The organism is Streptomyces sp. ALB3, assembly GCF_044385685.1.
GTDB lineage: Bacteria > Actinomycetota > Actinomycetes > Streptomycetales > Streptomycetaceae > Streptomyces.
Window position 1 is genome coordinate 389764 of sequence record NZ_JBISCE010000026.1, and the last position, 57671, is coordinate 447434.

Sequence of the window (57671 nt, forward strand, 5' to 3'; positions counted from 1 at the left end):
GTCCCACAGACTTGACCGTGGTGTCCTGGTCCTCACCGTGCAGGAGGATCCGGGCATCGGCGGACGGGCCGAACTGGCTGCCGGGATCACGGCGTTCGTGCGGGCCTACCAGCCGGCTCCGGTCCTCGTGGTCATCGGTGATCCGGCGGCCACCCCCGCGACGGCCAGTGCGGTGCTGCGCGCCCACCGCCAGTGCGAGGAACTGGGCGTACCGATGTCCGTCGCCACCCCCAGCACCCCGGTCCGGCGCCTCCTGGAAGCCAACGCCGCCTCCGGAGGGGCACGGCTCGTCGTCCACCCCCACGTCGACATGGCCATCAGCGCCGCCTACGAGGCAGCGGCCTGAACACCCCGGCCGGCCGGGTAGCGGTCCGCAGGCTACTCAGGCAGGCTTCCGCGCATGGTCTCGACAGTGCAGAACGTGGCGATCGATTGCGGGGACGCCCATGGACTGGCCCGCTTCTGGAGCGAGGTGACCGGGGGCGCACTGGATCCGGGGAGCAGTCCGGGTGACCCGGAAGCACAGGTGACGCCGCCCGAGGGCCCGGTGCTGTACTTCAACCAGGTGCCGGAAGCGAAGACGGCGAAGAACCGTGTCCATCTGTGTCTGCGTCCGGAGACCTCGCGCGAGGAAGAGGTCGGGCGGCTGCTGGCCCTGGGAGCCGTCGTCGTCGCCGATCGCCGGGAAGCCGACGGCTCGGGCTGGACCGTCCTGGCCGACCCCGAGGGCAACGAGTTCTGCGTACTGCGCAGCGAGTCCGACCGCGCCGTGACACCCACCTGACGTTCGGTGTCACCTGGTCACAGCCGTGCGGCGGTGCCTGCGACGCGGCGCCCCGGACTCGCCCACCGCCCACCCCGCAGCGCCGGCGAGACGACCCAACAGCGCTGGCTCATGGGCCAGTTCACGCCAACAGGGCTTTGATTTAGGTTAGCCTAAGCTTAACGTGCCGGAGTGAACATGAGGGTGCGTGCGCGTCAGGAGGGGAATCGCCCGTGGAGTCCCACCGGCCCCCCTCGCACAGCTCTCGAACGGGGTAGGGCAGAGATGAGACCGGCCGACACAGAACACTCCGGCGCCGACCCGGCCACCCGGGCGCCGCACCGGCCGGAGGATCCGCGAGGCCGCACGGTCGTCATCAAGTTCGGTGGCAACGCCATGGTCGACTCGAGCCTGCAGCGGACGTTCGCGCGGGACGTCGTGGAACTGCGGCACGCGGGCCTGCGCCCCGTGGTCGTGCACGGAGGAGGCCCGCAGATCAGCGCCATGCTCAGCCGCCTCGGCCTGGAGACCCGCTTCACGGCGGGCCTGCGGGTCACCACGCCGGAGACCATGACGGTGGTGCGCATGGTGCTGACCGGGCAGGTCCAGCGAGATCTGGTCGGCCACATCAACGCCCACGGGGCCCTCGCGGTGGGCCTGTCCGGCGAGGACGCGCACACGATGACGGCGGTACGGCGGCCCGCGTGGGTGGACGGCCGCCCCGTGGACATCGGCCTCGTCGGGGATGTCGTCGACGTGCGGCCGGGCGTCCTGCGCGCGCACCTGGAACAGGGGCACATCCCGGTCGTCTCTCCGGTGGCGCGCGGTGAGGACGGCCAGGTCTACAACGTGAACGCCGACCTCGCCGCCTCGGCCCTGGCCGTGGCCCTCGACGCCGAGCGTCTCGTGATGCTCACCGACGTGGAAGGGCTGTACTCGGACTGGCCGCACAGCACCGCAGTGGTCCGGCGTGTGACCGCCGACGCACTCCAGCGGCTGCTGCCGGAGCTGGAGAGCGGCATGCGGCCCAAGATGGAGGGCTGCCTGCGGGCCGTCCGCGGCGGTGTGCGCAGCGCGCACGTGCTCGACGGCCGCGTGCCGCACGCCGTTCTGCGCGGCGTCCTCGCCGAGGAGGGCCGCGGCACCACAGTGGTGCCCGACGACGGGCACGACGGCACCAGCACCTCGCGGACGCCAGGCCGGACGGGCGACCGCCGCATCCGGTCGGCCGGTGACCGTGAGGTCCTGGAGGCGGAAGCGCCCGTCGGACTGTGATCACCTGGCACCCCCTCACCCCCTCGCCCCCCTCTGACAAGGAGACACACATGCGCCGGCTGACGGAACAGGCCCGCGCCGCGGCCAGTGGCGAGAACCCCTTCGTCGCCTACGGGCTGCCGGGCCGCCCCGGCACCGCCGAGTTCTGGGCGGCGGCGCGGACGCCCGCGTCGGTGCCCGCCGACGACGGCGGCTGGTCGACCTTGTTCCTCTGGCGCGGGACGCCGGCGCGCATCGGCTTCGAGAGCTGGTCGGGTCCCGTGGCCCTGCTGCGGTGGGGTGACACCGACTGCTGGTACGCCGAGGTGCACATGCCACCCCGGCTGCGGGTGACCTACCAGTTCCTCACGGACGACTCGGCGTACGCCGACCCGTTCAACCCGGTCGGTGCGGGCGGTGACCGGTCCCTCGCCGCGACGCCCGACGCACCGCACCAGCCGCACTGGCCGGCGGTCGGCCCAGCCGATGTCCTGCCGGTGCCACCGGCGCGGATCCGCTGGGCAGGCGAGCGGATCGGCGGACGGCGGACCGTGCGCATCCACCCCGTCGGCGGTGGCGGGCCGGTCGTCCTGTTGCTCGACGGGGACGACTGGCTGTACCTGCACCCGGCCATGAGCGCCTTCGACTCGGCCGTCGCCGCCGGCGAGATGCCCGCCGTCACCCTCGTCTTCCTCCCGTCCAAGGACAGGAAGGCCGAGTTCGGGTGCAGACCCGAACTGTGGGAAGCGGTCCGGGACGAACTGCTGCCCCTCGTCGCCGCGTCCGGGGTGCCGGCCGACCCGGACACGCTGGTGGTCGCCGGACAGAGCCTCGGCGGGCTGAGCGCGATGTACGCGGCACTGGAGTTCCCGGAGCTGGTCTCACGCGTCGCCTGCCAGTCACCGTCGTTCTGGTGGACGCCCGGTGCCGCGGACCGGGCGGATCCCTTGGGCGGTCCGGCCGGTGGCGCCGTCGCCGCCCGCCTGCGCGAGCGACCCGATCTTTCCGGCCTGCGGGTCGCGTTCGACGTGGGGGAACACGAGTCACGCATGCTGCCCCACTGCGAGCCGGTCGAAACTCTCGCCGGACGGGCCGGCGCGACCGTGCGGGTCTCACGGTCCGCGTCGGACCACGACCGGGCCGGGTGGCGGCACGCCCTGCTCAGGGATGTGGCCTGGGCACTCGCCTGACGGACGGCGGGCCGGCCCTCCTGAGGTGCGCGGCCTGCCGTCCGGACCCGGTGGCACGTGCGGGCCGTCAGGTGCCGTGGCGCGCGCCGCGTGAGCGCGTGAGCCACGGCCAGGGACGGGAGCGGGTGGCCCCGAGACGGGTCACCGGGCCACCGCCCTGCAGTAGTCCTCGTCGGACGCGAGGAGGTGACGGTGTGTGTCCTCCGCCGTGACGACACCGTCGTCGAGGACCAGGACACGGTCGGCGGCGTCCAGGAGAGCGGGGCTGCTGGTGAGCACGAGGGTGGTGCGGCCCCTCCGCAGTTTCGCGATGTTCCGCGCGATGAGCTGTTCGGTCACCGCGTCGACCGCTGTCGTGGGATCGTGCAGCACCAGGATGTCGGAGTCGGCGGCGAGGGCGCGGGCCAGGGACAGGCGCTGGCGCTGTCCTCCGGAGAGATTCGCGCCACGGTCGCGGACGCCGTGGTCGAGCCCCTCGCGGTGGAGGGCGACGACGTCCGTGAGGAGCGAGGCCTCCACGGCCTCCGGGACCATCCGGCTGGTACCCGACGGATCGATGTTGGTGCGGAGGCTGCCCGCGAAGATCTCCCCGTCGTACGGGTTCACCAGCATGTGCTCGCGGACGGCTTCCACCGACAGGTCCGTGATCTCGCGCCCCCCGACCCGCACCACCCCCTCGTACGCCCGGGGCGGGACGTTGACGCCCAGGACCGAGGCGAGATCGGCCGCCGCGCGTGGCTGGTAGGCGGCGACCGCCACGAACTCGCCCGCGCGCACGCGGAACGTCACTGCTCGCAGGGCCCCGTGACGGACACCGTCGATCTCGAGGTCTCCGCCTGCGTCCGGACGGCCCTGGCCCGGGGCCGCCGACGGCGGCGCGGAAAGCACCAGAGCCATCCGGTCGGCCGAGGCGCGTGCCATCATCACGTACTTCGGCATCTCCGAGAACATCTTGAGCGGTTCCATGATGAACTGCGCAAGTCCCACGGCCATCACGAGCTCCCCGATCGTGATGTGCCCTCCGTACGCCAGCCAGCCCGCCGTCAGGGTGACGACGGCCGCGAGGACGGCGTTGAGGCCCAGCGCGGCGCCCGCGTACACACCGTTCACCCTGGCGACGGTGACGGCCTGGTGCTTCGCCTCCGTGCTGACTTCCCGGTAGGACAGGAACGCCGCGTGGTTGCCGCCGAAACCGTGCAGCGGGCGCAGGCCCGTGATCAGGTCGGCGACCTTGGCCCCCGCCCGTGCCACCCGCGCCTGCTGCTCACGGGTGCTCGAACCGATGCGCCGGGACATCACACTGAGGACGGACAGGATGGCCACCGTCCCCACGATCACCAGCAGTCCGAGCCGGAGGTCGGCCAGGCCGAGCGCGACCGACGCGACGGCCACCGCGACCAGCGAGCTGATCAGCAGCGGCACCACCTCGACGATGTCGGCGGTCTGGTCGGCGTCCTCGGTGGCGATGGTGAGTATCTCGCCGGACTTCAGGTCGACGTCCCTGGCCACGGGCTGCAGCCCGGCGGCCGCGACGCGCACCCTCCAGTGGTGCGCCTCGGTGGTGTTGGCCTTCTGCAGGACACGCATCCCGAAACGCCACGACAGCGAGACGGTCGTGATGATCACGGCGAGAGCGGCGATCGCCGTCGCGAGCGAGCCGGCGCTCCGGTCCCTCATCGTGTGTTCGACGATGAGGCCGAGCGCGATGGGGAAGGCGGTCTCGCCCGCCTGGTACAGGCCCATGAGGACGGTGCCCCGGACCACGGCGCCCGCGTTGCGGCGCAGTGCGGTCCGGAGGATGTCGGCCCCGGGGCGGGGCCGTCGCACGTCAGGTGTTGTCATCAAGGTGGCGGGCAATCGCTTCCGGGGTTCGAAGGGTGAGCAGGTCACGGATCGTGACCACTGGACCGTACTCCCGGCGGAGCAGCCCGGTCAGCCGCACCGCCAGCATGGAATGCCCGCCCAGGGACACGAAGTCGCTCACCGCGCTCACCTCGTCGTCGTCCAGGTCGAGCGCCTCGGCGAAGAACTCGCAGACGGCTCTCTCGGTCGCGGTCTCCGGGCCGCGCTCGCCGCCTGTGGTGAGCACGCCCAGCGGCTTGGCCTCCGGCAGCGCGCCGGTGTCGGCCTTCCCGTTCACGGTCAGCGGGATCGCGTCGACCTGGGCGTAGTGCGTCGGTCGCAGGAAGTCCGGCAGTCCTCCCCCCACTTCGGCGGCGACCGCCGCCAGTCCGGAGCCGCTCAGCACGAGGTAGGCGGCCAGCCGGTACGTGCCGTCGACCTGGGGGTCGGGCTGGGCGACCGCGGCCACGAACCGCACCGCCGGGTGCGCGGCGAACGCGGCCTCGACCTCGCCCAGTTCGACCCGGTGGCCCCTGATCTTCACCTGCTGGTCCGTGCGGCCGAGGTAGGTGAGGTTCCCGTCGGGACGCCGGGCCACCAGGTCACCGGTCCGGTACATGCGCTCGCCGGGCGCACCGAACGGGCACGCCACGAACCGGTCCGCGGTCCGGGCCGGCTGCCCGAGGTATCCCCGCGCGATGCCGATGCCGGCCACGTACAGCTCTCCGGGCACGCCGTCCGGCAGCGGCCTCAGCCACGGGTCCAGGACGTACACGTCGGTGTTGTCGATCGGCACGCCCACCACCGGGTCCTGGCACTCGAACGTGCCGACGCCGAGTGTGTTGATGGTGTACTCGGTGGGGCCGTACAGGTTGTAACCGGCCGTCCCCTCGGTCTCCGCGAGCCGCTGCCACAGCGTGGGGGTGACGGCCTCCCCGCCGAGCAGCACCAGCGCCGGACGCCGTGCGGGGTCGTCGAGCAGGCCTTCGGCGACCAGTTGCTGAGCGTAGGTCGGGGTCACGTTGATGACGTCGATCCTGTTCTCGGCGCAGTACTCGACCAGCCTGGGAGCGTCACGGCGCAACTCCTCGTCACAGATGTGCACCTCGTGGCCGTCGGCGAGCCACAGCAGTTCCTCCCAGGACATGTCGAACGCGAACGACACGGTGTGCGCGATCCTGAACGTCCGGTGTCCGTGTTCCGCGAGAACCGGCTCGAAGATACGGCGCTGGTGGTTGATCAGCATGTTGGTGAGGCCGGCGTACTCGGTCACCACGCCCTTGGGCTTCCCGGTCGATCCCGAGGTGTAGATCGTGTACGCGGGGTGCCGCAGGCGGTTCGGGGCGTCCCGCGCGAACGTCACGTACGGTTCGGCCCCGGGCAGGGGCCGGTCGAGTTCGATCAGATCGCCGGTCAGCCGGGGTGCCACCGCGCTCACCGTGAGGATCACGTCCGGGCGTGCCGCGACGACGATCGAGGCGATCCGCTCGTCCGGGTGGTCCAGCTCCAGCGGTACGTACGCGGCTCCGGTCCGCAGCACGGCGAACAGCGCCACGATGGAGTCGAGGGAGCGGGGGAGCGCGAGGCCGACCGTCTTCTCCGGGCCGATGGCACGTCGGGCCAGTACGCCGGCCACGTCGCGGCTGCGGTCGCGGAGCTGCGCGAAGGTCATGACCGAACCGTGGGCGACGAGGGCGACCCGCTGCGGGTCCCGGTCAGCCGCCCGGTCGAACCGGTCGACGACCGTGTCCGTGCCGATGTCCGTGCGCACGGAGGTCCCGGGTTCGGGGCCGAGGCCGCCGAGCGCGCCGACGGGGCCGGTCGTCCGGGCCAGGTCCTCGAGCACGCGCAGGTAGTCGTCGACGAGACGGCGGGCTCCGCGGTGGTCGTCGTCGCGGTGCTCCAGCTTGACCGTGAGCTGGTCACCGGGTGTGACGACCCAGGTGAACGGGTAGTGCGTCGAGTCGTCGGCCCGCACCGCCGTGATGCCGTGCCTGGCGTTCATCTCGGCGAACGCGTCCATGTCCAGGAAGTTCTGGAGCACGAACAGGTTGTCGAACAGGCTCCCGTGTCCACTCGCCCGCTGGATCTCACCGAGCCCCAGGTGCTCGTGCTCCATCGCCTCGACTCTGGCCTCCTGGACGGCGGCGAGGTACTCCTGGACCGTGTCGCCCGGCCGGGCCCGCGTCCACATGGGCACGGTGTTGAGGAGCACCCCCACGATGCCGGACAGCCCCTCGCCCTCCCGGCCGGAGACGGTCACGCCGAACACGGCGTCGCTGCGGCCCGTGCGGGCGCCCAGCAGGAGGCCGAAGGCGCCGGTCAGCACCGTGTTCAACGTGACGCCGTGCGCCTTCGCCGCCTCCCTCAGCAGGTCCGACTGTTCGACGGACAGCGTGTGCACGAGTGCCTGGGGCCGGCCGTCCGCGAATGTGGGCTCCGGGCCGGCGAGAAGCGTCGGACCGGTGAGACCTGCCAGGTGGTCCGCCCAGAAGCGCTCGGACACCGCGGTGTCCCTGGCGTCGAGGGCCCGTGCGTGGTCCTCGAAGCTCGGTGCCGCCGGGGCCGCGTCCGGAACGTCGCCCGCCAGTACTGCCCGGTAGGCCTCGAACAGGTCCCGCAGGAGGATCTCGCGGGACCAGCCGTCCCACAGCAGCAGGTGGTAACTCAGCAGCAGGCCGTCGCGCCCGCCCGGCAGACGTACGACGGTCATCCGGAGCAGCGGCGGCTCTGCCGGGTCGAACCCCGTGTCGCGGTCCCGGGCACGCAGGGCTTCGACCTCGGTGTCCGTCGCCAACTCGACCGTACGGACGTCTACACGCCGTCCAGGTGCGAGGACCTGCACGGGATTGCCGTCGTCGTCGGTGGTGAAGCCGGCGCCCACGACCGGGTGCCTGGTGATGACGCACTCCATCGCCCGGGCCAGTGCGTCGGGGTCGAGCCGCCGGTCGAAGGCGAAGTAGCTCTGTGCGACGTAGTGTCCGGCCGGACCGGTCATCTGGGCCTGGAAGAACAGGCCCCGTTGCAGCGGGGTCACGGGTGCCGTGCGCTCGGCTGTGGCGGAGGCGTCCGCGACGCGTTCGAGTGCCCGCCGCCAGTGAGCGGTCACCTCGTCGGGGATGCCGTCGGCGAGCGTGAAGGCCGCGTGCAGGCTTCCGGTGGCCGCGTCGGTCCACGCGTTGACCTCGACGGCGTACGGGCTGCTGCGGTGCCCGTCGGTGATGTGCACCGCCTGCGACTCGCTTCCCCTGCCGAGGTAGTTGAACAACACCTGTGGGCGGGCCGTCAGCAGCGGCGCCGTCTGCGGGTCGAGGTACCTGAGCCGGCCGTACGCGACGTGCCCGTGCTCGTCGGGCTGGCGTTCGGCGACCTCGCGGGCCGCTGCGACGGGGTCGGTGTGCGCGGTGAGCCGCACCGGGGCTATGGAGGTGAACCAGCCGACCGTGCGGGTGTAGTCGTGGTGTTCCAGCGCCGGCACCCGGCCGTGCCGTTCCAGCTCGACGGCGAGATCGCCGGGCGAGGGCTGGACGTGTGTCAGCGCGACCCTGAGCGCGCCGCACAGGAGTTCCGTCGGACCGATGCCGAGTGCTGCGGGCGCGGTACGCGTCACCCGGACGCTCACCTCCGGTGCGAGCACGACCGTGGTCGCGCGCAGACGTCCGACCGCGGGCAGCAGCGGTGGCGCCTGGAGGGTGTCGATCCAGTGGCCCAGGTCGTCGGTCGCCTGGCCGGGCCGGGAACCGAGGGCGTCCGCGTACTCGGCGTAGGAGGTGGTCGGCGGCGGCAGTGCCGCCCCGCTCAGTGCGGTGGCCAGGTCCTCCAGCAGGATCAGCCAGGACACGGAGTCGACGGCGAGGTGGTGCACCGTGACGACGAGGGTGTGGGCCGGGGCCAGCCACGTGAACGCGATTACGTCGCCGGTTTCCGGATCGAGGCGGCCGGCCGCCTCGTCCGCCGCGGCCGTCGCGTCGGTGGTGTCCGTCCGGAGCACGTGGACGTTCCGGAGCGGCTCGGTGCGCAGAGCCCAGACGCCGTGGTCGACGCGCAGGCGCAGCCGGAGGACCGGGTGCGCGGCCACGAGGGTGTTCGCAGCGCGCACGACGTCGGTGTACGCGGTTCCCTCGGCCGCGACCAGCGTCCTGGCCTGGGCGAACCGGGCGAGCGGGCCGCCCAGTTCCCGCTGGCGCAGGATGATGGGCGTGGGCGCCAGCGGGCCGTCCCCACGGGGGGCCGGGTCGGGCGCGGCGGCCCGCGGTGTCCGTGAGGCGAGTTGTCCGGCGAGCGCACGCGGTGTCCTGAACAGGAACACGTCCCGTGGCGCGACCGAGAGGCCGAGCGCCCGGGCCCGGTTGATCACCGTGATGGCGACGATGCTGTCGCCCCCGGCCCGGAAGAAGTCGGTGTCACCGTCCACGGGCCCGGAGCCGGGCAGTGTCTCCGCGAAGATGCCGGTCAGGGCGTCGAGCGCGGAGCCACCGAAGGTGCCGGGGACCTCGGCTGCGGAGTCGCTCGCGGGGTCCGGGGCTTCGGCCCTGGCGGCGCGCTCGGTCAGTGCCTTGCGGTCCAGCTTGCCGTTGACCGTCAGCGGCAGCGCCTCCGCCAGGAGGACCCGGCCCGGAACCATGTGCGGGGGCAGCTTCGCGGACAGGCGCTCGGTGAGGTCGCCCGGCACCCTGCCCACGAGGTGCGCGACCAGGTGGTCACCGCTGCCGGCGACGGTGACGGCCACGTCGGTCACCCCGTCGAGTTCCCTGATCGCGGACTCCACCTCGGCGGGCTCGATGCGGAACCCCTTGAGCTGCACCTGGTCGTCGGCGCGGCCGGCGAACTGCAGCTCGCCGTCGAGGGTGCGGCGGGCGAGGTCGCCCGTGTGGTACATGCGCGATCCGTCGCCTGCGAACGGGTCCGCCACGAACCGGCCCGCGGTGAGACCGGGCCGTCCCAGGTAGCCGAGCGACACCTGGTCACCGGCGACGTAGATGGCGCCCACCCGGCCCGGCGGCACGGGCGCGAGCCGCTCGTCGAGCAGGTAGGTCGTGAGTCCGGGGATCGGACCGCCCACGGGGCTGACGTCGTGGCCGAAGTCCTCGTCGGTGAGTACCCGGTGGGTGACGTGGACCGTGGTCTCGGTGATGCCGTACATGTTGACCAGCTCGGGCGAGGCGGTGCCGTGCCGCTCCACCCAGGTACGCAGTCGTGCGGGGTCCAGCGTCTCGCCGCCGAGGATGACGCGCCGCAGCGCGGGGAGGGGCCGGCCGTCCTGCCGGTCGGCCTCGATGAACCGGTAGAAGGCGGAGGGGGTCTGGTTGAGCACGGTGACTCCGCGCTCGCGGACCAGCCGGTGGAAGTCGACCGGGGAGCGGGTCAGCGCGTACTCCGGCACCAGCAGCTCGCCTCCGTGCGCGAGCGCGCCCCACAGCTCCCAGACCGCGAAGTCGAAGGAGTAGGAGTGGAACTGGACCCACACGTCGTGGGGTCCGAATCCCATGCCGGGCCGGGTGTTCGCGAGCAGCGTCACGACGGCGGAGTGCGGGACCACCACGCCCTTGGGCCTGCCGGTCGATCCGGACGTGTAGATCACGTACGCCGGGTCGTGCCATCCGGCCCGCGCGGCGGCAGCCGCCGGCTGTCCGGCCGGGGGCTTGTCGTCCCCCAGCGCGAGCACGCGGGCCGGCACCCCTGCCCGGCTCAGCAGCCGCGTGAAGCGCTCCCGCTCGTCACGGTCCACGAGGACGACCTGCGGAGCGGCGTCGGTGAGGACGTACTCCAGCCGTTCGTCCGGGTAGGCGAGGTCGAGGGGTACGTACGCGCCGCCCGCGCTGACGACCGCGACCAGTGCGACGACCTGCTGCACGGACCGTGGGACGGCGACGGCGACGCGTGTGCCCGGACCGACGCCCGCCGCGCGCAGGGCCGAGGCCAGCTCCTCCTTCGCGACCGCCAGTTCCCCGTACGTCAGGGACCTGGTGCCGCCGTCGAGTGCGCAGTGGGTGACGGCGGGGGCCTCGGGGGCGCGGTGAGCCGCCGCGTCGAACAGTCCGCCCAGGGTCGTCGGCTCGATCCGCGCGGGGCGCCGGGCGTCCTCGGACGTCAGGTCGCGCACGGGGGCGTCCGGCCGGGTGAGCAGGCCGGTGAGGATCCGGGTGAACGTGCTGAGGACCGCTCTGGCGCCCGCCCCGCGCAGCAGTTCGCCGTCGTGGATCAGGGTGAAGCGGGGGCGGCCCGCGGGTGTGCGCTCGACCACCAGGGTCAGCGGGTAGTGGGGGGCGCCCTCGTTCACGATGCCGGTGATGACCACGTCGTGGCCGGGGCGCGCCAGGGCGCCCACGTCGGTCGCGACGTCGAAGACCACCAAGGTGTCGAACAGGGCGCCGCCGCCGGCCTGGCGGCCGATCCTCGCCAGGGAGACGTGCTGGTGCGCCAGCACCGCGCTCCGGTGGTCCCGCACGGAGGCGAGCAGGTCGCGGGCCGTCGTGCCTTCGGTCCAGCGGGCGCGCAGGGGGATCGTGTTGATGAACAGGCCCACCATGTCCTCGATGCCGGGCACATCCGCGTCGCGACCGGACACCGTGGAGCCGAACACGACGTCCGTGCTGCCCAGGATGCCGCCGAGTGCCAGCGCCCAGGCGCTGTGCACCGCCACGCTGAGCGGTACGCCCGCGGCCCGGACGGCCGCGTCGATGTCCTCATCGGGCTCGACGGCGGTGTCCGTGAAGCGGTCGGACGGGATGTGGCCCTCGGCGACCAGGGAGGGGCCCGGAAGGCCGGCGAGCTGCTCGCGCCAGACCCGGTCGCTCGCGGCGTCGTCGAGTCCGGCGAGGCGGCGTACGTAGTCGGGGAAGCCGCCGAGCTCGTACAGGGTGCCCGGCGCGTGGTACTCGTCCAGCAGGGCGCGGAGCATCGGGGGCACCGACCAGCCGTCGGCGATGATGTGGTGCACGGTCTGCACCAGGACGCTCCTGCCGGATCCCGCGCGGATGAGGGTGTAGCGCATCAGAGGACCCGTGGCCAGGTCGAACCCGGCCCGGCGGTCCCGCTCGGCGTGGTCGCGGATCTCGGTCCCGGTGATGCCGGGGCGGTCCAGGGTGGTGAAGGGCACCCGGACCCCGTTCTCCAGCACGGAGACGACCCGGCCGTCGGCGAGGGCGACGAACCGCGCCGCCAGGTTCGGGTACAGCGTGAGCAGCCGGGTCGCCGCGGCGGCCAGCCGGGCGGGGTCCACCTCGCCTTCCAGCGTGAGCAGTTGCTGCTCGACGTAGCTGCCCGCCGAGTCGTCGTCGAAGACCGAGTGGAAGTAGAGGCCCTCCTGCAACGGGGTCAGCGGAAGGATGTCCCGCAGCGCCGGGCCGTCCAAGGCGTCGACGTCGGTCTGCGTGAGCGGCACCAGGGGGAAGTCGCCGGGCGAGTGGCCACCCTGGTCGAGTGCGGCCAGCCCGGTGAGGGCTTGGCGCAGGTACGCGCCGATGGCCGTGATGTCGTCGTCGGTGAACATCCCGTCGGGCCACGAGAGGGTGGTGACCAGCTCGTGTCCCCCGCCTGGGGACGGTTCGGCGATCGCGTTGAATTCCAGGGCGCGCGGCAGGCGCATCCGCGGGTCGCGCCTCTCCCCCAGTTGTCCGGCCGGGCCGGCCAGCTGCCAGTCCTCCGACGTGCCCGAGTCGAAACGGCCCAGGTAGTTGAAGAGCACCTGCGGGGCCGGCCCGTCCAGCCCGGTGTCCGTCAGGTACCGCAGGACACCGTGGGACAGCCCGTTGCGCGGCACCCGGGCGAGATCGTCCTTGACCGCCTTGAGCGCGGCGGCCAGGTAGGAGGGATCAGTGGGATCCGCCGCCGCGCCGGGGTCCACGACCACCGGGTACAGAGTGGTGAACCACCCGACGGTCCGGGAGAGTTCGGGTTCGAAACCAGCCGCCTCCGCCACGAACCGTCCTTCGCGGCCGTGCCCCTCGAGCTCGATGTGCGCGTAGGTCTGGTGCTGCCCCAGGTCGCGGCGCCACCGGGCGAGGGTGACGGCGAGCGCGGTCAGCAGCACGTCGTTGACACCGGCGTGGAACCTGCCGGGGATCTCGCCCAGCAGTGCGGCCGTGACCTCGGGGCCCACCGCGACGGTCCGGGTCCGTTCCCGGGCGACGGTGTCGTCCTCACACAGCGCACGTCTGCCCACCGGTTCGTCCACGGCCGGCAGGGGACGCCGGTAGGCCTCGCGGTCCTGCTCGAAGTCCGCGTCCCGCAGCGCCAGTGTCCAGCGTCGGAACGAGGTGCCCACGGAAGGCAGCTCGACCGGCACTCCGGCCGACAACTGCCGCCAGGCGGTGGCCATGTCCTCCATGAGGATCCGCCAGGACACGCCGTCCACGACCACGTGGTGGACGACCACGACCAGCTGCCGTGCCTCGCGTCGCCAGACCGCGCGCAGCATGGCACCGCGGTCCGGGTCGAGCCCCGCGGTGGCGAGGGCGACACAGTCGTCGAGCGGCAGATCGCTCTCCTGCCATACCGCGTCCGCGCCGCCCGCCTCCGGGATGTCGAAACCCCAGCGGCCGTCACGCACGAGGACGGCCCGCAACATGTCGTGCCGCGTGGTCAGAGCCGCGAGAACCGTGTCGAGGGAGCCGGGGGTCAGGCCGGCGGGGGTGTTCAGCACCACCGACTGCACGAACCCGTCGATCGCGTCCGTCGTCGCGCCGAGCCACTGCACGATCGGCGAGCCGACGACGGTGCCGGTCGCCACGTCGCCGTGTTCCGGCGTGGCGACGTCCTCCCGGCTCAGGACAGCCGCCAGGGCTCCCACGACGCTGTGGGTGAAGATCTGTTGCGCGGTGGCGTAGAGCCCGGCGCCGCGCAGCGTGCTCAGGAGCGAGATGGCGAGGATGCTGTCGCCGCCGAGCCTGAAGAAGTCCTGGTCGACGCCGACTTCGCGCAGCCCCAGCACGGTGGCGACCGCCGCGCACACCGCGCGCTCGTTCTCCGTGGCGGCCGGGACGAGCGGGCCTGACCCGGTTCCCGGCTCGGGGAGTGCTCCACGGTCGAGCTTGCCGTTCGCGGTGAGCGGGAACTCCTTCAGTACGACGATGTGGGCGGGCACCATGTACTCCACCATGTGCTCGGCGGCCCACGCCTTGACCTCGTCGCCGCGCAGCTCCTCGCCGGGAAGCGCCGGGATCACGTAACCGACCAGGTAGGTGCCGCCCGCCGTGTTCTTCTTCGCGACGACGCAGGTGTGCCGTACCGAGGGGTGCTCCGCGAGGCCCGTCTCGACGTCCTCGAGCTCCAGCCGCATGCCGCGGATCTTGACCTGGTTGTCGGCACGGCCGAGGAAGTCCAGCGAGCCGTCCGGGGCGAACCGCGCGAGGTCGCCGGTCCGGTACAGCCGGGAACCGTCCCCGGCGAAGGGGTTCGCCACGAACCGGGACGCCGTCAGGCCGGGTGCGTTGACGTACCCGCGCCCCAGGAGGAACCCGCCCACGTACAGCTCGCCGCCGACGCCGACCGGGACCGGGCGCAGTTCTTCGTCGAGCACGTACAGCTGGGTGTTGGGGTTGGCCTTGCCGATCGACGTCGACAGGCGTTCCGCCGCGCCTCGGTAGACGACGTGCGAGACCCCGATCGTGGTCTCGGCCGGACCGTAGCCGTGGTACATGGGGATGTCGAGCCGGGTGCGGAAACGCTCGTACAGTTCCGGGGTCAGTACCTCGCCGCCGCACCACACGTGCCGCAGGCTGTCCAGTCGCCCGGAGTCGCCCGCCATGTCCAGGAGGACGTCCAGCATGGACGACACCAGGTAGGTGAAGGTGACCCGCTGTTCGGACAGCACGCTCAGCAGGTGGTGGGGGTCGCGTTCGCCCCCGGGCCGCAGGACCACCAGCCTGCCGCCGCGCACCAGGGGCAGGAATATCTCGTTGACGGAGATGTCGAAGGACAGGGGGGCCTTGAACAGCGAGACGTCGTCGTGACCGAAGCCGAGTATCTCCTCGGACTGCCACAGCAGGCGCTCGCTGATCGCTTCGTGGCGGATCATGGCGCCCTTGGGCCGGCCCGTCGAACCGGACGTGAAAATCACGTAGGCCAGGGCGGCACCGGGAACGGCGGCCTCGCTCCCCCCGGCCGGGCAGGAGGCGTATCGCCAGGCCCCGAGGTCGACGGCCACGCCTTCGGGTTCGCCCTCCGGCTGCTCCCCGGAAGCGTTGAGCTGCAACACGACCCGGGCGTCCTCGATGACGGCGGCTCGGCGCGCGGCCGGCCACCGCGGGTCGAGCGGAACGAACGCTCCCCCGGCCTGGAGCACGGCGAGCAGCCCGATCACCATGTCGGCCGAGCGGTCCAGCGAGATGCCGACGACCTGCTCGGCGGTGATCCCGCGTCCGGTCAGGTGGTGGGCCAGCTGACTCGCGCGTTCCGCTGCCTCACGGTAGGTCAGTGACCGGTGCTCGTCGACGATCGCGACGGCGTCCGGCCTGGTCCGGGCCTGCTCGCGGAACATCTGCACGACCGTGGGCCGGACGCGGTCGGCCTCGGTGTCGTTCCACTCGGTCAGCGCTCTGATCCTCGCCGCGGCCCCGACGGGGCCGATGGTGCCGAGGGGCCGGTCCGGGAAGTCGGCGAGGTCGTCCAAGGCCAGCTGGGCCTGGGCCGGGAGGACGCCTTCGGGGACCAGGATGGTCCGGCCGTCGGCGCCGACCCCCCATCCGGCGGTCACCGGACCACCGTTGCCGACCCATCGGAGGACGTCGGCGAACAGGGTGCCGGAGGTGAGGTCGATACCGTCGGGACTGTGACCGGTCGCCCAGTAGGACAGCCCGACGGCGCACGCCCCGGCGATGGTCCTGTCGTCGTAGTCACCGGTGCGCCGGCGTATGCCGTCCAGGTCCGTGGGAGAGAGCAGCACGGAACGAGCAGTGGGATCCGTCATCGATGACTCATCGTCCTTCCACGGTACGAGCTGGACCGATCTCGACCCAGGTGTGTCTAACTGCCTTCGCGCCAGGCGCTCCACAGCCGGGCGTAGCGTCCGCCCAGGGCCACGAGTTCCTCGTGCGTTCCCTGCTCCACCACGCGTCCGGCGTCCAGCACGGCGATCCGGTCCGCCGCCATCGCCTGGGTCAGACGGTGCGCCACGAACAGCGTGGTCCGTCCCGCGCAGGCGGCCCGCACGGACCTCTCGAGTGCGGCGGCGCCCTCGCTTCCGGCCTCTGCGGTCGACTCGTCGAGCACCACCACCGGCGCCCGGCTCAGAAGCAGCCGGGCCAGGGCGATCTGGGCGACCTTCGTGACGTCCAGGCGCTCGCCGCCCTCGCCGACGACGGTGTCCATCCCGTCGGGGAACGCGTCGACCCAGTCTCCCGCTCCGACCGTGCGCAGTGCCTCGAGCAGCTCGGCGTCGGTCGCCCGGGGTGCGGCGAGCCGCAGGTCGCCGGAGAGCGGGCCGGAGAAGACGTGTGTCTCCTGCGTCAGGATGCTCACGAGGGCCCGCGCGCCCGCCTCGTCAAGACCGGCGAGGTCGTGCGGCCCGATGCGCACCGAACCCGTCTGCGGGGTGCCGATGCCCGCGATCAGGGCGGCCAGGGTGGACTTGCCCGCGCCCGTCGCCCCGACGAGAGCGAGCGAACCGCCTGCCGGGATCGTCAGGCTGACGTCCCGTAGGACGGGCTCCTCGGAGCCCGGGTATCCGAAGGTCAGTCCCTCCACCGTCACCTGGTGCGGCGTGACGCCGGCGGACGCCACGGAGGTGTCGCCCACCAGCCGGTCCTCAGCGGCCTCGCCCAGCACCCCGACCAGACGGGTGAGGCTCGCACCCGACTTCTGCGCCTCGTCGAAGGTGAACATGATGGCGCCCAGCGGGGTGAACAGGCGGTGGAACATCAGCGGCGCCGCCGACACCTCGCCGAGACTCGCGGCGCCGGTCTCCAGCAGGACGTATCCCACCACGAGTATCAGGACGAGCCCGATGAACTCGGCGCGGTTCTCCCTGCCGACGAACCGGCCGAAGACCCGGAAGACCTCGATGCCCAGATCGCGTACGTGCCACGACTTGACGGTGACCTTCTCGCGGAAGTCACCCTCCAGGCGGTAGGCGCGTACGGTGTCGATGCCGTTCAGACCGCTGATCAGCGCCTGAGCGCGTTCACCCTGGGCCGCCCGTTGCCTCTGGTACAGCGGGGCGGAGCGGGGCAGGTACCAGCGCAGGGCCAGCGCGTACGCGGGCAGCGCGCCGGCGCCCGCCAGGCCCAGTCTCCAGTCGAGGCCGAACATGCCGATGGTGGCGATCGCGACCAGCACGCCGGCCGAGAAGACCGTGGGGACGGCCGAGCGGATGCCCCTGGACAGCACTGCCACGTCGTCGCCGACCCGGGACAGCACGTCCCCCCGGCCGACCTGCTCGATGCGCGCGCTCGGCATACCGAGCACCGCGCGGACGGCGGCTTCCCGAAGCTGAGCGAGCAGGTCCGCGCCCAGACGTCCGATCAGGTAGGTGGAGACCGCGGTCGCCGCCGCGCCGAGCAGCGCGGCGGCGCCCATGAGGATCCCGGTCGTGACCAGCACCGAGCGCCCGTCGCCGTCGACGACGGCGTCGACCACCCGGCCGAGAAGGAGCACCGGGAGCACCTGGAGCGCCGCGCCCGCCACGGTGGTGAGCACGGTCGCGGTCGTGAGCCACGGCGTCTCGCGGCAGTGCGCGGCCACCCATCGGGTGGACTCGCCGCCGGCCGCCGTGCGCAGGGCGGCCGGGGCGACGCGCGTGTCGGTGCCGCTCACTCGGGACCCGGAGAGGGCCGGGGGGACTGCCTCATCAGCCGGCCGACTTGACGAGCTCGTCGATGGCGTACGGCAGGGAGAGCAGGGTGCCCTGCGACATGGCCGCGCCGACCGCGGGCCCTTCGCTGTCCAGCAGGTACGACACCTTTCCGGCCTTGACCGCGGACAGGTTGGTGAACAGCTCGAACTTCTTCAGCGCGTCCTGGTCGGCCTTGTCGTTGATGACGAAGATGCGGTCCACGTCGATCAGGTCCATGCGCTCGGGGGACAGCTGGGTGTAGAACTTGTCGCCCGCGATCTCGTCGATCTTGGTCGCACCCTTGAAGCCGATGCCGGTGATCAGGCGCCCGCGTACGTCGGTGGTGGTGAAGGGCGCCACCGAGTCCTCGTACCAGGACAGCGCGACGGCGGTCTGGTCCGCGAACTCCGGGTGCGCCTCACGGGCGGCGTCGAGCTTGCCCTGGATGCCCTTCACCAGTGCGGCGCCCTCGTCCTCCTTGCCGAGCGCCTTGGCGATGTGGACGGCGTTGTCCTGCCACGGAGCGCTGAAGAGCTCCTTCTCGGCCTTGGTGCGGCCCACGGTCGGGGCGATCTTCGACAGCTTGTCGAAGGCGGCCTGGTCGATCTCGGAGTAGACGGCGATGATCAGGTCCGGCCGCAGGGCGGCGATCTTCTCGTAGTTGGGACCGGAGTCGCCGTTGCTCATCACGACCTCGGGCCGGGTGTCGCCCCACTTGTCCTTGACCCAGGGCCACTGGGTGTTGATGTCGGGGGACGTGCCGGCCGGGTTGGGGTACTGGTCGACCATGCCGACCGGCTTGATGCCGAGCGCGAGGATGGCCTGGTCGTCCGTGTATCCGACGGAGACGATCCGCTCGGGAGTCTTGGTGATCTTCGTCGATCCGAAGGCGTGCTCCACCGTCACCGGAAACGCGCCGGAGGCGGCGGGGGCCTTGTCGTTCGTCTCCTTCGCCGGGTCCGAGCCGCATCCCGCGAGGAGGGCGACGCCGAGCGTCGCGGCGGAGAGGGTCGCCGCCAGCCGCCGCCGGGGCCTGAGAAACGTCGATCTGTGGAAGAACATCCTGCGATCCCCTGCTTTCGCGCTGTTCGCTGCACCCCGTACGAGGGCAGCCAAACCCTATCCGCTCGGGTGAGGCGAGCCTAGCCTAACTTTCCCTGATTCCTTTGCGGCGGCCTCAGTTGGGCTGTGAGTGGGTACGCCCGATGGGCACGATGAGCGGGCGGTCACCCACCGGGTCCTCGATCACCTTGGCCCGCAGCCCGAACGCCTCCTGCAACAGCTCGGCCGTGATCACGTCCCTCGGGTGCCCCTGCGCCAGGACGGCCCCCGCGCGCATGACGACGAGATGGTCGCTGTAACGGGTGGCCAGATTCAGGTCGTGCAGCACCATGACCACGGTGCGGCCCGACTCGTGCAGGTCGTCCACCAGGTCGAGCACATCGATCGCGTGGGCCAGGTCCAGATACGTGGTCGGCTCGTCCAGCAGCAGCAGGTCGGTGCCCTGAGCCAGTGTCATCGATATCCACACCCGCTGGCGCTGACCGCCGGACAGCGAGTCGACCGGACGGTCGGCGAGTTCGGACACCCCGGTCATGGCCAGCGCGCGCTCGACGACCGAGGCGTCGTCCGAGGACCACTGCCGCAGCCAGCTCTGGTGGGGATGACGTCCTCTGGCCACCAGATCGGCCACGGTGAGCCCTTCCGGCGCGACCGGAGCCTGCGGCAGAAGGCCGAGCTTCTTGGCCACGTCCCTGGTCCTGAGCTTGACGATGTCCTCGCCGTCCAGGACGACGGCGCCCGCCGTCGGCTTGAGCAGCCGCGTCAGGGTGCGCAACAGCGTCGACTTCCCACAGCCGTTGGGGCCGATGATCGTGGTGATCAGTCCGGGCGGGACCGTCACGTCGAGGTCTTCGATGACGGTCCGTCCGCCGTAGCCGACCGTGACACCCCTGGCTGCCAGACGCGGGACGTCCCCGGCCGCCGAATCGGTCGTCGTGATGTGCTGAGCGCCCACAGGTCCCCCCGTTGTCCGGTCCGTACGGTCGTTTCTTCTTCTAGCGGAGGTTCGCCCGCACCAGCAGGTACACCAGGAAGGGCCCGCCGATCGCGGCGGTGACCACGCCGACGGGGAGTGTGATCGGCAGCGCCGAGCGCGCGGTCAGGTCGGCGCCGGTCAGCAGGAGCGCGCCCACCAGGCCTGAGGCCAGGAGGGGTGGCGTCGGGCACCGCGCCAGACGCATCGCCACCTGGGGCGCCACCAGCGCCACGAACGGGACCGGACCGGCCGCGCTCACCGCGGCGGCGGCCAGCAGGACCGCGCACAGCAGGAGGACCGCCCGCACCCTCGAGAAGCGGACGCCCAGACCCGCGGCGATGTCGTCGCCGAGGTGCATGGGTTTGAACTGGAACGCGGCACCGGCCACGACCGCCATGAGGACGAGCGTGCACCAGAACACCACCCGGACCTCGTCCCACGAGCGGTTGTCCAGCGATCCGACCAGCCACGCCTGCGCCCGGGCCACGTCCCTGATGTCGGCGGTGGCCAGGAGCCAGGTGGTGATCGCCTCCATCACCGCGGTCACCGAGATGCCGATGAGGATGAGCCGGAAACCGTCGATCCCGCGCCGCCATGCCAGGAAGTACACCAGCAGGCCCGTCCCGAGGCCGCCGGCGAGCGCGGCGGCCGACAGACCGACGGTGCTGACGACCGCGGCCGTGGTCCCGCCCGACACCGTGACCAGGAACACCGCGACGGCGCTCGCTCCCCCGGTGATCCCCAGGATGTCGGGGCTGGCCAGCGGATTCCGGGCGATGGACTGCGTGATCGCCCCCGACACCCCCAGAGCGGTCCCGACCAGGAGGCCGGCCAGCGCACGCGGCATCCGCAGGTCCATGATCACGAACTCGTCGACCTGCTCGCCCCGGCCGAGGATCGTCGCGACCACCCGGGGCAGACCGATGGGGAAGTCCCCGACCCCGATCGACAGACAGAAGACCAGGCAGGTGACCGCCGCCAGCAGCAGCGTGACGCACACGAGCCAGGGCCGCCAGACGAACGACACCCGCCCCAGTCGCACACCGGGAACCACCGGTCGTTTCGCGTCCGCCCCGGTCACCGGTCGCCCCGCATCCGTTCCCGTCATGCGCTCCTGAACTTTCCTCGCCACACGAGAGCCGCGAAGAACGGGGCCCCGAGGAGGGCGACGACGACACCCGCGTCCAGCTCGCCCGGCCGCACCACCACTCGACCCACGATGTCGCAGACCAGAAGGACGACCGCCCCCAGGAGCCCCGCGTACGGCACCAGCCAGCGGTAGTCCGGCCCGGTCAGGTACCGGGCGACGTGGGCGACCATGAGCCCGAGGAACGCGATGGGTCCGCACGCCGCGGTCGCCGCCCCGGCCAGCAGGGTGATGGCGACGATGCCGACCGTCCGGCTCAGCGCCGTGTTCACGCCCAGCCCCCGGGCCACGTCGTCCCCCAGGTTCAGCAGGTTGAGGGCCGGCAGCATGGTGAGCGCCAGCACCACACCGGCGGCGATGAACACGGTCACCGGCCAGATGACGTCGAAGCCGACACCGGCCACCGACCCCGCGTTCCAGAACCTGAGCGCGTTGAGCGACTTCAGGTCCGACAGGGCGACCGCCGTGGTCATCGCCGCGAGGAACACCGTGACCCCTTGGCCCGCGAGGGCGAGGGTCAGCGGGTTGCCTGCTCCCCGGCCGATGCTCGACAGCCCGAACACCACGACCCCGGCGAGCGCCGCCCCGAGGAACGCGAACCAGACGTACTGGAGCGGGTCGGCGAGACCGAACAGGGCGATCACCGTCACCACGGCGAACGAGGCTCCGGCGTTCACCCCCAACAGCCCGGTGTCCGCGATCGGGTTGCGTGTGTACCCCTGGATCAGCGCCCCGCCGGTCCCGAGGGCGACGCCCGCGACGATCGCGAGCACCGTCCTGGGCACCCGCACCGTCCGCACGATCAGCCTGATCTCGGTGAGGCGTTGGTCGGCGTCGGGCGCGGCGGACAGCCCGTGCCACACCTCCGCCGGACTCAGCGCACGCGCGCCCACCGCCAGGGAAGCGGCCGCCAGGACCACGAGGATCGCCGCGAGCGCGCCGAAGCCCGCGACCCGCCTTCGACGGGCTTCCGCCGTGCCCCCGGGCGCAGGGCGCTCCACTGCAGTCGCGCTCATGTCGACGTACGATATCCCTCTTGATCTACGGTTGACGCGTGGGTGGTCGGGCGCTGTCCGCCTGAGCGAGGTGGGCACACCGGCGCTCCACGGGCCGTGCGCGCGGCGGCGGGGCCGAGCCCGCTCCCGCCCGGCGCCCGGGGGCACGGTGTACAGGGAACGGTCCCGGGGCGCGGCCTAGCCGACCGTGCCGCCCGCCGCCTCCACGACCGGCCGGGCCTCGTCCGAGGCGGCCTTGAGACCCCTGTCGAGCAGCGAGTCCAGGATCTCGCCGACTCGGACAGCGGTGTTGGACAGCAGGGCCGAGGTGATGCCGTGCGTGTGTTCCGTGCCGCCCTGCAGGTAGATCCCGCACCGCAGTTCGGGATCGGTCACTATGCGGTAGTCGCGCTCGACGCGGACGCGTCCGTCCTCGTCGCGGACGCAGCGGTTCGCGGCCTCCCCCAGGAGGCCGAGGGGGTCGACCGGGCTGTAGCCGGTGGCGAAGACCACGACATCGGCGTCCAGGACGGTCTCCTCGCCCGTCACGAGGGACTGCACCGTGGCGTGGACGGTGTCGGGCTTCTCCTCGACGGCGGCGAGCCGGGAGACGTTGAGGAAGCGCAGCCGCTCGGTGCCGAGGACCTTCTCCTGGTACATCTGCCGGTACAGGTCGTCGATCAGGTCGATGTCCACCACGGAGTAGTTGGTGTTGCCGTGGTAGCCCATCAGCTTGCGCTTGACGCCCTCGGGTGCCGCGAAGTACTCGTCGACCGCCCCGGGGTCGAAGATCCTGTTGGCGAAGCTGCTGTCGTCGGCGGGGCTGTAGCCGTAGCGTGAGAAGACCGCGCAGACCTCGGCTCCCGGGAACCGGCGGTGCAGGTAGGCGACGTTCTCGGCGGCGCTCTGCCCGGCACCCACGACGATGAACCGGGAGGGCGAAGTGCCTTCCAGCCCGTCCGCCTTCGCCAGCAGTTCGGAGTTGTGCCACACACGGTCACCGCGCTCCACACCCTCGGGCATGAGAGGGCGCAGCCCTGTCCCGATGACGACGTTGCGGGCCCGGTGCACCACCAGCCCCTCACCCGAGCGGACCGTCACGTCCAGGTGCTCGACTACTCCGTCACGGAGGACAGGAGTGACGCCGAGAACCTCGTGGCCGTAGGAGACCATGCTCCCGACCTTGGCCGCGGCCCACTCGAAGTAGTCGTGGAACTCGACCCGGAGGGGGAAGAGGTTCTTGTGGTTGATGAAGTCGACCAGCCGGCCCCTGCTCTTCAGATAGCACAGGAAGCTGAACTCGCTGGCCGGGTTCCGGAGCGTCACCAGGTCCTTGAGGAAGGACACCTGCATGGTCGCGTCGTCGATCAGCATGCCGCGGTGCCAGCCGAACCGGGGCTGCTGCTCGAAGAAGTGGGCGCTGACCGGCTCCTGCCCGCCGGGGCCCGCGTTGTGCTCGGTGAGCGCAATCGCCATGGCCACGTTGGACGGTCCGAAGCCTATGCCGATCAGGTCGTGGACCGGTGGTGCGTCGCCAGGGCGAACCTGTGACATGTCACTCCCATCGTGCGGGGAACCCGCCTGAAGACGTGCGGAGACCAGAGGTCGGGCGCGCCGACGGGGTGGCCCCGTTAATTTAGGTGAGCCTAAGCTCATCTGGCGGAGCTGTCGATAGGGCAATGCGGGAGAGCGGCACTCCCGCACCCCACAACAGGGGTGCCGCAAGGCCCTGTTGTGGGACGACGCGGGGCTCGGTCCACTGATCCCCCGTCAGTTCCCGTACGTGGAGGCCCCATCCGCATCGCCATGTTCGGGTACCGGACCTGGGCGCGCACCGGCAGGGTCCGGACCTGCCCCGCCGAGGCGCGGGGTGAACCCTCGCCGCCACCGGTGAGTGAGGGTGCACCAGGGCGGGACCGGGAAGCAGCGGACCCCGCGCGCCCCGCCCCGCCCGGCGCGGCCCGCGCGGATCCCTGAACGCCGGATGCGGGAAGCGTCAGCCGCAGACGTCACACGCATGGCACCGCCACGCTTCGGCACGCGGGGCGGCCGGTACCGGCGCGGATCCCGACGACCGGGAGGCAGGCGTCGGCGCGGCGGCCACCGGCTGCGCGGACCCCCGGAGACCGGCCCGCGTCACGGGCCGCCCCGGCCGGGCCGGAGCGGCGGCGCACCGGCATCCGTCGCTCTTCTCCCCGCCGGGGAGGGGGTGGTCAACAACAACGTAAGGGCAGGCTAACCTAAGGCCCATGAGAGCTGGTGAGAGCACTTCCAGTGCTGTGGCTACCGCCGTGGCCACCCCTGTGGCCGCCCCCGTGGCTGCCGGTGTGCCGCCTACGCGTGGCCACGGTCTGTCCGCCGACGGGGTGACGGTGGCGTACGGCCGCGTCGACGTCGTACACGAAGCGGCCATCGCCCTGCGGCCGGCCGAGGTGACAGCCCTCGTCGGCCCCAACGGCAGCGGGAAGTCCACGCTGTTGCGTACCCTCGCCCGGCTGCAGAGCGCTCGCACCGGCACGCTCACCGTCGGCACCGGGGCGGACGGCGCGACGGACGGCTTCGCACTCGGAACCCGCGAGTTCGCCCGTCGGGTCGCGCTCCTCACGCAGTCCCGTTCGACGCCGGGCGGGCTTACCGTCCGCGATGTGGTCGAGTTCGGCCGCTACCCCCACCGGGGCCGCTGGGGCCGCCCCGACCCACGCGGCACAGCCGCCGTGGACCGGGCGCTCGGCCTCACCGGCGTGGAGGACCTGGCCGGCCGGGGCGTCGATCAGCTCTCCGGCGGACAACTCCAGCGTGTCTGGCTCGCCAGCTGCCTCGCCCAGGAGACCGGCGTACTCCTCCTCGACGAACCGACCACCTACCTCGACCTCCGCTACCAGGTCGAACTGCTCGACCTCATGCGAGATCTCGCCGACGTCCACGGTATCGCCGTGGGTGTCGTCCTCCACGACCTCGACCAGGCAGCCGCCGTCGCCGACCGTGTCGCACTGCTGCGCGCGGGTCGCATCGTCGCCGACGGCGCACCCGAGGACGTCTTCACTCCGGACCTTCTGTCGGACGTCTACGGCATCCGCATCGACGTGGACACCGATGCCTCGACCGGCCGGCTGCGCACCCGCGCGATCGGCCGCCACCACTCACGATCCGAAAGGCTCAGCACCTCCTCATGAGACGTCACTTCCTCGCCACGGCCACCGTCGCCGTCGCCGCCCTCTCCCTGGCTGCCTGCGGGACCACGGAGCCTTCCTCCGACGACTCCGCGGCTTCGGGCAAGGCCGCCGAGAAGATCACGCTCACCGACGCCAAGGGCACGAAGGTGACTCTCGACGGCCCGGCCACGAAGGTCGTCGCCACCGAGTGGAACGTCGTCGAGGACCTGGTCGCCCTCGGGGTCGCCCCGGTGGGCGTGGCGGACGTGAAGGGCTACACCGCGTGGAACACCGCGGCCCCGCTCACCGGCAGCCCCAAGGACATCGGCACCCGCGGCGAGCCGAGCATCGACAGCGTCGCGGCGCTCGCGCCCGACCTCGTGGTCGCCACCAGCGACCTCCCGCCCGCCGTGGTGAAGCAGCTCCGCAAGGTCGCGCCCGTCCTTGAGGTCACCGCCGCAGACGCCGCCGACCAGATCGGCACGATGACGGACGGTCTCGACCTCATCGCGAAGGCCACCGGGAAGGAGGCCCAGGCGGACACGCTCAAGAAGGACTTCGAGGCGAGTGTCGCCGAGGGCAAGAAGGCTCTCGCGGACGCGGGCCTCGGTGGCGCTGAGATCGCCTCCGCCGACGGCTACGTGGCGTCGAACCAGGTCTCCATCCGCGCGTACACCGGCGGATCCCTCCTCGGCGCCGTCAACGAGCGGCTCGGTCTGAAGAACGCGTGGACCGTCGAAGGGGACAAGAGCTACGGCCTCGCCACCACCGACGTGGAAGGCCTCACCGGCCTCGGCGACGTCCAGTTCACGTACGTCGCCAACGACGTCGACGGTGACGCCTTCACCGGCCCGCTCGCGAAGAACGCCGTGTGGAAGTCGCTCCCCTTCGTGAAGGCAGGCAACGTGCACCGGCTGCCCGACGGCGTCTGGATGTTCGGCGGTCCCCGCTCGATGGAGGCGTACATCGACTCCCTCGTCGACGCGCTGACGAAGTAGTACACCGTGGCCGTCATAGAGAAGACCGCGGTGGGCCGTGACCGCTCCGCCGCGGCCACGACGGGCGCGGCCGCCGTGACGGCCACGCTCGTGCTGCTGGTCACGGCTCTCGCCGCAGTCGACATCACCCAGGGCACCGCACACGTCGGCACGTCCGAGGTATGGGACGCGCTCACCGGGAACGCGGAGGCCGAGGACTCCTCCGTCGTCATCGCGTCCCGGCTCCCGAGGATGGTCGCCGGCATCCTCGTCGGACTGGCGCTCGGTATGGCGGGCGCCGCCCTCCAGGCGGTCAGCCGCAACGTGCTCGCCTCGCCGGACACCCTCGCCGTGAACGCCGGTTCCTACCTGGCGCTCGGGGTGGTCGCCGTGACCGGCACCACCCTCCCGCTCCTCGCCTCGTCCGGAGCCGCGTTCGTCGGCGGTCTCGCCGCCGCCGCGGTCGTGCTCGGGCTGTCGGGACTCGGCAGGGGCACCGTCCGCCTCGTCCTCGCGGGCACGGCGCTCGCACTGGGACTCAACGCGGTGACCGAGGCGCTCCTCCTCCTCTTCCCCCAGCAGACCGAGGGCCTGTACAGGTGGAACCAGGGAAGCATCGGCCAGAACGGGTTCGACGGCGCCCTCCAGATGGTTCCGGTCATCGTCGTAGGCCTGGCCGGGCTGCTGCTCGTCTCACGCCGTATCGACGCCCTCGCCCTGGGGGACGACGCCGCCCGGGGACTCGGGGTCCCCGTCCGCGGGACCCGGATCACCACCGTCGTGCTCGCCACCCTGCTCTCCGCGGCGGCGGTCACACTCGCGGGCCCGATCGGCTTCGTCGGCCTCTGCGCGCCCGCGCTGGTCCGGCCCCTCGCCCGCCGGTTCCGGGGTCTCGTACGCTCCCGGGTGCACCTGCCCGTGGCGGGGCTCGTCGGCGCCGCCCTCGTGCTCGGCTCGGATGTGCTGCTGCGCGCCGTCGTGCCCGCCGACACCGCGGTGGAGGTACCCACGGGCGTCGTCACGACCGTGGTCGGCGGGGTGTTCCTCGTGGTCATGGCGCTGCGTCTCCGTGATACTGCCTCGGCCGAGGCACCGGACCGGTTGCGGATACCGAGCCGGACGGCGTTCCTCGTCACCGCGGTCGTGCTCGCCCTCGCCCTCGTGGGCCTGCTGATCGCGGCCGTTCTCCTGGGCGACTCGAAGCTGTTGCTCGGCGACGTCGTGAACTGGGCGCAGGGACGGGCCGGCCGGGTCGTCACCTTCGTCCTGGACACCCGGGTGCCCCGGGTGACGGCCGCGGTACTCGCGGGAGGCGCGCTGGCCCTGTCGGGCACCCTGGTTCAGGCCGTGACCCGGAACCCGCTCGCGGAACCCGGCGTCCTTGGGGTTTCCGGAGGCGCCGGTCTCGGCGCCGTCCTCCTGGTGACCACCGTGCAGTCGCCGGGCTCATGGGAGGTCGCGGGAGCCGCGTTCGGCGGAGCGGCCGTCACCGCGGCGTTCGTCTTCGGGCTGGCCGCCCGGGGCGGTTTCCGGCAGAACAGTCTGGTCCTGCTCGGGGTCGGGGTCTCCGCCGCCGCGGCGGCGCTGATCAGCCTCGTCATCGTGCTCAGCGACCCGTTCGACACGACGAAGGCGCTGACGTGGCTCTCGGGATCCACCTACGGCCGGAACATGCCCGATGTGGTCCCCGTGGCCGTCGTCCTGGCGGTCGGTGCCGTCCTCGCCGTGGTGCGCCGCCGGGAGCTGGATCTCGTCGCGCTCGACGAGGACACGCCGAGACTCCTCGGCCTGGGGCTCCCCCGCACACGTCTCGGCTTCCTCGTGGTGGCCGTCCTGCTCGCCGCCACCGCCGTCGCTGCCGCGGGAACGATCGCCTTCGTGGGGCTGGTCGCCCCGCACGCGGCACGCGCGCTCGTGGGCAAGCGGCACGCAAGGGTGGTCCCGGTGGCGCTCATGCTCGGGGGCGTGCTGGTCTGCCTGGCGGATCTGGCGGGACGCACGGTGATCGCACCGGCGCAGCTCGGCGCCGGTCTGATGACGGCCGTCATCGGCGCGCCGTACTTCGTCTACCTGCTGGTCCGCACGCGACGCTGAGACCGGGCGGGGTGGTCCGTCGGGCCCGCCCCGCCCGGACGCGCGTACGAAGCGCTTCGCCTGCTCAGGATGACGGAGGCAGCTGTCCGCGCACCCAGCGGGGATCGGGGTTGACGTACGGCCGGCCCGCCACCACGACGGTCGGCACGGTCTCGTCACCGCCGTTCGCTTCCCTCACCACCGCCGCCCCGGCCGGGTCGCGCCAGATGTCGACCCAGTGCACCCGGCGGGCGCTGCGGCCCAGCCGGAGGCGCAGGCGCAGGCAGTACGTGCAGCCGGGCCGCCAGAAGACGATCGGTCCGCCGTCGGCCGCGCTGCGGCGTCGCGCCTCCGCCGTGTCCGTCGACGGCGGGAAGGGCAGCGGCGAGTACACCCCCGCGAGCAGGACGAACACAGCCAGGAGCGCCACCGAGGCGCCCACGGCCCCTTCGGCGCCCTGCGAGGCCGCGAGGAACGAGCCGGACAGCACCAGCACCACGGGGATGATCCACACACGTGTCATGATCACGCAGGGTACTTGCGACGTGGGTGCCGGTGTGCCGTCCCGGTGGGAGCGCACACTCGGCTGACCCGACGCCGCCGCTCGTGCGCCCGTGCGTGCGCCGTTCGTGCGAAAGAGTGCGGCTGTCCGCGCGTGCGGAGCGCAAAGAGCAGTCCCTCGCCGTTGGATGGGCCGCGGTGGAGCGTCGGAGCGATCCGGCATGCGTGGTCCCGAGTCCGAGGACGTCCGGAGGTGTCGCGTGACCGGCCTTCAGCTGTCGGTCGTCGTGCCGTGCTTCAACGAGGCCGAGGGCATCAGGTCGTTCCACGCGGCTCTGGTCCCGGTCCTCGAAGGGCTCGGGGAGGGCTTCGAGATCTGCTACGTGGACGACGGCAGTGCCGACCGCACACGGCTCCTGCTCAACTCCTTCGCCGCACAGGACGAACGGACCCGCTACACGGCGTTCAGCCGGAACTTCGGCAAGGAAGCCGCCATGCTCGCCGGTCTCCGCATGTCACGCGGGGACGCCGTGGTCATCATGGACGCCGACCTCCAGCATCCGCCCGAGCTCATCCCCCGCATGCTCGAACTGCACCGGCACGGCTACGACCAGGTCATCCCGCGCCGCGACCGCTCGGGTGAGGGCGTGTTCCGCAGCACCCTCAGCCACGCCTACTACGCGGTCGTGCGTCGCTGCGTGGACGTGGAGCTCCTCGACGGGTCGGGGGATTTCAGGCTGCTGTCCCGGCGGGCGGTGCAGAGCGTGCTGTCCCTGCCGGAGAGCAACCGCTTCTCCAAGGGGATCTTCTCCTGGATCGGCTTCGACACGGTCAGCTTCCGGTACCGCAACAGCGAACGCGTGGCCGGCCGGTCGAAGTGGGGCAGCAGACGGTTGCTGAACTACGGGATCGACGGGCTCCTGTCGTTCAACAACCGTCCGCTCCGCCTGGCCATCTACGCCGGCTTCTGGGTGTTCCTGTCGGCTCTGGCCTACGCGGCGTGGACCGTCGTGACCGTCGTGCTGCACGGAGCCGACACTCCGGGCTACGCGACCCTGCTCACCGCGGTGGTGGCCCTCAGCGGCATCCAGCTGGTCACGCTCGGGGTGATCGGTGAGTACGTGGGGCGCATCTATCACGAGACGAAGCACCGCCCGCCCTACGTGGTGCGGGAGACCGAAGAGAACGGTCCCGCGCTGCAGGACCGTTCCCCTCCCCCGGTCGTCGCGGAGCTGGACGGCCTGGTCGCACCCCGGGTGCGCACGGCACGCCAGTTCGGCAGTTTCGTGCTCGTCGGCTGTGTGAACACAGTCGTCTATCTCGGTGTCTACGCCGTCCTCAACCGGTGGATCCCCTACCTGACCGCCCATGTCCTCGGCTATGCGGTCAGCATCGTGTGCTCGTTCCTGCTCAACTCCTACGTCACCTGCCGGACCAAGCCGACCGTGCGCGCGTTCGTGCGCTATCCCCTGTCCAGCGCCGTCAACCTCGCGGCGTCCGGCGCGCTTCTGTACGGAGCCGTCAGCGGTCTCGGCATGGACAAGAACGTGGCTGCCCTCGCCGCCGGCGCCCTCGTCACACCGGTCTCCTTCCTGCTGGCCCGGTGGGCGATCATGTCGGGCCGCCGCCCGGCCCCCGCACCCGCCGGGGCCGTCGCGCCGGCGGAGGGGCCGGCCGGGGAGCCGCTCCCCGGCCGGCCCCTCCACTCCTCAGAGGACAGGTGAGGACAGATGTCCGACGGCGCACCGGAATCCGCGCCCCCGGAGCGCCCCGAGCCCACGCGACGGCAGGACACGCGAGGCCACGAGGACGCGCCGGGCAGGCCGGAGCGGGACACCTGGCCGCGCTCGCGGACCTCGGCCTGGCTGGCCGCCCTCTCCCTGCCGCCGCTCCTCCTGCTCGCCGCGGCGGCATGGGCGGGCCGGTCGGTCCGGCCGGGCGCGGACGACTGGTGCTTCCTGCCCGCGGTGCGGGACAGCGGAGTCACCGGGCTCATCGGCCGGTTCTACTTCGACGACAACGGCCGGGTCGCCAACGCGGTGCTGGTGGGCGCCTACGCGAAGTTCCAGGTGGCGGGCCACCAGTGGTTCGGCACGGTCAGTGGCGCGCTGACGCTCGCGGTGCTGTGGGCGGTGACCGCCCTGGCGCTGCGGCGCGGCAGGCTCGCCGTGCCACGGGGGCTGCCGCTGCTGGTCGCGGCCATCTCCACCGCCCTCTTCCTGTTCGTCACGCCCAACACGTACAAGACGTTCTACTGGCCCGCCGCGTCCGTCTCGCACACGATGCCACCGGTGCTGGCCTGCGCCGCGTTGCTCCCGCTCCTGGTGGCGCGCTCGCGCCGTGGCAGGGGGGCGGCCCTCGCGGCCGTCCTGGTGGCCGGTCTGATCCTGGGCACACTGTCCGAGGAGACCGCGATCGTCGTCGTGGTGCTCCTGGTCACCGCCCTTCTCCTCAGCGGCCGTTCCGCCCCCGGCCCTTCTCGGCGCTTCGTCCGCCTCTGGTGTGCGGCGGGTGTCGCCGGGGTCGTCGCCGGGGCCCTCGTCCTGATCACCTCACCCGGCTCGAACTCCAGGCGGGAACGCTTCGGGGCGGGCACGACCTCCCTGGTCGCGCCGGAGTCGCTCGCCGCGTCACTGCGCGGGTTCGCGGAGATCGCGTGGACGGTGGTCACCACCTGGCAGTACGTGGGTGCGGTGGCGGTGGGAGTGCTCCTGGGTCTGCTCTGCCGGAGACCGGACGGGAGCCCGCCCGGCCTGCCCGCCTGGTGGCCCCTGGTGGCCGGTGCCGGCGTCGCCGCCCTGCTGGTGTCCGGCTACCTCTGCACCGTCGTCACGTACCCGGTGTTCCAGGACCGCGTCAGCGCCCCCAGCGCCAACCGGCTGTGGAACGACTACCTCCTGCTGTACGTGGCCCTGCTCGTCGGCGCCGGGGCTCTGCTGGGAGTGTCGGCCGGACGGCGTGTACGGCGGACCGGCCCGCTGCCGGCCGCCTGCGGGGCACTCTGCGTCCTGGTCTGCCTCGGCCCGGCCGTCGCGTTGCACGAACTTGACGCGGACATGCGCGCACGGGCCGGGAAATGGGACGCCCAGGACCGGCGGCTGCGCGAGGGGGCGAACGCGGGCGCCACCGTCCTCCCGTACGAACGGCTGGTCATCAGTCAGATGCTGGAGCCGTTCAGCCGGGAGGGACGCTCCTACTGGCCCGGAGGGTGCGTGGCCGACTACTACGGGATCGACCGCGTCACCGACGCCACCCGGCCGTCCGGCCGGACCTGACCAGCACGCGGGTGAGCCCCCGGAGGGAGACGGCCGGGCAGCTCGACGACAGCTGCTGCGCGGCGGCCGTCCCCCGGGGTCCCCGACGCCCCGGCCGGATCGTCCGGCCTTCGCCGCGGAGTCCTATGACGGGGGGACGACACCACTCGGTGACGCCTGGGTCCCCGGTTCCCGCGGCGGCTCGGTGAGCTGCTCGCGCAGGTAGTTCCAGACGACCGCGATCAGCGCCGTGACGGGTACGGCGAGCAGACTGCCCACGATGCCGGCCAGACTGCCACCCAGCGTCACCGCCAGCAGGATCACCGCCGCGTGCAGACCGAGCCCGCGGCTCTGGATCATGGGCTGGAACACGTTGCCCTCGAGCTGCTGCACCACGACGATGATCGCCAGCACGATCAGGGCGTCGGTCAGTCCGTTGGACACCAGGGCGATGAGAACCGCGACGAAGCCGGCGAAGAGGGCACCCACGATGGGTACGAACGCCGCCACGAAGGTGAGCACCGCCAGGGGGAGCACCAGAGGCACCCCCACGATCCACAGGCCGAGGCCGATGAGGACGGCGTCGAGCAGACCGACGTAGGCCTGCGAGCGCACGAACTCACCCAACGTCGTCCAGGCACGCGCGGCCACGGTGGGGACGTCGGTGGCGAAGCGGCCGGGGAGCTGCCGTGTGAGCCACGGCAGGAACCGGGGGCCGTCCTTGAGCATGAAGAACATCAGGAAGATCGCCAGGACGGCTGTGACCACACCGTTGACCACCGTGCCCACCCCGGTGACGACCGTGGTGACCATGCTGCCGACGCTGTCCTGGATGCGGGCGGTCGCCGAATCGAGCGCCCCGGTGATCTGGTCGTCACCGATGTTGAGCGGCGGCCCGGACGCCCACTCGCGCAGCCGCTGGATTCCTTCCACCACACCGTCGGTCAGTTCCCCGGACTGGGAGGCGACAGGCACCGCGATCAGCGCCACCACCCCTCCGGCAGCCAGGAGGAAGAGCACCGTCACCACCGAGGCGGCGAGGGCCGGCGGCCACCCGTGCCGGCGTAGGTAGCGTGCGGTGGGCCACGTCAGGGTGGTGAGCAACAGGCCGACTATGAGCGGCCAGACGACCGACCACATGCGACCGAGCAGCCACACCGTCACTGCGGCCATGGCAAGGACCAGGAGGAACTCGCCCGAGACGCGCGCCGAAGCGCGGAGGGCGGCGCGGGACTTGGTGGGACTCAACGTGACAGACATGTGGTCACCCTATGGGCCGCAGGTCCTCCTCCGGATCACCACGGTCGCCGCGACGCCCGCCGTGGCCGGCAGCACACTCCGGCGCCCGGTGAACGCCTATGAGAGGGCGGGCCGTCAGGAGTGCGGGTCGTTCAGGAGCCCGGGAGGAAGAGGCAGAAGGGGTGGCCGTGGGGGTCGCGCAGGACCCGTACGCCCTCCTGGGGCTGGTATTCCTCGAGTCGCGCGCCCAGCGCGCGAGCCCGCTCGGTCTCCGCCTCCAGGTCGTCGACGCGCAGGTCCAGGTGCGCCTGCATCTGCTGCGTCCCCGGGCGTTGAGGCCACGTGGGGGGTGTGTGGTCGGGCTCCAGCTGGAAACTGAGACCGGGGCGCTCCTGGTCCGGAGCCCGCAGGCGGACCCACTCCGGCGTGCGCTCGGCCTCCTCCCAGCCCAGCATCGCCCGGTAGAAGTCGGCGAGGGCAGGGGGGTCAGGGGTGCCGAGAACGAAGGCACCGAGGATGGTCGTCATACCCCCACCATGCCCCCGTCGCTCGCCCTCACGCATGCGTCCGCGCGTTCTCGCCCGTGCGGGAGACCAAGAGGCCGGGACGGGGCCGGCATAGCGGCGGAGACCGGGGGTAAGCGGGTCCGCGAACGACTCGTCAGTGACAGTAAGAAGGAGATTCCGGTGCTGATGGCCCACCCCGCGGTGCTGCGGAACCTGCTCGAGCAGTACGACACCCTGCGGATCCTGCACGCGGAGAACGGCACCGCGGAGGTGCGGCAACGGATGGACGACATCGCCTACACGCTGTGCGTGGTCACCGGCACCCGGGACATCGATGCCGCCCTCATCGCCGCGCGGCACCAGCTGCCCGGCGCGCGTCCCCAGGACGATTCGCTGCTCACCGCCTGACGGCTCCCGTCCGGGACCCCGCCGGCGCCCCGGACACGTACGGCGGCCCACGCTCCCTGTCGCGCCGGCCCGGGAGCAGCGCCCGGAGCCGGTCGCGAAGCTCCTCAGGGCGTGGGCCGCCTCGCGAACACCCACCGGTTGCCCGCCAGCGCGTCGTTCCGCTCGGGCAGCGGGCCCCGTCCGTGGCGGCGGGTGAAGTCGAACGGGGTGTGGACCGAGGCGGACCAGCCCCTGGCTGCGAGACGGCCCGCGGAGTCAGGCCGCGGCTCGGTGTCGAACAGGTCGAGCAGGTCGATGCCGAGCTGGTGTCTCGTCGCGGTGTAGATCGCGCTGTCGCGGTAGGCCAGCAGGTCCTTCTCCACTTTCACCTCGTACGCCAGTGAGCTCCCGGCCGCGCCGAGCCGGTCCACCGTGTCGATGAGGCCGGTCTCGGCGGCGGGGGGCAGATAGAACAGCAGGCCCTCGGCCAGCCAGACGCTCGGTGCGGCCGGGTCGAAGCCGGCACCGGTCAGCGCTCCTGCCCAGTCGGCCCGCAGGTCGACGGGGATCGGCACGCGCGCTGCCTTCGGTGTGGCCCGGATGCCGCCGAGCACCTGGTCCTTGAAGGCCAGCACGCCCTCCCTGTCGATCTCGAAGATCACGCAGCCGGAGGGCCAGTCGAGCCGGAAGGCCCGTGAATCCAGCCCTGCCCCGAGCAGCACGACCTGGCGGGCGCCACCCACCTGCACCGACTGGAGGAGGAAGTCGTCGAGGACCCGTGTGCGCAGGCCGAAGTAGCGGGCGAACCGTCCCCACAGCGGGTTGTCGTCGCCGTCCGGAACGTGCTCCATACGGACCGGCCACCTCGCGGACGGCGGAGCGGCGAGCACGAAGTGTTCCGCGTAGACGTCCTGAGCGAGGCTGTCAGGACGGTGGGTCTCGATCGCCCGTGCCGCGGCGACCAGAAGAGCGGTCAGTCCGACACCGCCCTCGACTCCCTCGACGGCGGTGCTCTGCGCTGTGCCGGCCATGTGTACTCCCTTGTTCGGTACGGGTGAGGGCCCTGTACGGCTGTGGCCGCGCGTCACGTGGCGTCCGGACCGACGGGGCGCGCGGCCGAGGTTCTCCCCCGTCGGCCGGTCCCCTCCGGAATCAGCACGGGCTTGACCACACGGCCCGTGTCGCAGTCGCGCTCGGCCTCGTTGATGGCGGCCAGAGGGTACGTGCGGATCAGTTGGTCGAAGGGGAACCGTCCGGCCTGCCAGAGTGCGGTCAGGCGTGGGATCAGCAGTGCGGGTACCGCGTCCCCCTCGCAGATGTGGGACATCGTGCGGCCTCGGTCCAGTGCGCCCGGCCGGATCGGGAGGACGGTGTGCAGCCGTGCCACCAGGCCGAGGTGACCGGTCGGGCGCAGGGCACGGAGCGCCGCGTCGATCAGCTCGGCGGAACCCGTGGTGTCGAGTGCGTACTGCGCGCCGCCGTCGGTCAGCCGCCTGATCCGGTCGGACAGGCCGGTTGACGCGGCGTGCAGCGGGATCGCGCCGAGTCGCTCGGCGAGGGCCAGTCGCTGAGGGTGGCGGTCGACGGCCACGGTCACCGCCCCGGCGGCGGCGGACGCCATCACCGCGGCCAGGCCGACCGCTCCCGCCCCGAAGACGGCGACAGTGTCGCCGGGGCCGGCTCCGAAGGAGTTGAAGACCGCTCCGGCCCCGGTGAGGAAGCCGCAGCCGAGCGGCCCGAGCAGTTCGACGGGCAGCGAGGGATCGACCCGGACGGCGTTGCGGGCCGGAACCATCGCGTACTCGGCGAACGAGGACTGGCCGAACCACCGGGGGGCCAGCGCGCCCCCTGCCGCGTCGGTGAACCGCCCCGCGTCCTCACTGCGCCCTCCGAAGAGGTTGAGCGAGGCGAAGGAGTCGCAGTAGGCCGGGGACCCGCTCACGCAACTCCGGCAGTGTCCGCAGGAGTCGAAGCTCAGCACGACATGGTCACCGGTGCTCAGGCCGGTGTCCGGACCGCCCGTCTCCACGACGACCCCGGCGCCCTCGTGGCCGAGCACCGCCGGCAGCGGTGTGCGGCCTTCCGAACGCCGGACCGCGAGGTCGGTCCGGCACATCCCGCAGCCCGCGATCCTGACCAGGACCTCCCTGTCCGCGGGCCCGGTGTTCAGCATCACCTCCTCGACGGCGAAGCGGTTTCCGTACGAGCGCAGCACCGCCGCACCGAACCTCATCGTCACGGCTCCTTCGGTCGGTGCACGACGAACGGCCTGAGGTTTCCGTAGAGTCCCCACGGCCCGCCCGCGACACCCAGACCGCTTCGCCCCGTGCCGGCGAAGGGCTGGGCGAGGGACAGTTCGGCGTGGTGGTTGATCCACGCCGTACCGCACTCCAGCCGGTCGGCGACCGCCTCCGCCTCGTCGAGGTCGGTCCCCCACACCGAGCCGCCGAGCCCGAAGCCGGTGCCGTTGGCCGCCTCGACGGCTTCGTCGAGGCGTGCGTACGGCAGCACCGGCAGCACCGGGCCGAACTGCTCGTCCGTCACGACCGGGCTATGGGAAGGGACGTCCGTCAGGACGGTGGGGGCGAAGAAGTAGCCGGGCCGGTCCAGCCGTCGGCCGCCGGCGGCGACGCGGGCCCCGTCGGCCAAGGCCCGCGCCGTGCAGCGCTCGACGCGGGCCAGTTGGGGTGCGTTGTTGACCGGCCCCATCTCCGAACCCGGGTCGAGGCCCGGACCGACGACCACGGTCCTTGCGCGGTGGGCGAGGGCTTCGACCACCCGGGAGCAGAGCCGGGCCGGGGCGTAGACGCGCTTGACCGCCATGCACACCTGCCCGCAGTTGCGGAACGCCGCCCAGAACAACCGGTCGGCGATCCGCTCCACATCCACGTCCTCCAGCAGGATGGCGGCGTCGTTGCCGCCCAGCTCGAGGGTGACCCGGGTGAGAGTGTCCGCCGCGCCCTTCGCGACAGCCCGGCCGGTGGGAACGGAACCGGTGAACGTCACATGGCGGATACCGGGATGGGAAGCGAGGCGGGCACCGAGGGGTTCGCGGCCGGTGACGACCGTCAGCACGTCCTCGGGGAGCACGGCGGAGATGACGGACCCCAGCAGCCTGGTGGCCAGGGGGGTGAACGGGGATGGTTTGAGTACCACCGTGTTGCCCGCGGCGAGGGCGGGCGCGAACTTCGCCGACGCGAGCTGGAGGGGGAAGTTCCACGGGACGATCGCGGCGACGGGCCCGAGCGGTCTCCAGCGGATCTCGCTGTGCACCGGCCGGCCGTCCGCGATGGGCTGGGGACCGGGATACAGCTCGGCGAAGTACCGCAGGCGGGCCGCCGTGCGCGCGACCTCCGCGTACGACTCGGTCAGGGGTTTTCCCTGTTCCCGGGTGAGCAGGGAGGCGAGGGCGTCCCCGCTCGCCTCCACGGCGTCGGCTGCCGCGAGCAACGCTCCGGTACGGGCGGCGGAGTCGGTCCGCCAGCTGCGCCACGCCTCGTGCGACCGGTGGACGACGGCGTCGAGTTCGCACTGCTGGTCGGGGACCTCGTCGAACGCTTCGCCCGTGGCCGGATCGAGCACGGGCAGCCGGTCACCGCGCGCGCACGGCACACGGTCGTCGGGCTGGGATGTCTGCATGCCCGGCGGTCAGCTCGTGGGGGTCACGGCCGCTGCGTACTCCTCGGCGTGCCGGTCCATCTCCGCCCGGAACGCGGCCACCAGTCCCGGCTGGATCCTGCCGGTGTTGCGGTCTCCCCCCGCGCAGACCGCTCCACGCACTCCCACGATGTCCGTGCCGATACGGGTCAGCGCGCCGAGGTCCTCGGCCTTGATGCTGCCCGCGAGCGCGGCGAGCAGCCCGGCGTCGTGGGCCAGGCGGACGAACTCCGCGCAGAGGTCGGGTGGTACGTGGTCGAACAAGCGTGTTCCGTCCTTGACGGCCGTGTCCAGCATGGCGGCGTCCGCACCGGAGCGCCGGGCGATGTCGGGCAGTGCGAGCGGGTTGACGCACCCGATCCGGTGGGCGTCGGCATAGCCCGAGGCGACGACGAAGGCATCCGGCCGGTGGTCCTTCACCGCGCGGACGACCCCGCGCATGACCTCGACGGCCTGCTCGGGCGTTGAGCACCCGTACAGACCGACCTTGATGTAGGTGGCTCCGGAGACAACTGCGCCGAGCGCGGCCTGGGCCACGGTGCCGGGCTTGTACGGGACGTCCCCCACTGTGGCGGAGACCGGTTTGTCCGCGGGGACTGCGGCGCGGATCTCCTTGATGACCCAGGGGAAGTTCGCGCCGAGCGAGCCCTCGTCGGGCTTCTTGACGTCGACGATGTCGAGGTGTTCGGCCGCCTTGGCGCAGTCGAGTGCTTCCTCGACACCGTCCGGAGAGATGAGCAGCAACAACGTGGATCCCTTCCACCGTGTGTCCGTCTGCCGGAGGGGCAGATGTGCGGAGTCGTCGTGATCACGTGCGATGCGCTCAATCATTGCCGTGGTGCACGGCAGCGGGCAGGGCGTACGGGTTACCGGCCGGGTCGTTGCCATGACGTCTCCACGCCCCGTCGCGCGCGCCGTTCACGCCGGTTCCTCCCGGTTGCCGGCAGGCGGCGTTTCGAACCGGGCGGGCGGGAGACGCGAAGGGTTTGATCGACGGGAGAAACACCCGAGGTGCGGTGTCCCCCTCGGGCGCGCACGGTTGCCGGGTGGAGTCACCGCCTCCCGCGCCGTCCATGACGGATCGGGAGGTGGTGGTGAGGGACACAGCACGACAGCCAGGACAGGGACGGAGTTTTCATGACCAGCGCGAAGGTGTCCGACTACATCCTCCAGAGGCTGCGCGAATGGGACGTGGACCATGTCTTCGCCTACGCCGGCGACGGGATCAACGGTCTGCTGGCGGCTTGGGGACGGGCCGGGAACAAACCGAAGTTCGTCCAGGCCCGCCACGAGGAGATGGCCGCCTTCCAAGCCGTCGGGTACGCCAAGTTCTCCGGCAAGGTGGGGGTGTGCGCGGCCACGTCCGGGCCGGGCGCCATCCACCTGCTCAACGGCCTGTACGACGCCAAACTGGACCATGTCCCCGTGGTGGCGCTCGTGGGGCAGACCGACCGCAGCGCCATGGGGGGTTCGTATCTGCAGGAGGTGGACCTGCACAGTCTGTACAAGGACGTCGCGTCGGCGTTCTGCGAGACGGCGACGGTTCCGGAGCAGCTGCCGAACCTGATCGACCGGGCGGTGCGCACCGCGTACGCCGAACGGACCGTCACCGCCATCATCCTTCCGGCCGACGTGCAGGAGCTGGACTACAGTCCGCCCACGCACGCCTTCAAGATGGTGCCGTCCAGCCTGGGCCTGGGCCGCTACGCTCCGGTACCGGCCGACGAGGACATCCAGCGCGCCGCCGACGTGCTGAACGCGGGCGAGAAGGTCGCCGTCCTGATCGGGCAGGGCGCCCGCGGGGCGAGGGACGAGGTGGAGCGGCTGGCGGACGTGCTCGGGGCGGGTGTGGCCAAGGCCCTCCTGGGCAAGGACGTCCTCCCCGACGACCTGCCGTACGTGACCGGTTCCATCGGGCTGCTGGGCACGCGCCCCTCCTACGAGCTGATGCGTGAGTGCGACACCCTGCTGGTGATCGGCTCCAGCTTCCCGTACACGCAGTTCATGCCGGAACTGGACCAGGCGCGAGCGGTCCAGATCGACATCGACCCGCACATGATCGGACTCCGTTATCCCTTCGAGGTGAATCTCGTGGGCGACTCCCGCGAGACCTTGCGGCGGCTGCTGCCACGCCTGCACCGCAAGGACAGCCGCACCTGGCGGAACCAGGTCGAGGAGAACGTGGCCCGCTGGTGGGAGGTCATGCAGCGGCGCGCCGCCGTGGACGCCGACCCGATCAACCCTGAGTACGTCGTCCACGCCCTGGACGGCAAACTGCCCGACGACGTCATCCTCACCGCGGACTCCGGCTCCGCCGCCAACTGGTACGCGCGTCATCTGCGCCTGCGCGGACACATGCGCGGGTCGCTCTCCGGAACCCTGGCGACGATGGGGCCCGGCGTGCCGTACGCCATCGGCGCCAAGTTCGCCCACCCCGGCCGGCCGGCCATCGCCCTGGTGGGTGACGGCGCCATGCAGATGAACGGCATGATGGAGATGGTCACCGCGGCGAAGTACCACCATGAGTGGTCCGACCCGCGGCTGATCGTGGCCGTGCTGAACAACCGCGACCTCAACCAGGTGACCTGGGAGATGCGTGCCCTGGTCGGAGCACCGCAGTTCGAGGAGTCGCAGCACATTCCGGATCTGCCTTACGCGGAGATCGCCAAGCACATGGGGCTGGACGGGGTGCGGGTGGAGAAGCCCAGGCACGTCGAGGCCGCGTGGGACCGGGCTCTCGCGGCCGACCGTCCCTTCGTGATCGACTTCCGCACCGATCCTGCCGTCCCGCCCATTCCGCCGCACGCCTCCCTGGACCAGATCGAGGCCGCGGCCTCGGCCGTCCTGCACGGTGACAGCGATCGTGGCCCGATGCTGAGGCAGGGGCTGAAGGCCAAGGTGCAGGAGATGCTGCCGGGCAGCAGGCACCGTGCCGGACGACCTGGCGCCGGACCGCACGACAGCGCGGAGGACGACGGGTGACCTTCACCGCGCCCCGCCTGTCCGGCCGGTCGTGGCGGCGGGCGGGGCAGGAGGGACACCCGACGTCGGCGGCCTACGCCCGAAGAGTGCCCTCGAATCGCGATCACGTGGTTTTGCGAGTGAGGTGGGGGTAGCCGAATACCAGCCGCAGGCTGTGGAGGCCTGTCGGCCCGCTCGAGAGACAAGGAGAGTGACATGCCCGCGGGATCCAGCCCCAAGCGTGAACGCCAGTACGAGCACATCAAGGAGGGCGCCGAGAAGCGCGGCACCTCGGAGGAGCGGGCGAAGGAGATCGCCGCCCGTACGGTCAACAAGGAACGGGCTCGCTCCGGAGAGTCGAAGACGGCGAGCAAGACGTCCACGCGTGACCCGAAATCCGCTTCCGAGCGGGGCGGGCAGCGCTCACACAGCGGTTCCGGAGGACCCACGAGGGACCAGCTCTACGAGGAGGCCAAGAAGAAGAACGTCGAGGGCCGCTCCTCCATGACGAAGGAGCAGCTCAGCAAGGCTCTGGGCCGCTGAGGACGCCCGGCGGTCCCCGGCACTCCGTTCGCCTGACCCGCCGTTCCAGGTCATGACCTCGTCGATGAGAGAGAAGCCCCATGAGCGCCGACAAGCCCCTCGCCCTCGTCACGGGCGCCTCTTCCGGCATCGGATTCGAACTGGCGAAGCAGTTGGCCGAGCGGGGCTTCGACCTCGTCGTCAATGCCGAGGACAGTGCGCGGTTGCGGCAGGCCGCCGAACAGTTCCGTGCGGCGGGAGCGCGGGTGGAGGTGGTGCGGGCCGATCTGCGGGTCCGTGAGGAGACCGAGGCGCTCTTCGCCACGGCCGTGTCCCTGGGCCGGCCACTCGATGTGGTCGCTCTGAACGCCGGGGTGGGGCGGGGCGGGGCGTTCGCGGACACCGACCTGGAGGACGAGCTGGAGATCGTCGACCTCAACGTGCGGTCGACGGTGCACCTGGCCAAGCTGGTGGTCCGGGACATGGTCGCCCGCGACGCGGGGCGCGTTCTCGTCACCTCGTCCATCGCGTCGACGACGCCCGGCTCGTTCCAGGCGGTCTACAACGCCTCGAAGTCCTTCCTGCAGTCCTTCACCGAGGCACTGCGGAACGAACTGAAGGACACGGGCATCACCGTCACGTCGCTGATGCCCGGGCCGACCGAGACCGACTTCTTCCACCGGGCGGACATGGACGACACGAAGGTGGGCCGGCAGGACAAGGACGACCCGGCCCAGGTCGCGCGGCAGGGGCTGGACGCACTCCTCTCCGGCAAGCCCAAGCTCGTCGCCGGCTCGCTCAGGACGAAGGCACAGGGCGTGGCCGGCAAGGTGCTGCCCGACACGGCCAAGGCCGAGGCCCACCGCAAGATGGCCGAACCCGGATCCGGCGACAGCGGGAGCACCGGCTGACAGCGGTCGGCCGCGCCCGGCTCACCGGCCGGACCGTACCGCGGGGGATTCCGCCGAGGGCAGCCGCATCGGGTCCCGGCGCCCGGGTACGAGGGGACCGGTCGGCCAGAAGGAGGCAACGATGGAACCCGCGCTCGACCGGATCGGTGAACCCTGGGGAAGCCGTGTACCGCACGGACGGCACAGGAGCTGGCCCGCCCGGGTGGACACCTTCCTCGCCGAAGGCGTGGAGCCCGCCATGGTGCAGGAGTGGGTCCAGGCAGCCTCGATCCTCCACTCCGACGGCGACGCCATGGACATCGCCGTCATCGACGGCCGTATGGTCGGTGTGCGCGGGCGGGCCACCGACCGGGTCAACCGCGGCAGGCTCGGCCCCAAGGACCTCTTCGGCTGGCAGGCCAACGCCTCCCCCGACCGGCTGACCCGGCCGCTGGTGCGTGAGGACGGGCGGTTGGTGGAGAGCGACTGGGACACCGCGATGAGCCGTGTCGTCGCCCGCTCCCGCGAACTGCTCCGGGAGCGCGGCCCCGGCTCCCTCGGTTTCTACACCTCGGGCCAGCTGTTCCTGGAGGAGTACTACACCCTGGCCGTCCTGGCCCGGGCCGGTATCGGCACCAATCACCTCGACGGCAACACGCGGTTGTGCACCTCGACCGCCGCCGAGGCGCTCAAGGAGTCGTTCGGCTGCGACGGACAGCCCGGCAGCTACGACGACATCGACCACGCCGATGTGATCGCCCTGTTCGGCCACAACATCGCCGAGACCCAGCCCGTGCAGTGGATGCGTGTCCTCGACCGTCTGGAAGGCACCGAGCCCCCGCGGCTGCTGTGTGTGGATCCGAGGCCCACCCAGGTGGCCCGACGGGCCGCCGTGCACCTCGCCCCGCGCGTCGGCACCAACGTCGCTCTGCTCAACGCACTCCTGCACGAGATCATCCGGACCGACCGCGTCGATCACGCGTACGTCGAGGCGCACACGGTCGGGTACGAGGAGCTCGCCGCCCGCGTCAAGGACTGCACGCCGGGCTGGGCGGCCGGCATCTGCGACGTGCCGGTGTCCCGGATCGAGGAGGCGGCCGAACTCCTCGGGTCCGCCGACCGGCTGCTGTCCACCGTGCTGCAGGGTTTCTACCAGTCGAACCAGGCGACGGCCGCAGCGGTCCAGGTCAACAACCTCCACCTCGTCCGGGGCATGCTGGGGCGGCCCGGCGCGGGCGTACTGCAGATGAACGGGCAGCCCACCGCGCAGAACACCCGTGAGTGCGGCGCCAACGGCGACCTCCCGGGCTTCCGCAACTGGCAGAACGACGCGCACGTGGCCGAACTGGCCGAGGTGTGGAACGTCGAGCCGGGCAGCATCCCGCACTACGCGCCCCCCACCCACGCCCTGCAGATGTTCCGGTACGCCGAGCAGGGGTCCATCCGGATGCTGTGGGTCAGCGGGACGAACCCGGCTGTCTCCCTGCCCGAACTCGCCCGCGTGCGCTCTATCCTCGCCCAGGAACGCCTGTTCGTCGTCGTGCAGGACCTGTTCCTCACCGAGACGGCCCAGCTCGCCGATGTCGTACTGCCCGCTGCCACCTGGGGCGAGAAGACCGGTACGTTCACCAACGCAGACCGCACCGTGCATCTGAGCGACAAAGCCGTGGATCCGCCCGGCCGGGCCAGGCCGGACCTGGACATCTTCCTGGACTACGCCGCGCGCATGGACTTCCGCGACAAGGACGGCGGGCCGCTGATCTCCTGGCAGGACCCGGAGTCGGCATTCGAGGCGTGGAAACGGTGCAGCGCCGGACGGCCCTGCGACTACAGCGGGCTCACGTACGCGAAGCTGCGTGGAGCAGGCGGTGTCCAGTGGCCGGTCGGCCCGCAGGCGCCCGAAGGCACCGAGCGGCTCTACACGCGGGGCATCAGCTGGGCCCGTCCCGAGACGTGCGAGAGCTACGGGAAGGACCTCGTGACAGGCGCTGCGAACAGCGAAGACATGTACCGGGTGCTCAATCCGGACGGCAAGGCCATGATCAAGGCCGCGGGCTACGTCCCGGCGCACGAGGAACCGGATGAGCAGTACCCCTTCCAGCTGACGACGGGTCGCACCCTGTACCACTTCCACACGCGGACGAAGACCGGCCGCGCCCCCCAGCTGAACGGGGCGGCGCCTGACGTGTGGGTCGAGATCAGTGAGTCGGACGCGCGCGCACAGGACCTCGCCGAGGGTGACCTGGTGGAGGTCCGCTCCCCACGCGGCGCGCTCCGGGGCCGGCTCCGCGTCACCGGACTGCGCCCGGGACTGCTGTTCGTGCCGTTCCACTACGGCTACTGGGACACGCCCGCCGGATCGGGCCCGGATGCCACGACACCTGGCCGGGCGGCGAACGAGACGACCATCACCGCCTGGGACCCTGCCTCCAAACAGCCCTTGTTCAAGACGGCGGCGGCTGCTCTCACCCTCGTCGAACGGGGCGACGGGAAGCAGGCGCCCGCCCCCACCACCGCCGCGTCGGCACCGGTCGGGTCTGCCGCCGTACGGAGCACCGCCGGCGGAGTCGACGCACGCGTGTCCCAGGCCGGGGACACCTCGTGGGACGAGCCGGGAGGCGACCGGTGAACGGTGTCCAGCTCGCCCTGCACGCACTGCACCGCGGTGAACGCCATCTGGCCACGGAACTGGTGTCCGCGGCGGACCGACACCGCGCGGACCATGAGATCCACCATGTCGCCACCGATCTCGCCGCATGGTCGCACGAACACGTCCACCGGCTCGCCGAGGCGGCCGCCCGCCATGGTGCCGAGCTCGGCGGCCCGGCCGGCGGATTCTCGGACGGCGTGCCCGCGACGCCACGTCGCGACGCCCCCGGGCCGGCGGGCCGCGGCCCGGATCCCCGGCTGCTCCTGCTGCGCGATCTTCACGACCTGCATCTCGCCGCGACGCACAACTCACTGCACTGGGAGATGCTCGCCCAGGTGGCCCAGGCCACCCGGACCCCCGGCCTGGTCACCCTCGCATCGGCCTGCCATCCCCGGACCCTGCGCCAGATGCGGTGGACCAACACCATGATCAAGACTCTGTCCCCGCAGGTGCTCAGCAGTCTGTGAGGAGGCGGAGTGCGGACGGCCACCGGGGCCAGGGCCGCTCAGGCGAAGATCCCACCGAGGACGTCTTCATCGGACGACTGCGGGAACACGTGGTCCATGAACACACGAGACGCACTACCGGGCATGGCGGAGTCCTACTGGATGGACACGGCGCCGGGCACCACGTGGCCGGCGCTGGGCACCGACACGACGGCGGACGTCGTGGTGATCGGAGCAGGCATGGCCGGTCTGAGTACCGCATGGGAACTGACCGCGGCCGGCCGGAGCGTGGTCGTGCTGGAAGCCGACCGCGTCGCCGCCGGAGTGACCGGCTACACGACCGCGAAACTCACCGCGGCCCACTCCCTCGTCTACGACCGCCTGCGCCGCACGCGCGGGCGGGACGGCGCACGCCAGTACGCACGTTCCCAGCAGGCGGCGGTGGAGCGGGTGGCGGCGGTGGCGGCGGAACTCGGCATCGACTGCGACTTCGAGCGGTCGTCGGCCCTGACCTTCACCACGGACCGGAAGGAACGCGCGACGTTCGAAGCGGAGGCAGAGGCTGCCTCGGAAGCGGGTCTCGACGCCGGCTTCGTGACCGAGACGGACCTGCCGTTCGCCGTGGCCGCGGCTGTCCGCGTCGACCACCAGGCGCAGTTCCACCCTCGTAAGTACCTGCTGGCCCTCGCCCGCCAGATCACCGCACGCGGAGGTGTCATCCATGAACGAACCCGCGTGACCGGTCTCACCGAAGGCAGTCCGTGCAGGCTGACGACCGAGCGCGGTACGACGGTCACGGCCCAGGAGGTCGTGGTCGCCACGCACTACCCCGTCTTCGACCGTGGCCTGCACTTCGCGCGCCTGTCCCCGAACCGCGAGCTGGTGGTCGCCGCGCCCGTGCCGGCCTCCGAGGCACCGGAGCACATGTACATCACCGACGACATGGGGAAGCGATCCGTTCGCACGGCTCCTCTCGACGAGGGCAGGCGACTGCTCATCGTCACGGGCGAGAGCTTCACACCCGGAACCGGTGACACCCGCGAGCGCTACCTGCGGCTGGACGCGTGGATGCACGAGCACTTCCCGGTCGCCGCCACGGCCTACAGGTGGGCGGCCCAGGACAACCAGGCAAGTGACGGCGTGCCGCTGGTCGGCCCGTACCATCCCGGCTCACGCCATGTGTACGTGGCGACCGGATTCGGCGGCTGGGGCATGAGCGGGGGCGCCATGGCCGGACAGTTGCTGGCCTCAACTCTCACCGGCGAGGAACCCGAGTGGGCGGGGCTGTACGACCCACGCCGTCTGTGGAGCACCGTCCGGGAGGGAGCAACACTGCTCAAACAGCAGGCAGACGTCGCCCGGCACTTCGTGGGCGACCGGTTGAAGACCACCCACGTCGACTCGGTCGCGGAGATCGCCCCCGGCTCGGGCGCGGTCGTACGGGTCGAGGGACGCCGCTGCGCCGTCTACCGCGACGAGGACGGTACCGCCCATGCCGTGTCCGCGCGTTGTACACATCTGGGCTGCCTGGTGGCGTTCAACGAGGCGGAAACCGCGTGGGAGTGCCCTTGTCACGGTTCACGCTTCGGTATCGACGGCGAAGTGCTCCACGGTCCGGCCCTGCGCCCGCTGCCTCCCCGCGAGGTCTGAGCGCGGTCACCGCTCATGGCCGGAGCGGGCGTCCTCCCGCCCGGAGCTCCGGCCGCGGTCCCCCGGCCCCGCCCCGACCGGGAGAAGTCGGGCGGGCCCGGGGGGATCCCACACCGGTCCGGCCCCTCGGCCGGCCGTCCTGTCGTGCGTTCAGGGAACCAGCAGCGTCTTGAACATGCCGTCCTGCTTGCCCTGGAAGGTCTTGTACGCCTGCGGTCCCTCCTCCAGGGGAAGCCTGTGCGTGGCGAAGGTGTCGACGCCCAGGGGATCGTCGTCGGTGAGCAGCGGGAGGATGTCGTCGACCCAGCGTTTGACGTTCGCCTGCCCCATCCTCAGCTGGATCTGCTTGTCGAACATGGTGAGCATCGGCAGAGGGTCGGCCGCGCCGCCGTAGACGCCGGACACCGAGATCGTGCCGCCCCTGCGCACCGCGTCGATCGCTGCCCTGAGAGCAGTCAGGCGGTCGATGCCGGCCGTTTCCATGAGGCGTTGCCCCAGGGCGTCGGGCAGCAGTCCCACGGCGCCGTGCGCGGCCTTGGCCGCCGGAGCTCCGTGCGCCTCCATTCCGACCGCGTCGATCACCGCGTCGGTGCCCCGTCCGTCGGTGAGATCGCGGATGGCGTCGCCGAGGTCCTTGCCGTACCGGCGCAGGTCGAGGCAGGTCACTCCGTCCGCGGCGGCGCGGGAGAGGCGTTCGGGTACGAGGTCGACGCCCACCACCAGCTCGGCGCCCCGGTGCCTGGCGATCCGCGCCGCCATCGCGCCGATCGGCCCCAGTCCGAGGACGGTCACCGTCCCGCCGGGCGGGATCGCCGCGTACTCCACGGCCTGCCAGGCGGTCGGCAGTACGTCGGAGAGGTAGACGAAACGATCGTCCGAGGGCCCGTGCGGGACCTTGACGGGCAGATGGTCTCCGAAGGGGACGCGCAGGAACTCGGCCTGGCCTCCCGGAACCTGGCCGTAGAGTTTCGTGTAGCCGAAGAGGGAGGCTCCCGTGCCGTGTTCGCGGACCTGTGTGGTCTCGCACTGGGAGTGCAGCCCCCTGTCGCACATGTAGCAGCGCCCGCACGAGACGTTGAAGGGGACGACGACCCGGTCCCCGGGGGCGAGCGAGGTCACCTGGGGGCCCACCTCCTCCACGATGCCCATGGGCTCGTGGCCGAGGATGTCCCCCGGGTCGAGGTAGGGCCCCAGGACCTCGTAGAGATGCAGGTCCGAGCCACAGATGCCGGTGGACGTGATCCTGACGACGATGTCCGTCGGTTCCTCGATCCGGGGATCGGGAACGGTCTCCACCCGGACATCCCTCTTGCCTTGCCAGGTCAATGCGCGCATGGTGCGGATCCTTTCGGGAGGCGCGTCGATTCCTCAGGCGTCGACGGCTCATCCGGCCGCCTGGCGGTTCGCCTGATCTTCACTTCTCCGCGTTCCCGGGATCGACTGCCCGTAACGGCACCCCCGCCGGACCGGGTCCGCCGCGCCTCCTCACCTCGGCCAGGAGTGGCGCGCGTCCACGGCCGTGTGCCCTTGCCCACCGTGTCGCCTCCGGCATCGTGATCCGGCGGGGACGGCCGTCTCGCCTATCCTTCGATGCCCGTGGCCGTGTGCGCTGTGCCGACCGGCTTGGACTCCGGGGAACCGCGCTGGCGAAGGTAGACGGACAGGACGGCCATGGAGGCGACGGCCAGTAGCTCGGACTGCCAGTTCTGCAGGCTCCGGCTCCAGAAGTCGGCGGAAGCGAGGTACTGCGTCCAGCCGACGGGTGCCTGGAGCTGCCTCAGCTGCTGCTCGTTGTAGGCGGCGACGCCCGCGACGGACTGGGCGAGCCAGGACAGCAGGAAGAGGAGGGCCATCATCAGGCCGAGCGACCGGGAGAACACCGCCTGTCGCACTCCCCCGACGCCTGCCCAGTGGGGGGAGTCCGGCCCCGCGTGTTCGCCCATCCGCTGGTCCTCGTCCGACTCCGGGCCTGCCTTGTCCATCTCCTTCGATTCGGGCGAGCCCCGCTGCAGGAGCCAGACCGTGGCGAAGATGTACAGGAAGAACTGCAGGTACTCCGACTGCCAGTTCTCCGTCACGTCCACGGCGAAGTCGGACGACGCGAGGTAGTCGAGGAAGCCGGTCCGCGCGAGCCCGTCGGTGGCGAGCTGGTTGTTGAATTCCGCGCAGCCCGCGATCGCCTGGCCGGTGAGAGCGAGCAGAAAGGCGGTGCCGAAGCCCAGCGTCATTCCGTTGTCGCGTACGAACCGGCGCACGCGACGTCCACCCGGGGTGTCGCCCCGGGCGCCGGGCGCAGGCGGCGGCTCGGGAGCAGTCATCGATGCATCAGCCCCACTGTGGTGAAGTAGGCGAGGCCGCCCAGGATGAGCGTCAGACAGACGGCGAACATGGTGCGCATGCGTCAGCCTCCTTCGACCGAGCACTGATAGGGCCGGTCCGGGCGCGACGGGCGGCACCCGGCGGCCACGATCTTCCAGCCGTCCGGGAACCGCGACAGGAACAGCGTGTCCGAGGCCAGCACGGCCCGCGCCTGACGCCCGTACACGTCCACGGCACGGACACGCCCCCCGGGCGGAAGGTCCTGGGTGCCGATGGCGTCCACGCAGGCCTTCTTCTCCGCCTCCTCCACCTCGCCGAGCGTCTCCGGTGCCAGCGCCGCACACGTCGCCGCCCGGTCGCCGTCGGCCAGCGACCGCTCGAGGGCCGCGGCGGCGGCGGACACCTCAGCGCTGCGGCCGCCGGCGCCGCCGCAGGCGGACAGGCTCACCAGGAGGGCGCTCGCCCACACGAGTACGCGGCTGGTGCGCCGACGTCGTCCACTCACGCTGGCTCCCTCTCGGCAGGTGCGTGCCCGTCCTCATGGTGGGCTTCCGTGTGCCCGAAAAGGCGCGGGACACGCCCCGGCCCCCGGGCAGGGTCTCGTGACAGGGCGCGGGCGGCACACGGACGGCCCGGCGAGGAGGGTCCGCCGCACTCCGGCGGGACGTCCGCTCGCCCGCTCCCTCATCCGTTCGGAGGACGGCTGCTCGCACACAGCGGGCGCCACCCGTCAGATGGAGGGGGCGCGTGCCGAAGTCGCGGATCCGGGAGTGAGAAGCGAGGTGCCCCGGGGTACGCGCACGGTCGTCCGAGAACGGAAGCGGCAAGCGGGCCGGTCGGTCCGGGAAGGAAGAGTGTCATGCCGCAGGATTCCAGCTCGAAGCGTGAGCAGCACGAACAGGTCGACGAGGGCGTCGAGCCGTCGCCCGGTGGGTCACAGCCCAGGACGGCCTTCGACGAGGTCCTCCACGAGGTCGAGGAAGCCGGGACCCGTGTGGGGGAGAACGGTGAGCGGCGGGAGAAGGACGGAGAGAGCGCGGACGCGATGACGCCGAACAAGGAAGCGCAGGAGAACGACGAGCGGGGCGGGGCCTGATCACCGCCGGGGGCGCCGGGGCGGTTTCCGGGAGCGCCCGCCCGTCGCACCGCGCGCATCGCGTCGCACCGTTCATCCCGAGCGGAGGTTCTACATGATCGACAGCACTCTTGCCCTGCTGACGGAGGGATACGGGTGGTTGCCCGACCGTCGGCGGCGCAGCCACGGCGAACCCGTGAGGACCCGCCTCATGGGCAGGAGGGCCGTGGCGCTGCACGGCCCGGAAGCGGTCCGCTTCTTCTACGACGAGAGCCACATCGAGCGCCGGGGCGCTCTGCCGGGCCCTCTTCTCGACACGCTCTTCGGACGGGGAGCGGTGCACACGCTCGACGGCGGGGCGCACCGCGTGCGCAAGGCCCTGTTCATGTCCCTGCTCAAGGACCGCGGCGGTCTCGCTTCCCTCGCGCGGCATCTCGGCGCGGCGTGGGACGACGCCCACCAGCAGTGGGTGGGCCGCGACCGGGTGACACTCTTCGACGAGTCGAGCGTGGTGCTCACCCGCGCGGTCTGCGCGTGGGCCGGTGTGCCCCTCTCCCCCGGTGCCGCCCGGGAGACGGCGCAGGATCTCGTGGCCATGGTCGACGGTTTCCTGTCCGTGGGGCCCCGTCACGTGCGGGCCCGTCGCGCACGCGGTCGTCAGGAGGCCAGGCTCGCCCGGCACATCGAAGAGATCAGGGCCGGGACCGGGGAGGCGCCGAAGGGCTCCGTGCCGGCGACTGTCGCCGGGCATCGCGACGCGGACGGCCGACTGCTCGACCCGCGCACGGCGGCGGTCGAGGTCCTGAACGTGATCCGCCCGACCGTCGCGGTCGCCTGGTTCCTCACCTTCGCCGCGCATGCGTTGCACCGTTGGCCTGAACACCGTGAGTTCCTCGCGGAAGGTGGCGCGGCCCATGCGCGTGCCTTCGCCCACGAGGTCCGGCGTTTCTACCCGTTCGCCCCCTTCATCGGTGGTCTCGCCGCCGCCGACCTTCGCTGGGCCGGGCAGGAGATCCCCGCGGGGAGCATGGTTCTGCTGGACCTGTACGGACAGAACCACGATCCGCAGCTGTGGCCCCGGCCCTACACCTTCGACCCCCGCCGCTTCCTGCTCCGCGAGCCCGGCCCGGACGAACTCGTGCCGCAGGGCGGCGGGGACGCGGCCACCAACCACCGCTGCCCGGGCGAGGACGTCACGCTGGTGGTCCTCGAGACCCTCGTTCCCCGGCTGGCGGCACTGCGCTACGAGGTGCCCGCCCAGGACCTCGGGATTCCGCTGCGGCGCGTTCCCACAGCCCCCCGGAGCGGGTTCGTCATGAGCCGCGTCTCGAAGGGCGGCTGATCACGCGCTCCGGCCGAGCGACGTACGGGAAACGGGTGCGACGGAGGCCGGTGACCACGTCGGCGGCCGCCGTCCGGCCGACGGGCGGACGGGGCCGAGGGCGCGGCACCGGCCTCCGTCGCCGTGCGCCCCGGGCGTACAGCCGGGATCCTGGCAGGGTCGGGCGTGCAGAAGGCGCCGCCCGCGACCGGCACGCGGAAGGACCGTCACCATGGCGAAGAAGGACAAGAAACTCACCAAGGGCGACGACGTCACCTGGCGGAGTCACGGGCAGGACGTGGAAGGATCCGTCACCCGGAAGATCGATGAACGGACCGAGGCCGCGGGCCGGACCGTGGACGCCTCCGAGGACGAGCCGCAGTACGAGGTACGCAGCGACAAGACGGGCAAGAACGCCGTCCACAAGCCGGAGTCGCTGCACAGGAAGAGCGGGGGCGGTTCGTGAGCGGCGGGAACGACGAGGAGCGTCAGGACACGCTCGACCGCTTCGGCGAGGCGGTGAACATGACCGCCGGCGAGCTGGAGAAGTGGCTCGACTCCGATCAGTCGCGCGAGGTGGGTCAGAAGGACGGCGGCGGGGAGTCCACCGGTCATGCTTCCGGCCGGCGGATCGTCGAACTGCTGCGTACCCGGAAGGGCGACCTCGATGACAGCGACCTCGCCCACATGCGCAAGGTGACCGGCTATGTCCGGCGGCACATGGCCCAGCGCCCCGACGGCGACGTCAGCGACACCCGCTGGCGCTACTCGTTGATGAACTGGGGCCACGACCCCGAGAAGTAGGCGGCTCTCCGCCTGTTCGAGCGGTCCGGGCGTGACCCCGGACCCGGGCCCACGCACCTGGAACACGCATCTGGAACGGCGCTGCCCGTAATTGGCGTTTAGCGTCTTCTTGTAAGGGTATAGGCGGTTTGCGCTTCAGGCATGAGGCGTGCCCTCGGGAGTCGCCGGGCCGCATTTTTCCGTCGCCGGGCTGCTGTTCACGGTGACCGCGGTGACGTTCGTCGAGGAGTGACCACCATGCACACCGCACCCCCCGCCGCCCCGCCACGGGGCGGGCTGTGCCCGTCGACCGACTCGGCGTTCCGAAGGCTGCGCACACTCCCGCGCGGGGCGGAGCGCGACGCACTGAGGAACGACCTCGTCTGCTCCTGGCTGCCCATGGCGCACCGGATCGCCTCGCGGTTCCGCCACCGCGGCGAGCACATGGACGATCTTCGCCAGGTGGCCGCCATGGGCCTGGTGAAGGCTGTCGACCGGTACGACCCGTCCCGGGGCAAGGCTTTCGAGACCTACGCCGTCCCCACGGTGACGGGCGAGCTGAAGCGGCACTTCCGCGACCACATGTGGGACGTCCATGTCCCGCGCCGGATCCAGGACCTGCGCAACCGCGTGCGCGCCTCACGGCGCGACCTCACCCAGGCCCATGGGGGCTGCCCGCCCACCTGCGCCGAGATGGCCGCGGACACGGGCCTCAGTGAGGAGGACGTCCGGCTGGGCCTGGAGGCTGTGAACGGCTGCAGCGCCTTGTCGTTGGACGCCGAACCGCCTGGTGACGGCGGAACCACCCTCGCGGACCGTATGGGGTGCCGGGACCGGGCCCTTGACGTGGCCGTCGACCGGGAGGCCGTCAAGCCGGGGTTGAGGGAACTCCCGGAGCGCGAGCGGACCGTTCTCTACCTGCGGTACTTCCGCGACATGACCCAGGAGGGCATCGCGGAGGCTCTCGGGATCTCCCAGATGCACGTGTCCAGGCTGCTCCGCCGGTCCTGTGCCCACGTGCGCGACTCCGTGCTGCGGGAGGCCGTGTGACGGGCTCGGACCGGTCCGCGGTCCCGCCTTCCGCGTCGCCCGGCCGCCCGGATCTGTCCTCCCGGCTCGAGGAGCTGCTCGGCCCCCGCGACCGTGCGGGCCGAGTACTGGTCACCGGTTGGTTCAGCTTCATGGACGGGGAGGTGACGGCGGGGGACGCCCTGGCGCAGCGGGCCGTCTCGGACGCTCTCGCACGGCTGGGGATCGCGCATGACACGGCCTGGAGCGCGGGCTTCGCCCCCGGTGAGCTCACCCTCGAATCCGCTCCTCCCGGTGACTACAGCCAGCTTCTGTTCGTCTGCGGCCCCGTCCACGGCGAGCAGATCGCCGCTCTGCACCACCGCTACGCCTCCTGCCGGCGCGTGGCTGTGGGAGTGAGCGTCGTCGCGCGGGACAGTCCGGCGGCCGGCGGTTTCCACCGCATCCTGGAACGCGACGGGCCGGAGGGCGGAAGCCTCCTGGATCTGGCCGCGACCGCGCCCACGGCCCTCCCCGCCCCCGTCGTCGGGGTCGCTCTGACCCACGGACAGGGCGAGTACGGCGACCGGCGCCTCCACGACAGCGTCGCCGGGATCCTGCTGCCCTGGCTCGCCCGCAAGGACTGCGCGAGGATCGACGCCGACACCAGGCTCGCCCACGGGGACTGGCGCCACTGCGCGACTCCGGACCAGTACCTCTCGCTGCTCGGCCGGACCGACCTCATGGTCACCGACAGGCTGCACGGCCTGGTTCTCGCGTTGCGCGCCGGCGTGCCCGCCCTGGCGGTCGATCCCGTCCGGGGAGGCGCCAAGGTCACTGCGCAGGCACGCCTCATGCACTGGCCGGCCGCGCTGTCCGGTGAGGGCCTGACCGAGGAACTGCTCGACCACTGGTGGGACTGGTGCCGGTCCCCCGCCGGTACGGCGGCGGCGCGCCGCCGCCGTACCGCGCTGGAGCGCAGAGCGACGGCCGGGCACGCGGCAGGGGTGTGAAGCGACGCGGTCCCTCCGGCTCCGGGCAGGGGCGGCTGCGACGTTTGGCGCGGGCAGGCCGGTGGTACCCGTCCGTCCGGTATCCGGCTTCGTGCGACATCGGAACAGCGCAGGAGGACACATGACCGAGAAGGCCACGCCCGTCACCCCCGTAGCGGTGGTCACCGGGGCGGACTCGGGGATCGGCAGAGCCGTGGCGGTGCGGCTGGCACAGCAGGGGATGGACGTGGGCATCACCTGGCACCGTGACAGCGACGGCGCGGAGAACACCGCGCGTGAGGTACGTGGGGCCGGCCGGCGCGCCGCCGTGGCCCGCATGGACCTGTCGGAGCTGCCGGACGCGGCCGCGGTGGTCGACTCGCTCGCGGACGAACTGGGCCGCGTCGACGTACTGGTCAACTGCGCAGGCACCGGAACGTCCACGCCGTTCCTCGATCTCGACCACACGACGGTCCGGCACGTCATCGATGTGGATCTCATCGGTCCTTTCCTCTGCTCGCAGAGGGCGGCCCGCCGCATGATCGACCAGGGCGAGGGCGGTCGCATCGTGAACATCACATCCGTCCACGAGCACCAGCCGAGGGTCGGCGCGGCGCCCTACTGCGCGGCCAAGGGCGGTCTGGGTCTGCTGACGCAGGTGATGGCCCTGGAACTGTCCGAGTACGGCATCACCGTGAACTCCGTGGCTCCCGGTGAGATCGCCACCCCGATGACGGGCCAGGAGGACACGGACGTACAGGCCGCCGACCGGCCCGGCATCCCCCTCGGGCGTCCTGGTGACGCGCGGGAGGTCGCCTCGGTGGTGGCCTTCCTGGCTGGTCCGGAGTCCTCTTACACGACCGGGGCCTCCTGGGTGGTGGACGGGGGCATGCTGCGCATGGGGCCGCAGGCGGGGTCCCATCTGCCCTCCGGCGACTGGCGTCGCCCCTGAACGGGAGCGCCTGCGGGGCCCTGGCCCAACCGGGGCCCCGCACGGCGTGGGGCCGGCCCGGCACCACGCCTGCGTCACCGCTGGATCTCGGCGAGTCAGACGTCGCGCGTACCGTCCGTCCGGCCGCCGCGTTCCATGTCGCGGGCAGCCGTCCTCGCGTCACGGCCCTGCTTCTCGAGGCCGGCGTCTCCCAGCGCCTTGCCGTCCGACTCCTTCCACAGACCGCGGGCCTTCATGGCCTTCGCCCTGAGTAGCCGGCGCACGTCACGCATGGTGTCCTCCTGTGCAGACAGCAGTAGATCCATGGTCGAGCGGTTCATGTCTCCTCATCCGGATTGACCGCCCCCGTCGTGAGGGACGGCACGCCGCGCCCGACGGGGCGGCGGACTGGCGTTGCCGCATCTCAGGAGTGACCCCGAACGGCAGGAGTAAACACAGGCACGGACGCCACCGCGCGCCGGCTCGGCACGGCCGGCGGGTGACGGGTTGCCTCGTCCTTCCGGCACGCGCCGGAAGGACGTCGTCAGCCCACGTACCGACGGGCGGTGGAAGTCCGGCGTGCACGTTCCAGCGTACGTAGACGTGCCTCGATGGAGGGGGGCACCGGCTGCCTCTGCCTGAGCACCCAGGGCAGACCGGCGGCCGCCCGCGCGAAGGCCCTCAGCGACGCCCGGTCCCGGGGAACGGTGCACAGCAGGTGCAGGGTCCGGCGCACGGCGGACGTCCAGGGGCGGCGCAGCCAGGTGAACCAGAGCGTGTTCCGCAGGCCCAGCGTCCGGCGTTCGGTGCTGTCCCGGACGACGGACGCCGCGTGGTGGACGAGGAGGTCCGGCACATAGCTGAGCCACCACCCCCGGCGCAGCAGGTCGGTCGCCAGCAGTTCCTCCTCGCCGCCCAGCCAGAGTCCGGGGTGGAACCCGCCGACCGACCGGAAGGCGTCGGTCCGCATCACTGTCGCGGCGGCCAGGAACGAGCCCAGGGCCGGGCCGGGCAGCCAGTCCGGCCCGGAGAGGGGCGAGTCGCGCAGTTCCGCGACGACGGGGTCCTCCTCGCCCGACGGTTCGACGACGATGCGCGCCGTGACCGCCGCCAGCTGCGGACGGGTGTCGAGGAGGTCGGCGGCGCGCTCCAGCGACAGCGGCTCCCACCAGGTGTCGTCGTCGCAGAACGCCACGTACGGAGTGCGCACGTGCTCCACCGCCAGGTTCCGCCCCACCGCCCCGAGGTTCCGGCCGGGGGTCAGGAGGGTCATCTCGGGGAACTGCCGGGCCACCGCATCGGCGGTGCCGTCGTCGGAGGCGTTGTCCGTGACGATGACCCGGGGTCTCTCGGGCAGGGCGCGCAAAGTGTGCAGGGTGCGCAGCAGCTCGGGCCTGCGGTTGTGGGTGATGACCACCACCGTGGTGCGGTCGTCGGTCATGTCCGCCCCTCCGTTTCCAGGTCCCCGTACGCCGGCGTCGCGGGTACGTGCCGTTCCAGCAGCCGAACGGTTCGTTCGACCCGCGCCGGCAGACGGCGGCGCAGGCGCAGGGCGGCGGGGAGTCGCGCCGCGGCTCCGCCCAGCGCCACGGCCGCCCCGGCATCGCCCCGGGCCGCCGCCACGCCCAGCGCGAGAGTGCTGCGCAGGGCCACGTGGACCGGCCTGCGCAGCCAGTCGGTGAGCACCGCGTTGCGCCGCAGCAGTGCGGAACGGCCGGGCCGCTCACCGGGGTCGGGGTGGTGATGAGCGGTCACGGACGGCTCGTAGGAGACGCCCCAGCCGGCGGCCGCCAGGTCGTAGGCCAGCAGTGTCTCCTCAGCTCCGAAGAAGAGCAGCGGGTGGTAGCCGCCCGCTTCGAGGTGGGCGCGCCGGCGGACGACGCACGCGCAACCGAGGAAGCCGAGGACGGGCCGGCCGGGCAGTCCGGGGTCCGGCGGCAGGGGCGACCGGGCGAGCAGCTCGTTCAGCGGGTCGTCACGCTCCTCGGGGCCGACCAGACTGCGCGCCGCGAGGAGCCCGAGACGTGGGTGTGCGTCGAGCAGGTCGGCGGCGCGCCGCAGGGCTCCGGCCCGCCACCAGGAGTCGTCGTCGCTGAAGGCGACGTAGGGGGTGCGGGCGTGCCGCACCGCCAGGTTTCTGCCCAGTGCCCCGGTGTTACGTCCAGGGGCCAGTACCTGCGCGCCGGCCGGGTGGGCGCGCAGCGCCTCGGTCACCGCGGGGTCCTGGCCGTTGTCGACCACGACGACGGGGGGCCGCTCGGGCAGCGCCGCCAGCCGGTCGAGGGTGCGCAGGGCGCTCTCCGGCCGGTCCTTCGTGATCATGGCGACGGTGGTCCGCTTGTCGGCCTCCCGCATGTCCTCACGTCCCTCAGGCAC

45 protein-coding genes (2 of these 45 only partly in view) are annotated in these 57671 nt (G+C 71.8%); 23 read left to right on the forward strand and 22 right to left on the reverse strand.

Annotation, left to right across the window (positions count from 1 at the left end; translation table 11 throughout):
* The 4 genes from ACHFIV_RS13785 to ACHFIV_RS13800 all read left to right on the forward strand — a co-directional run.
* A protein-coding gene (locus ACHFIV_RS13785; RefSeq protein WP_398967530.1) for a hypothetical protein crosses the window boundary here: on the forward strand, nucleotides 1-346 show its 3' portion. The gene continues 5 nt to the left of window position 1, outside the view; 346 of the gene's 351 nt are visible here — the last part of the coding sequence; its start codon lies beyond the left edge, outside the window; its stop codon occupies nucleotides 344-346.
* Between the two features lie 54 nt (nucleotides 347-400).
* Nucleotides 401-784 (forward strand): VOC family protein, encoded by a 384-nt coding sequence (locus ACHFIV_RS13790; RefSeq protein WP_398967532.1) that lies wholly within the window; start codon nucleotides 401-403, stop codon nucleotides 782-784.
* Nucleotides 785-1159: 375 nt separating this feature from the next.
* Nucleotides 1160-2038, forward strand: a complete 879-nt coding sequence (gene argB, locus ACHFIV_RS13795; protein WP_398968209.1) for an acetylglutamate kinase — start codon at nucleotides 1160-1162, stop codon at nucleotides 2036-2038.
* Nucleotides 2039-2088: 50 nt separating this feature from the next.
* Nucleotides 2089-3207 carry an alpha/beta hydrolase-fold protein gene (locus ACHFIV_RS13800; RefSeq protein WP_398967534.1) on the forward strand — a complete coding sequence of 373 codons (1119 nt, stop codon included), beginning with the start codon at nucleotides 2089-2091 and terminating at the stop codon, nucleotides 3205-3207.
* Nucleotides 3208-3348: 141 nt separating this feature from the next.
* On the opposite strand, the gene ACHFIV_RS13805 is transcribed toward ACHFIV_RS13800, so the two are convergent.
* The 8 genes from ACHFIV_RS13805 to ACHFIV_RS13840 all read right to left on the reverse strand — a co-directional run bounded on the left by ACHFIV_RS13805 (nucleotide 3349) and on the right by ACHFIV_RS13840 (nucleotide 23555).
* Complete coding sequence (locus ACHFIV_RS13805) at nucleotides 3349-5049, reverse strand: ABC transporter ATP-binding protein (protein ID WP_398967537.1); 1701 nt, start codon at nucleotides 5047-5049, stop codon at nucleotides 3349-3351.
* Nucleotides 5036-15958, reverse strand: a complete 10923-nt coding sequence (locus ACHFIV_RS13810; protein WP_398967540.1) for an amino acid adenylation domain-containing protein — start codon at nucleotides 15956-15958, stop codon at nucleotides 5036-5038. The genes ACHFIV_RS13805 and ACHFIV_RS13810 overlap by 14 nt, the downstream gene beginning before the upstream one ends.
* A gap of 56 nt (nucleotides 15959-16014) precedes the next feature.
* Nucleotides 16015-17802 carry an ABC transporter ATP-binding protein gene (locus tag ACHFIV_RS13815; protein ID WP_398967543.1) on the reverse strand — a complete coding sequence of 596 codons (1788 nt, stop codon included), beginning with the start codon at nucleotides 17800-17802 and terminating at the stop codon, nucleotides 16015-16017.
* Between the two features lie 34 nt (nucleotides 17803-17836).
* The gene (locus ACHFIV_RS13820; protein WP_398967546.1) at nucleotides 17837-18883 is read right to left on the reverse strand and encodes an iron-siderophore ABC transporter substrate-binding protein; all 1047 of its coding nucleotides are present in this window, start codon (nucleotides 18881-18883) and stop codon (nucleotides 17837-17839) included.
* A gap of 115 nt (nucleotides 18884-18998) precedes the next feature.
* Entirely contained in the window at nucleotides 18999-19838 is an 840-nt protein-coding gene (locus ACHFIV_RS13825; protein WP_398967548.1) for an ABC transporter ATP-binding protein, read from the reverse strand.
* A gap of 40 nt (nucleotides 19839-19878) precedes the next feature.
* Nucleotides 19879-20967 carry a FecCD family ABC transporter permease gene (locus ACHFIV_RS13830; RefSeq protein ID WP_398967551.1) on the reverse strand — a complete coding sequence of 363 codons (1089 nt, stop codon included), beginning with the start codon at nucleotides 20965-20967 and terminating at the stop codon, nucleotides 19879-19881.
* Complete coding sequence (locus ACHFIV_RS13835; protein ID WP_398967554.1) at nucleotides 20964-22022, reverse strand: FecCD family ABC transporter permease; 1059 nt, start codon at nucleotides 22020-22022, stop codon at nucleotides 20964-20966. Before ACHFIV_RS13835 ends, ACHFIV_RS13830 begins: the two co-directional genes overlap by 4 nt.
* Before the next feature lie 177 nt (nucleotides 22023-22199).
* Nucleotides 22200-23555 carry a lysine N(6)-hydroxylase/L-ornithine N(5)-oxygenase family protein gene (locus ACHFIV_RS13840; RefSeq protein ID WP_398967557.1) on the reverse strand — a complete coding sequence of 452 codons (1356 nt, stop codon included), beginning with the start codon at nucleotides 23553-23555 and terminating at the stop codon, nucleotides 22200-22202.
* Nucleotides 23556-24250: 695 nt separating this feature from the next.
* On the opposite strand from ACHFIV_RS13840, the gene ACHFIV_RS13845 reads away from it, so the two are divergent.
* From ACHFIV_RS13845 to ACHFIV_RS13855, 3 genes are read left to right on the forward strand one after another with little or no spacing between them, the layout of a single operon-like run.
* Complete coding sequence (locus ACHFIV_RS13845; protein ID WP_398967560.1) at nucleotides 24251-25174, forward strand: ABC transporter ATP-binding protein; 924 nt, start codon at nucleotides 24251-24253, stop codon at nucleotides 25172-25174.
* A complete protein-coding gene (locus ACHFIV_RS13850) occupies nucleotides 25171-26151 on the forward strand; it encodes an ABC transporter substrate-binding protein (RefSeq protein WP_398967563.1) in 981 nt (326 codons plus the stop codon). Before ACHFIV_RS13845 ends, ACHFIV_RS13850 begins: the two co-directional genes overlap by 4 nt.
* Before the next feature lie 6 nt (nucleotides 26152-26157).
* Nucleotides 26158-28224: an iron ABC transporter permease gene (locus ACHFIV_RS13855; protein ID WP_398967566.1), complete on the forward strand. Its 2067-nt coding sequence runs from the start codon at nucleotides 26158-26160 to the stop codon at nucleotides 28222-28224.
* Nucleotides 28225-28288: 64 nt separating this feature from the next.
* Here ACHFIV_RS13855 and ACHFIV_RS13860 read toward each other — a convergent pair whose 3' ends face one another.
* Nucleotides 28289-28726, reverse strand: coding sequence for a glutaredoxin domain-containing protein (locus ACHFIV_RS13860; RefSeq protein ID WP_398967569.1), 438 nt, complete (start codon nucleotides 28724-28726; stop codon nucleotides 28289-28291).
* A 238-nt stretch (nucleotides 28727-28964) separates the two neighbouring features.
* Between ACHFIV_RS13860 and ACHFIV_RS13865 the strand changes: the two genes are divergently transcribed.
* Together ACHFIV_RS13865 and ACHFIV_RS13870 are read left to right on the forward strand one after the other, a co-directional pair.
* Nucleotides 28965-30428 carry a glycosyltransferase gene (locus tag ACHFIV_RS13865; protein WP_398967572.1) on the forward strand — a complete coding sequence of 488 codons (1464 nt, stop codon included), beginning with the start codon at nucleotides 28965-28967 and terminating at the stop codon, nucleotides 30426-30428.
* A 6-nt stretch (nucleotides 30429-30434) separates the two neighbouring features.
* A complete protein-coding gene (locus ACHFIV_RS13870; protein ID WP_398967575.1) occupies nucleotides 30435-31979 on the forward strand; it encodes a DUF6056 family protein in 1545 nt (514 codons plus the stop codon).
* Nucleotides 31980-32102: 123 nt separating this feature from the next.
* Here ACHFIV_RS13870 and ACHFIV_RS13875 read toward each other — a convergent pair whose 3' ends face one another.
* Nucleotides 32103-33218, reverse strand: coding sequence for an AI-2E family transporter (locus ACHFIV_RS13875; RefSeq protein ID WP_398967578.1), 1116 nt, complete (start codon nucleotides 33216-33218; stop codon nucleotides 32103-32105).
* 131 nt (nucleotides 33219-33349) lie between these two features.
* Nucleotides 33350-33724 (reverse strand): VOC family protein, encoded by a 375-nt coding sequence (locus tag ACHFIV_RS13880; RefSeq protein WP_398967581.1) that lies wholly within the window; start codon nucleotides 33722-33724, stop codon nucleotides 33350-33352.
* A 159-nt stretch (nucleotides 33725-33883) separates the two neighbouring features.
* On the opposite strand from ACHFIV_RS13880, the gene ACHFIV_RS13885 reads away from it, so the two are divergent.
* Nucleotides 33884-34111, forward strand: a complete 228-nt coding sequence (locus ACHFIV_RS13885) for a DUF5133 domain-containing protein (RefSeq protein ID WP_398967584.1) — start codon at nucleotides 33884-33886, stop codon at nucleotides 34109-34111.
* 104 nt (nucleotides 34112-34215) lie between these two features.
* Here the strand turns inward: ACHFIV_RS13885 and ACHFIV_RS13890 are convergent, their stop codons facing one another.
* From ACHFIV_RS13890 to ACHFIV_RS13905, 4 genes are read right to left on the reverse strand one after another with little or no spacing between them, the layout of a single operon-like run.
* The gene (locus ACHFIV_RS13890; protein ID WP_398967587.1) at nucleotides 34216-35121 is read right to left on the reverse strand and encodes a class I SAM-dependent methyltransferase; all 906 of its coding nucleotides are present in this window, start codon (nucleotides 35119-35121) and stop codon (nucleotides 34216-34218) included.
* A gap of 53 nt (nucleotides 35122-35174) precedes the next feature.
* Nucleotides 35175-36323 (reverse strand): NAD(P)-dependent alcohol dehydrogenase, encoded by a 1149-nt coding sequence (locus tag ACHFIV_RS13895; protein WP_398967590.1) that lies wholly within the window; start codon nucleotides 36321-36323, stop codon nucleotides 35175-35177.
* Nucleotides 36324-36325: 2 nt separating this feature from the next.
* Nucleotides 36326-37729: an aldehyde dehydrogenase family protein gene (locus ACHFIV_RS13900; protein WP_398967593.1), complete on the reverse strand. Its 1404-nt coding sequence runs from the start codon at nucleotides 37727-37729 to the stop codon at nucleotides 36326-36328.
* Nucleotides 37730-37738: 9 nt separating this feature from the next.
* On the reverse strand, nucleotides 37739-38494 hold the full coding sequence (locus ACHFIV_RS13905; RefSeq protein ID WP_398968212.1) for a (5-formylfuran-3-yl)methyl phosphate synthase: 756 nt from the start codon (nucleotides 38492-38494) through the stop codon (nucleotides 37739-37741).
* A 390-nt stretch (nucleotides 38495-38884) separates the two neighbouring features.
* On the opposite strand from ACHFIV_RS13905, the gene ACHFIV_RS13910 reads away from it, so the two are divergent.
* The 6 genes from ACHFIV_RS13910 to ACHFIV_RS13935 all read left to right on the forward strand — a co-directional run bounded on the left by ACHFIV_RS13910 (nucleotide 38885) and on the right by ACHFIV_RS13935 (nucleotide 46866).
* Nucleotides 38885-40729 (forward strand): thiamine pyrophosphate-requiring protein, encoded by a 1845-nt coding sequence (locus ACHFIV_RS13910; RefSeq protein ID WP_398967596.1) that lies wholly within the window; start codon nucleotides 38885-38887, stop codon nucleotides 40727-40729.
* 195 nt (nucleotides 40730-40924) lie between these two features.
* On the forward strand, nucleotides 40925-41251 hold the full coding sequence (locus ACHFIV_RS13915; RefSeq protein WP_398967599.1) for a plasmid stabilization protein: 327 nt from the start codon (nucleotides 40925-40927) through the stop codon (nucleotides 41249-41251).
* 80 nt (nucleotides 41252-41331) lie between these two features.
* The gene (locus ACHFIV_RS13920; RefSeq protein WP_398967602.1) at nucleotides 41332-42141 is read left to right on the forward strand and encodes an SDR family NAD(P)-dependent oxidoreductase; all 810 of its coding nucleotides are present in this window, start codon (nucleotides 41332-41334) and stop codon (nucleotides 42139-42141) included.
* A gap of 121 nt (nucleotides 42142-42262) precedes the next feature.
* Complete coding sequence (locus tag ACHFIV_RS13925; RefSeq protein WP_398967604.1) at nucleotides 42263-44749, forward strand: molybdopterin oxidoreductase family protein; 2487 nt, start codon at nucleotides 42263-42265, stop codon at nucleotides 44747-44749.
* Nucleotides 44746-45237 carry a hypothetical protein gene (locus ACHFIV_RS13930; RefSeq protein WP_398967607.1) on the forward strand — a complete coding sequence of 164 codons (492 nt, stop codon included), beginning with the start codon at nucleotides 44746-44748 and terminating at the stop codon, nucleotides 45235-45237. The genes ACHFIV_RS13925 and ACHFIV_RS13930 overlap by 4 nt, the downstream gene beginning before the upstream one ends.
* Nucleotides 45238-45333: 96 nt before the next feature.
* A complete protein-coding gene (locus ACHFIV_RS13935) occupies nucleotides 45334-46866 on the forward strand; it encodes an FAD-dependent oxidoreductase (RefSeq protein WP_398967609.1) in 1533 nt (510 codons plus the stop codon).
* Nucleotides 46867-47016: 150 nt separating this feature from the next.
* Here the strand turns inward: ACHFIV_RS13935 and ACHFIV_RS13940 are convergent, their stop codons facing one another.
* The 3 genes from ACHFIV_RS13940 to ACHFIV_RS13950 all read right to left on the reverse strand — a co-directional run bounded on the left by ACHFIV_RS13940 (nucleotide 47017) and on the right by ACHFIV_RS13950 (nucleotide 49690).
* On the reverse strand, nucleotides 47017-48201 hold the full coding sequence (locus ACHFIV_RS13940) for an alcohol dehydrogenase catalytic domain-containing protein (protein ID WP_398967612.1): 1185 nt from the start codon (nucleotides 48199-48201) through the stop codon (nucleotides 47017-47019).
* Nucleotides 48202-48446: 245 nt separating this feature from the next.
* A complete protein-coding gene (locus ACHFIV_RS13945) occupies nucleotides 48447-49121 on the reverse strand; it encodes a DUF6766 family protein (RefSeq protein WP_398967615.1) in 675 nt (224 codons plus the stop codon).
* 146 nt (nucleotides 49122-49267) lie between these two features.
* Complete coding sequence (locus ACHFIV_RS13950; protein WP_398967618.1) at nucleotides 49268-49690, reverse strand: hypothetical protein; 423 nt, start codon at nucleotides 49688-49690, stop codon at nucleotides 49268-49270.
* Between the two features lie 354 nt (nucleotides 49691-50044).
* Here ACHFIV_RS13950 and ACHFIV_RS13955 point away from each other — a divergent pair, with 354 nt between their 5' ends.
* From ACHFIV_RS13955 to ACHFIV_RS13985, 7 genes are all read left to right on the forward strand, one after another.
* Nucleotides 50045-50281, forward strand: a complete 237-nt coding sequence (locus ACHFIV_RS13955) for a hypothetical protein (RefSeq protein WP_398967620.1) — start codon at nucleotides 50045-50047, stop codon at nucleotides 50279-50281.
* 94 nt (nucleotides 50282-50375) lie between these two features.
* A complete protein-coding gene (locus ACHFIV_RS13960; protein ID WP_398967623.1) occupies nucleotides 50376-51602 on the forward strand; it encodes a cytochrome P450 in 1227 nt (408 codons plus the stop codon).
* 211 nt (nucleotides 51603-51813) lie between these two features.
* Nucleotides 51814-52047, forward strand: coding sequence for a DUF2945 domain-containing protein (locus tag ACHFIV_RS13965; RefSeq protein WP_398967625.1), 234 nt, complete (start codon nucleotides 51814-51816; stop codon nucleotides 52045-52047).
* Nucleotides 52044-52385, forward strand: a complete 342-nt coding sequence (locus ACHFIV_RS13970) for a DUF3140 domain-containing protein (protein WP_398967628.1) — start codon at nucleotides 52044-52046, stop codon at nucleotides 52383-52385. Before ACHFIV_RS13965 ends, ACHFIV_RS13970 begins: the two co-directional genes overlap by 4 nt.
* A 237-nt stretch (nucleotides 52386-52622) precedes the next feature.
* Nucleotides 52623-53414 (forward strand): SigB/SigF/SigG family RNA polymerase sigma factor, encoded by a 792-nt coding sequence (locus ACHFIV_RS13975; RefSeq protein ID WP_398967631.1) that lies wholly within the window; start codon nucleotides 52623-52625, stop codon nucleotides 53412-53414.
* Nucleotides 53411-54385 carry a polysaccharide pyruvyl transferase family protein gene (locus ACHFIV_RS13980; protein WP_398967634.1) on the forward strand — a complete coding sequence of 325 codons (975 nt, stop codon included), beginning with the start codon at nucleotides 53411-53413 and terminating at the stop codon, nucleotides 54383-54385. Before ACHFIV_RS13975 ends, ACHFIV_RS13980 begins: the two co-directional genes overlap by 4 nt.
* A 121-nt stretch (nucleotides 54386-54506) precedes the next feature.
* Nucleotides 54507-55316, forward strand: a complete 810-nt coding sequence (locus ACHFIV_RS13985; protein WP_398967637.1) for an SDR family oxidoreductase — start codon at nucleotides 54507-54509, stop codon at nucleotides 55314-55316.
* A gap of 95 nt (nucleotides 55317-55411) precedes the next feature.
* Here the strand turns inward: ACHFIV_RS13985 and ACHFIV_RS13990 are convergent, their stop codons facing one another.
* The 4 genes from ACHFIV_RS13990 to ACHFIV_RS14005 all read right to left on the reverse strand — a co-directional run.
* Complete coding sequence (locus ACHFIV_RS13990) at nucleotides 55412-55636, reverse strand: hypothetical protein (protein ID WP_398967639.1); 225 nt, start codon at nucleotides 55634-55636, stop codon at nucleotides 55412-55414.
* A gap of 203 nt (nucleotides 55637-55839) precedes the next feature.
* The gene (locus tag ACHFIV_RS13995) at nucleotides 55840-56736 is read right to left on the reverse strand and encodes a glycosyltransferase family 2 protein (RefSeq protein WP_398967642.1); all 897 of its coding nucleotides are present in this window, start codon (nucleotides 56734-56736) and stop codon (nucleotides 55840-55842) included.
* The gene (locus tag ACHFIV_RS14000) at nucleotides 56733-57650 is read right to left on the reverse strand and encodes a glycosyltransferase family 2 protein (protein WP_398968215.1); all 918 of its coding nucleotides are present in this window, start codon (nucleotides 57648-57650) and stop codon (nucleotides 56733-56735) included. Before ACHFIV_RS14000 ends, ACHFIV_RS13995 begins: the two co-directional genes overlap by 4 nt.
* A 13-nt stretch (nucleotides 57651-57663) precedes the next feature.
* Nucleotides 57664-57671, reverse strand: partial view of a glycosyltransferase family 9 protein gene (locus ACHFIV_RS14005; protein ID WP_398967644.1) — the 3' end only. It continues 1024 nt past the right edge of the window; only the last 8 of its 1032 coding nucleotides appear in the window; its start codon lies beyond the right edge, outside the window — the gene reads right to left on this strand; it ends in the stop codon at nucleotides 57664-57666.

What these genes read in the sequence shown, in the direction of transcription:
- ACHFIV_RS13790 (WP_398967532.1), top strand. Translation starts at nt 401, where the DNA reads ATGGTCTCGACAGTGCAGAACGTGGCGATCGATTGCGGGGACGCCCAT.
- argB (WP_398968209.1), top strand. Translation starts at nt 1,160, where the DNA reads ATGGTCGACTCGAGCCTGCAGCGGACGTTCGCGCGGGACGTCGTGGAA.
- ACHFIV_RS13800 (WP_398967534.1), top strand. Translation starts at nt 2,089, where the DNA reads ATGCGCCGGCTGACGGAACAGGCCCGCGCCGCGGCCAGTGGCGAGAAC.
- ACHFIV_RS13805 (WP_398967537.1), bottom strand. Translation starts at nt 5,049, where the DNA reads ATGACAACACCTGACGTGCGACGGCCCCGCCCCGGGGCCGACATCCTC.
- ACHFIV_RS13810 (WP_398967540.1), bottom strand. Translation starts at nt 15,958, where the DNA reads ATGACGGATCCCACTGCTCGTTCCGTGCTGCTCTCTCCCACGGACCTG.
- ACHFIV_RS13820 (WP_398967546.1), bottom strand. Translation starts at nt 18,883, where the DNA reads ATGTTCTTCCACAGATCGACGTTTCTCAGGCCCCGGCGGCGGCTGGCG.
- ACHFIV_RS13830 (WP_398967551.1), bottom strand. Translation starts at nt 20,967, where the DNA reads ATGACGGGAACGGATGCGGGGCGACCGGTGACCGGGGCGGACGCGAAA.
- ACHFIV_RS13835 (WP_398967554.1), bottom strand. Translation starts at nt 22,022, where the DNA reads ATGAGCGCGACTGCAGTGGAGCGCCCTGCGCCCGGGGGCACGGCGGAA.
- ACHFIV_RS13840 (WP_398967557.1), bottom strand. Translation starts at nt 23,555, where the DNA reads ATGTCACAGGTTCGCCCTGGCGACGCACCACCGGTCCACGACCTGATC.
- ACHFIV_RS13845 (WP_398967560.1), top strand. Translation starts at nt 24,251, where the DNA reads ATGAGAGCTGGTGAGAGCACTTCCAGTGCTGTGGCTACCGCCGTGGCC.
- ACHFIV_RS13850 (WP_398967563.1), top strand. Translation starts at nt 25,171, where the DNA reads ATGAGACGTCACTTCCTCGCCACGGCCACCGTCGCCGTCGCCGCCCTC.
- ACHFIV_RS13860 (WP_398967569.1), bottom strand. Translation starts at nt 28,726, where the DNA reads ATGACACGTGTGTGGATCATCCCCGTGGTGCTGGTGCTGTCCGGCTCG.
- ACHFIV_RS13870 (WP_398967575.1), top strand. Translation starts at nt 30,435, where the DNA reads ATGTCCGACGGCGCACCGGAATCCGCGCCCCCGGAGCGCCCCGAGCCC.
- ACHFIV_RS13875 (WP_398967578.1), bottom strand. Translation starts at nt 33,218, where the DNA reads ATGTCTGTCACGTTGAGTCCCACCAAGTCCCGCGCCGCCCTCCGCGCT.
- ACHFIV_RS13880 (WP_398967581.1), bottom strand. Translation starts at nt 33,724, where the DNA reads ATGACGACCATCCTCGGTGCCTTCGTTCTCGGCACCCCTGACCCCCCT.
- ACHFIV_RS13890 (WP_398967587.1), bottom strand. Translation starts at nt 35,121, where the DNA reads ATGGCCGGCACAGCGCAGAGCACCGCCGTCGAGGGAGTCGAGGGCGGT.
- ACHFIV_RS13895 (WP_398967590.1), bottom strand. Translation starts at nt 36,323, where the DNA reads ATGAGGTTCGGTGCGGCGGTGCTGCGCTCGTACGGAAACCGCTTCGCC.
- ACHFIV_RS13900 (WP_398967593.1), bottom strand. Translation starts at nt 37,729, where the DNA reads ATGCAGACATCCCAGCCCGACGACCGTGTGCCGTGCGCGCGCGGTGAC.
- ACHFIV_RS13910 (WP_398967596.1), top strand. Translation starts at nt 38,885, where the DNA reads ATGACCAGCGCGAAGGTGTCCGACTACATCCTCCAGAGGCTGCGCGAA.
- ACHFIV_RS13915 (WP_398967599.1), top strand. Translation starts at nt 40,925, where the DNA reads ATGCCCGCGGGATCCAGCCCCAAGCGTGAACGCCAGTACGAGCACATC.
- ACHFIV_RS13920 (WP_398967602.1), top strand. Translation starts at nt 41,332, where the DNA reads ATGAGCGCCGACAAGCCCCTCGCCCTCGTCACGGGCGCCTCTTCCGGC.
- ACHFIV_RS13925 (WP_398967604.1), top strand. Translation starts at nt 42,263, where the DNA reads ATGGAACCCGCGCTCGACCGGATCGGTGAACCCTGGGGAAGCCGTGTA.
- ACHFIV_RS13935 (WP_398967609.1), top strand. Translation starts at nt 45,334, where the DNA reads ATGAACACACGAGACGCACTACCGGGCATGGCGGAGTCCTACTGGATG.
- ACHFIV_RS13940 (WP_398967612.1), bottom strand. Translation starts at nt 48,201, where the DNA reads ATGCGCGCATTGACCTGGCAAGGCAAGAGGGATGTCCGGGTGGAGACC.
- ACHFIV_RS13955 (WP_398967620.1), top strand. Translation starts at nt 50,045, where the DNA reads ATGCCGCAGGATTCCAGCTCGAAGCGTGAGCAGCACGAACAGGTCGAC.
- ACHFIV_RS13960 (WP_398967623.1), top strand. Translation starts at nt 50,376, where the DNA reads ATGATCGACAGCACTCTTGCCCTGCTGACGGAGGGATACGGGTGGTTG.
- ACHFIV_RS13965 (WP_398967625.1), top strand. Translation starts at nt 51,814, where the DNA reads ATGGCGAAGAAGGACAAGAAACTCACCAAGGGCGACGACGTCACCTGG.
- ACHFIV_RS13975 (WP_398967631.1), top strand. Translation starts at nt 52,623, where the DNA reads ATGCACACCGCACCCCCCGCCGCCCCGCCACGGGGCGGGCTGTGCCCG.
- ACHFIV_RS13985 (WP_398967637.1), top strand. Translation starts at nt 54,507, where the DNA reads ATGACCGAGAAGGCCACGCCCGTCACCCCCGTAGCGGTGGTCACCGGG.
- ACHFIV_RS13990 (WP_398967639.1), bottom strand. Translation starts at nt 55,636, where the DNA reads ATGAACCGCTCGACCATGGATCTACTGCTGTCTGCACAGGAGGACACC.
- ACHFIV_RS13995 (WP_398967642.1), bottom strand. Translation starts at nt 56,736, where the DNA reads ATGACCGACGACCGCACCACGGTGGTGGTCATCACCCACAACCGCAGG.
- ACHFIV_RS14000 (WP_398968215.1), bottom strand. Translation starts at nt 57,650, where the DNA reads ATGCGGGAGGCCGACAAGCGGACCACCGTCGCCATGATCACGAAGGAC.